Source organism: Aurantimonas sp. E1-2-R+4 (assembly GCF_036549515.1).
GTDB classification, from domain to species: Bacteria; Pseudomonadota; Alphaproteobacteria; order Rhizobiales; family Rhizobiaceae; genus Aurantimonas; species Aurantimonas coralicida_A.
The window spans coordinates 1-55,066 of record NZ_JAZHLK010000004.1 but is presented as its reverse complement, the minus strand read 5'-3'; the positions used below and the strand labels follow the sequence as shown (position 1 = coordinate 55,066).

57 protein-coding genes and 1 pseudogene (1 of these 58 cut by a window edge) are annotated in these 55,066 nt (G+C 64.4%); 25 read left to right on the top strand and 33 right to left on the bottom strand.

Annotation, left to right across the window (positions count from 1 at the left end):
- The 4 genes from VQ045_RS03195 to VQ045_RS03180 all read right to left on the bottom strand — a co-directional run.
- Positions 1-904, bottom strand: the 5' portion of a protein-coding gene (locus VQ045_RS03195) for an ABC transporter ATP-binding protein (protein ID WP_327624794.1). 71 nt of this gene lie to the left of the window's left edge; 904 of the gene's 975 nt are visible here — the first part of the coding sequence; it begins with the start codon at positions 902-904; its stop codon lies beyond the left edge, outside the window.
- Entirely contained in the window at positions 904-2,364 is a 1,461-nt protein-coding gene (gene livM / locus VQ045_RS03190; RefSeq protein WP_327647300.1) for a high-affinity branched-chain amino acid ABC transporter permease LivM, read from the bottom strand. The genes VQ045_RS03195 and livM overlap by 1 nt, the downstream gene beginning before the upstream one ends.
- A 4-nt stretch (positions 2,365-2,368) precedes the next feature.
- Positions 2,369-3,286 (bottom strand): ABC transporter permease subunit, encoded by a 918-nt coding sequence (locus tag VQ045_RS03185; protein WP_327624791.1) that lies wholly within the window; start codon positions 3,284-3,286, stop codon positions 2,369-2,371.
- A 208-nt stretch (positions 3,287-3,494) separates the two neighbouring features.
- On the bottom strand, positions 3,495-4,256 hold the full coding sequence (locus VQ045_RS03180; RefSeq protein WP_331829140.1) for a phosphatase PAP2 family protein: 762 nt from the start codon (positions 4,254-4,256) through the stop codon (positions 3,495-3,497).
- A 221-nt stretch (positions 4,257-4,477) separates the two neighbouring features.
- Between VQ045_RS03180 and folP the strand changes: the two genes are divergently transcribed.
- The 3 genes from folP (at position 4,478) to VQ045_RS03165 (ending at position 7,224) form a co-directional block, all read left to right on the top strand.
- Complete coding sequence (gene folP, locus VQ045_RS03175) at positions 4,478-5,338, top strand: dihydropteroate synthase (RefSeq protein WP_331829139.1); 861 nt, start codon at positions 4,478-4,480, stop codon at positions 5,336-5,338.
- Positions 5,335-5,853, top strand: a complete 519-nt coding sequence (gene folK / locus VQ045_RS03170; protein WP_331829138.1) for a 2-amino-4-hydroxy-6-hydroxymethyldihydropteridine diphosphokinase — start codon at positions 5,335-5,337, stop codon at positions 5,851-5,853. The genes folP and folK overlap by 4 nt, the downstream gene beginning before the upstream one ends.
- Positions 5,854-6,096: 243 nt before the next feature.
- Positions 6,097-7,224 carry a DUF4062 domain-containing protein gene (locus VQ045_RS03165; protein WP_331829137.1) on the top strand — a complete coding sequence of 376 codons (1,128 nt, stop codon included), beginning with the start codon at positions 6,097-6,099 and terminating at the stop codon, positions 7,222-7,224.
- 153 nt (positions 7,225-7,377) lie between these two features.
- On the opposite strand, the gene VQ045_RS03160 is transcribed toward VQ045_RS03165, so the two are convergent.
- From VQ045_RS03160 to VQ045_RS03145, 4 genes are all read right to left on the bottom strand, one after another.
- Positions 7,378-7,911, bottom strand: a complete 534-nt coding sequence (locus tag VQ045_RS03160) for a hypothetical protein (RefSeq protein ID WP_331829136.1) — start codon at positions 7,909-7,911, stop codon at positions 7,378-7,380.
- An 84-nt stretch (positions 7,912-7,995) separates the two neighbouring features.
- A complete protein-coding gene (locus VQ045_RS03155; protein ID WP_331829135.1) occupies positions 7,996-9,108 on the bottom strand; it encodes a YcjF family protein in 1,113 nt (370 codons plus the stop codon).
- Positions 9,105-10,556, bottom strand: a complete 1,452-nt coding sequence (locus VQ045_RS03150) for a YcjX family protein (RefSeq protein ID WP_331829134.1) — start codon at positions 10,554-10,556, stop codon at positions 9,105-9,107. Before VQ045_RS03150 ends, VQ045_RS03155 begins: the two co-directional genes overlap by 4 nt.
- A gap of 81 nt (positions 10,557-10,637) precedes the next feature.
- On the bottom strand, positions 10,638-11,165 hold the full coding sequence (locus tag VQ045_RS03145; protein WP_327625346.1) for a SixA phosphatase family protein: 528 nt from the start codon (positions 11,163-11,165) through the stop codon (positions 10,638-10,640).
- Positions 11,166-11,460: 295 nt separating this feature from the next.
- On the opposite strand from VQ045_RS03145, the gene dksA reads away from it, so the two are divergent.
- Positions 11,461-11,877 (top strand): RNA polymerase-binding protein DksA, encoded by a 417-nt coding sequence (gene dksA / locus VQ045_RS03140; RefSeq protein WP_327625345.1) that lies wholly within the window; start codon positions 11,461-11,463, stop codon positions 11,875-11,877.
- 318 nt (positions 11,878-12,195) lie between these two features.
- On the opposite strand, the gene VQ045_RS03135 is transcribed toward dksA, so the two are convergent.
- Positions 12,196-13,212: a hypothetical protein gene (locus tag VQ045_RS03135; RefSeq protein WP_331829133.1), complete on the bottom strand. Its 1,017-nt coding sequence runs from the start codon at positions 13,210-13,212 to the stop codon at positions 12,196-12,198.
- A 327-nt stretch (positions 13,213-13,539) separates the two neighbouring features.
- Here VQ045_RS03135 and VQ045_RS03130 point away from each other — a divergent pair, with 327 nt between their 5' ends.
- The gene (locus VQ045_RS03130) at positions 13,540-13,737 is read left to right on the top strand and encodes a hypothetical protein (RefSeq protein ID WP_331829132.1); all 198 of its coding nucleotides are present in this window, start codon (positions 13,540-13,542) and stop codon (positions 13,735-13,737) included.
- Positions 13,738-14,023: 286 nt separating this feature from the next.
- Positions 14,024-16,567, top strand: a complete 2,544-nt coding sequence (gene cckA / locus VQ045_RS03125) for a cell cycle histidine kinase CckA (protein WP_331829131.1) — start codon at positions 14,024-14,026, stop codon at positions 16,565-16,567.
- Positions 16,568-16,592: 25 nt separating this feature from the next.
- Here the strand turns inward: cckA and VQ045_RS03120 are convergent, their stop codons facing one another.
- Together VQ045_RS03120 and VQ045_RS03115 are read right to left on the bottom strand one after the other, a co-directional pair.
- Positions 16,593-17,513: a pseudouridine-5'-phosphate glycosidase gene (locus VQ045_RS03120; protein WP_331829130.1), complete on the bottom strand. Its 921-nt coding sequence runs from the start codon at positions 17,511-17,513 to the stop codon at positions 16,593-16,595.
- Positions 17,513-18,481 carry a carbohydrate kinase family protein gene (locus VQ045_RS03115; protein WP_327647758.1) on the bottom strand — a complete coding sequence of 323 codons (969 nt, stop codon included), beginning with the start codon at positions 18,479-18,481 and terminating at the stop codon, positions 17,513-17,515. Before VQ045_RS03115 ends, VQ045_RS03120 begins: the two co-directional genes overlap by 1 nt.
- A gap of 164 nt (positions 18,482-18,645) precedes the next feature.
- On the opposite strand from VQ045_RS03115, the gene recA reads away from it, so the two are divergent.
- Both recA and alaS read left to right on the top strand, forming a co-directional pair.
- A complete protein-coding gene (gene recA, locus VQ045_RS03110) occupies positions 18,646-19,722 on the top strand; it encodes a recombinase RecA (RefSeq protein WP_327625337.1) in 1,077 nt (358 codons plus the stop codon).
- A 166-nt stretch (positions 19,723-19,888) separates the two neighbouring features.
- Entirely contained in the window at positions 19,889-22,552 is a 2,664-nt protein-coding gene (gene alaS, locus VQ045_RS03105) for an alanine--tRNA ligase (RefSeq protein ID WP_331829129.1), read from the top strand.
- 184 nt (positions 22,553-22,736) lie between these two features.
- On the opposite strand, the gene VQ045_RS03100 is transcribed toward alaS, so the two are convergent.
- Positions 22,737-23,948, bottom strand: coding sequence for an NADP-dependent isocitrate dehydrogenase (locus VQ045_RS03100; protein ID WP_327647755.1), 1,212 nt, complete (start codon positions 23,946-23,948; stop codon positions 22,737-22,739).
- A gap of 179 nt (positions 23,949-24,127) precedes the next feature.
- Here VQ045_RS03100 and VQ045_RS03095 point away from each other — a divergent pair, with 179 nt between their 5' ends.
- From VQ045_RS03095 to murI, 3 genes are all read left to right on the top strand, one after another.
- Positions 24,128-25,606: a carboxylesterase/lipase family protein gene (locus VQ045_RS03095; protein WP_331829128.1), complete on the top strand. Its 1,479-nt coding sequence runs from the start codon at positions 24,128-24,130 to the stop codon at positions 25,604-25,606.
- An 89-nt stretch (positions 25,607-25,695) separates the two neighbouring features.
- Entirely contained in the window at positions 25,696-26,469 is a 774-nt protein-coding gene (locus VQ045_RS03090) for an RNA methyltransferase (protein ID WP_331829127.1), read from the top strand.
- The gene (gene murI, locus VQ045_RS03085; protein ID WP_331829126.1) at positions 26,466-27,245 is read left to right on the top strand and encodes a glutamate racemase; all 780 of its coding nucleotides are present in this window, start codon (positions 26,466-26,468) and stop codon (positions 27,243-27,245) included. Before VQ045_RS03090 ends, murI begins: the two co-directional genes overlap by 4 nt.
- 19 nt (positions 27,246-27,264) lie before the next feature.
- Here the strand turns inward: murI and VQ045_RS03080 are convergent, their stop codons facing one another.
- Positions 27,265-27,774, bottom strand: a complete 510-nt coding sequence (locus tag VQ045_RS03080; RefSeq protein ID WP_331829125.1) for a hypothetical protein — start codon at positions 27,772-27,774, stop codon at positions 27,265-27,267.
- Between the two features lie 153 nt (positions 27,775-27,927).
- Here VQ045_RS03080 and VQ045_RS03075 point away from each other — a divergent pair, with 153 nt between their 5' ends.
- Positions 27,928-28,086 carry a YqaE/Pmp3 family membrane protein gene (locus tag VQ045_RS03075; protein WP_206454445.1) on the top strand — a complete coding sequence of 53 codons (159 nt, stop codon included), beginning with the start codon at positions 27,928-27,930 and terminating at the stop codon, positions 28,084-28,086.
- A gap of 223 nt (positions 28,087-28,309) precedes the next feature.
- A complete protein-coding gene (gene rpsD / locus VQ045_RS03070; RefSeq protein WP_331829124.1) occupies positions 28,310-28,927 on the top strand; it encodes a 30S ribosomal protein S4 in 618 nt (205 codons plus the stop codon).
- 395 nt (positions 28,928-29,322) lie between these two features.
- Here rpsD and VQ045_RS03065 read toward each other — a convergent pair whose 3' ends face one another.
- The gene (locus VQ045_RS03065) at positions 29,323-29,976 is read right to left on the bottom strand and encodes a glutathione S-transferase family protein (RefSeq protein WP_331829122.1); all 654 of its coding nucleotides are present in this window, start codon (positions 29,974-29,976) and stop codon (positions 29,323-29,325) included.
- A gap of 399 nt (positions 29,977-30,375) precedes the next feature.
- Here VQ045_RS03065 and ttcA point away from each other — a divergent pair, with 399 nt between their 5' ends.
- Positions 30,376-31,272, top strand: a complete 897-nt coding sequence (gene ttcA / locus VQ045_RS03060; protein WP_331829197.1) for a tRNA 2-thiocytidine(32) synthetase TtcA — start codon at positions 30,376-30,378, stop codon at positions 31,270-31,272.
- Positions 31,269-32,093 (top strand): inositol monophosphatase family protein, encoded by an 825-nt coding sequence (locus tag VQ045_RS03055; protein ID WP_331829120.1) that lies wholly within the window; start codon positions 31,269-31,271, stop codon positions 32,091-32,093. Before ttcA ends, VQ045_RS03055 begins: the two co-directional genes overlap by 4 nt.
- A 33-nt stretch (positions 32,094-32,126) precedes the next feature.
- On the opposite strand, the gene VQ045_RS03050 is transcribed toward VQ045_RS03055, so the two are convergent.
- The 9 genes from VQ045_RS03050 to purC form a co-directional block, all read right to left on the bottom strand.
- Positions 32,127-33,404, bottom strand: a complete 1,278-nt coding sequence (locus VQ045_RS03050; RefSeq protein WP_331829119.1) for a multidrug effflux MFS transporter — start codon at positions 33,402-33,404, stop codon at positions 32,127-32,129.
- A gap of 172 nt (positions 33,405-33,576) precedes the next feature.
- Positions 33,577-33,924 (bottom strand): Grx4 family monothiol glutaredoxin, encoded by a 348-nt coding sequence (grxD, locus tag VQ045_RS03045; RefSeq protein ID WP_331829118.1) that lies wholly within the window; start codon positions 33,922-33,924, stop codon positions 33,577-33,579.
- 145 nt (positions 33,925-34,069) lie between these two features.
- Positions 34,070-34,303: a BolA family protein gene (locus tag VQ045_RS03040; protein WP_331829117.1), complete on the bottom strand. Its 234-nt coding sequence runs from the start codon at positions 34,301-34,303 to the stop codon at positions 34,070-34,072.
- Positions 34,304-34,400: 97 nt separating this feature from the next.
- Positions 34,401-36,626 carry a phosphoribosylformylglycinamidine synthase subunit PurL gene (gene purL / locus VQ045_RS03035; protein ID WP_331829116.1) on the bottom strand — a complete coding sequence of 742 codons (2,226 nt, stop codon included), beginning with the start codon at positions 36,624-36,626 and terminating at the stop codon, positions 34,401-34,403.
- 176 nt (positions 36,627-36,802) lie between these two features.
- Positions 36,803-37,309 (bottom strand): hypothetical protein, encoded by a 507-nt coding sequence (locus VQ045_RS03030; protein WP_331829115.1) that lies wholly within the window; start codon positions 37,307-37,309, stop codon positions 36,803-36,805.
- Position 37,310: 1 nt separating this feature from the next.
- Positions 37,311-37,703: a hypothetical protein gene (locus VQ045_RS03025; RefSeq protein WP_442879820.1), complete on the bottom strand. Its 393-nt coding sequence runs from the start codon at positions 37,701-37,703 to the stop codon at positions 37,311-37,313.
- Between the two features lie 20 nt (positions 37,704-37,723).
- Positions 37,724-38,404, bottom strand: a complete 681-nt coding sequence (purQ, locus tag VQ045_RS03020; RefSeq protein WP_331829196.1) for a phosphoribosylformylglycinamidine synthase subunit PurQ — start codon at positions 38,402-38,404, stop codon at positions 37,724-37,726.
- Between the two features lie 435 nt (positions 38,405-38,839).
- The gene (gene purS, locus VQ045_RS03015) at positions 38,840-39,085 is read right to left on the bottom strand and encodes a phosphoribosylformylglycinamidine synthase subunit PurS (protein WP_331829113.1); all 246 of its coding nucleotides are present in this window, start codon (positions 39,083-39,085) and stop codon (positions 38,840-38,842) included.
- A 70-nt stretch (positions 39,086-39,155) separates the two neighbouring features.
- Positions 39,156-39,920, bottom strand: coding sequence for a phosphoribosylaminoimidazolesuccinocarboxamide synthase (purC, locus tag VQ045_RS03010; RefSeq protein ID WP_327625316.1), 765 nt, complete (start codon positions 39,918-39,920; stop codon positions 39,156-39,158).
- A 260-nt stretch (positions 39,921-40,180) separates the two neighbouring features.
- Here purC and VQ045_RS03005 point away from each other — a divergent pair, with 260 nt between their 5' ends.
- A complete protein-coding gene (locus tag VQ045_RS03005) occupies positions 40,181-40,501 on the top strand; it encodes a DUF1476 domain-containing protein (protein ID WP_327625350.1) in 321 nt (106 codons plus the stop codon).
- Positions 40,501-41,271 (top strand): HpcH/HpaI aldolase family protein, encoded by a 771-nt coding sequence (locus VQ045_RS03000; RefSeq protein ID WP_331829112.1) that lies wholly within the window; start codon positions 40,501-40,503, stop codon positions 41,269-41,271. The genes VQ045_RS03005 and VQ045_RS03000 overlap by 1 nt, the downstream gene beginning before the upstream one ends.
- A gap of 10 nt (positions 41,272-41,281) precedes the next feature.
- Here the strand turns inward: VQ045_RS03000 and VQ045_RS02995 are convergent, their stop codons facing one another.
- The 7 genes from VQ045_RS02995 to VQ045_RS02965 all read right to left on the bottom strand — a co-directional run bounded on the left by VQ045_RS02995 (position 41,282) and on the right by VQ045_RS02965 (position 46,903).
- On the bottom strand, positions 41,282-41,842 hold the full coding sequence (locus tag VQ045_RS02995; RefSeq protein WP_331829111.1) for an RBBP9/YdeN family alpha/beta hydrolase: 561 nt from the start codon (positions 41,840-41,842) through the stop codon (positions 41,282-41,284).
- Between the two features lie 125 nt (positions 41,843-41,967).
- Entirely contained in the window at positions 41,968-42,093 is a 126-nt protein-coding gene (locus VQ045_RS02990) for a hypothetical protein (RefSeq protein ID WP_331829110.1), read from the bottom strand.
- Positions 42,094-42,228: 135 nt separating this feature from the next.
- Positions 42,229-43,539, bottom strand: a complete 1,311-nt coding sequence (purB, locus tag VQ045_RS02985; protein ID WP_331829109.1) for an adenylosuccinate lyase — start codon at positions 43,537-43,539, stop codon at positions 42,229-42,231.
- 92 nt (positions 43,540-43,631) lie between these two features.
- A complete protein-coding gene (locus VQ045_RS02980) occupies positions 43,632-44,381 on the bottom strand; it encodes a DUF2259 domain-containing protein (RefSeq protein WP_331829108.1) in 750 nt (249 codons plus the stop codon).
- A gap of 32 nt (positions 44,382-44,413) precedes the next feature.
- Entirely contained in the window at positions 44,414-44,737 is a 324-nt protein-coding gene (locus VQ045_RS02975) for a hypothetical protein (protein WP_327647726.1), read from the bottom strand.
- Positions 44,734-45,789 (bottom strand): P1 family peptidase, encoded by a 1,056-nt coding sequence (locus tag VQ045_RS02970; RefSeq protein ID WP_331829107.1) that lies wholly within the window; start codon positions 45,787-45,789, stop codon positions 44,734-44,736. Before VQ045_RS02970 ends, VQ045_RS02975 begins: the two co-directional genes overlap by 4 nt.
- A 4-nt stretch (positions 45,790-45,793) precedes the next feature.
- Positions 45,794-46,903: an ABC transporter substrate-binding protein gene (locus tag VQ045_RS02965; protein ID WP_331829106.1), complete on the bottom strand. Its 1,110-nt coding sequence runs from the start codon at positions 46,901-46,903 to the stop codon at positions 45,794-45,796.
- A gap of 209 nt (positions 46,904-47,112) precedes the next feature.
- Here VQ045_RS02965 and VQ045_RS02960 point away from each other — a divergent pair, with 209 nt between their 5' ends.
- The 8 genes from VQ045_RS02960 (at position 47,113) to VQ045_RS02925 (ending at position 53,920) form a co-directional block, all read left to right on the top strand.
- A complete protein-coding gene (locus tag VQ045_RS02960) occupies positions 47,113-47,619 on the top strand; it encodes a flavin reductase (RefSeq protein WP_327647723.1) in 507 nt (168 codons plus the stop codon).
- A 37-nt stretch (positions 47,620-47,656) separates the two neighbouring features.
- Positions 47,657-48,574, top strand: a complete 918-nt coding sequence (locus VQ045_RS02955; RefSeq protein ID WP_331829105.1) for an AAA family ATPase — start codon at positions 47,657-47,659, stop codon at positions 48,572-48,574.
- On the top strand, positions 48,571-49,830 hold the full coding sequence (locus VQ045_RS02950) for a vWA domain-containing protein (protein ID WP_331829104.1): 1,260 nt from the start codon (positions 48,571-48,573) through the stop codon (positions 49,828-49,830). The genes VQ045_RS02955 and VQ045_RS02950 overlap by 4 nt, the downstream gene beginning before the upstream one ends.
- Before the next feature lie 78 nt (positions 49,831-49,908).
- Positions 49,909-50,238, top strand: coding sequence for an XdhC family protein (locus VQ045_RS02945; RefSeq protein ID WP_331829103.1), 330 nt, complete (start codon positions 49,909-49,911; stop codon positions 50,236-50,238).
- Entirely contained in the window at positions 50,238-50,954 is a 717-nt protein-coding gene (locus VQ045_RS02940; RefSeq protein WP_327625303.1) for an XdhC family protein, read from the top strand. Before VQ045_RS02945 ends, VQ045_RS02940 begins: the two co-directional genes overlap by 1 nt.
- Complete coding sequence (locus VQ045_RS02935; RefSeq protein ID WP_327625302.1) at positions 50,951-52,606, top strand: molybdopterin-binding/glycosyltransferase family 2 protein; 1,656 nt, start codon at positions 50,951-50,953, stop codon at positions 52,604-52,606. The genes VQ045_RS02940 and VQ045_RS02935 overlap by 4 nt, the downstream gene beginning before the upstream one ends.
- 61 nt (positions 52,607-52,667) lie before the next feature.
- The gene (locus VQ045_RS02930) at positions 52,668-53,447 is read left to right on the top strand and encodes an SDR family oxidoreductase (protein WP_331829102.1); all 780 of its coding nucleotides are present in this window, start codon (positions 52,668-52,670) and stop codon (positions 53,445-53,447) included.
- A gap of 191 nt (positions 53,448-53,638) precedes the next feature.
- Positions 53,639-53,920 carry an usg protein gene (locus VQ045_RS02925; protein ID WP_327625300.1) on the top strand — a complete coding sequence of 94 codons (282 nt, stop codon included), beginning with the start codon at positions 53,639-53,641 and terminating at the stop codon, positions 53,918-53,920.
- A gap of 112 nt (positions 53,921-54,032) precedes the next feature.
- Here VQ045_RS02925 and VQ045_RS02920 read toward each other — a convergent pair.
- The 3 genes and pseudogenes from VQ045_RS02920 to VQ045_RS02910 all read right to left on the bottom strand — a co-directional run.
- Positions 54,033-54,197, bottom strand: a pseudogene (locus tag VQ045_RS02920) (JAB domain-containing protein); the annotation flags it as partial.
- Positions 54,198-54,301: 104 nt separating this feature from the next.
- The gene (locus tag VQ045_RS02915; RefSeq protein ID WP_327647713.1) at positions 54,302-54,532 is read right to left on the bottom strand and encodes a helix-turn-helix transcriptional regulator; all 231 of its coding nucleotides are present in this window, start codon (positions 54,530-54,532) and stop codon (positions 54,302-54,304) included.
- A gap of 220 nt (positions 54,533-54,752) precedes the next feature.
- Positions 54,753-55,066: TetR/AcrR family transcriptional regulator C-terminal domain-containing protein (locus VQ045_RS02910; protein ID WP_331829101.1), on the bottom strand; the 314-nt coding region annotated here is incomplete at its 5' end.

Here is a 55,066-nt window from a genome sequence, read left to right as displayed (position 1 = left end):
CTATCGCGTCGACCTCTTCATCGTCGACGCCGAGATAGGCCGCGATGACCTTCGGATCGTTGCGGACCTTGTCGGCCGAACCGTCCGAAATCTTCTTGCCGTAGTCGAGGACGATGATGTGATCGGAAATTTCCATGACCACGCCCATGTCGTGCTCGATCAGCAGAACCGACACGTCGTGCTCGTCACGAATATATTTCAACAACGTGTTGAGCTCGGCGGATTCGCGCGGATTAAGGCCGGCGGCCGGCTCATCGAGGCACAGAAGCGACGGATCAGTGCACATCGCGCGGGCGATTTCCAGCCGACGCTGGGCACCGTAAGGAAGATCCGACGCCGGATCGTCCGCCCGATCGAGCAGGTTGGTATGACGCAGCCAATCGACGGCCTTGTCCTTGGCGGCGGCCGCGGCGCGGCGGTAGCCGGGCAGGCCGATCAATCCGCCGATGGTGAAGTTGGAGGCATCCATCAGCTTGTTATGCTGGGCAACGAGCAGGTTTTCCAGCACCGTCATGCCGCCAAACAGGCGGATGTTCTGGAACGTCCGCGCGACCCCGGCGACCTCGGTGATCTTGAAGTCCGCCATGCGCTCGAGGAGAAAGATTGAGCCGGATTCGGCGTCGATATACTGCCGGCCGCTATCAGTGAGTTCGCGGACCTTCGCCTCCGGGATGCCGCGGCCGCGGCGCAGCGCGATGCGCCCTTCGGTCGGCTTGTAGAAGCCGGTGACGCAGTTGAACACCGTGGTCTTGCCGGCGCCGTTCGGACCGATCAGCGCGGTGATGTCGCCGCGGCCGACGTTAAAGGACAGATCATCGACGGCGGTGAGGCCGCCGAAGCGCATCGTCAGATGCTCGACCGTGAGGACCGGGTCGACCGACCAGCGTTCGCTTTCCTTCAACATCAGTGACCCTCGCCCTGGGCGACAAGATCGGCGCCGATCTTCTTCTTTTGTTTGTAGAATACGGAAGGCGAGCGAGACGAAATCAGGCCGCGCGGCTTCCACACCATGATCCCCACCATGGCCAAGCCGAAGATCAGCATCCGGTACTGGGTGGGATCGAAATCGCTGCCGAATACGGCCTGCAGGGCCGTCAGGTTTCGCAGGAGCTCGATGCCGCCGATCATCACCACCGAGGCGATGACCACGCCGAGCTGCGAGCCGAGACCGCCCAGCACGACGATGGCCAGCACGATTGCCGATTCGATGAAGGTGAAACTCTCGGGGGAAATGAAGCCCTGGCGCGCGGCGAAGAACGAGCCGGCGAAGCCGCCGAACATCGCGCCGGTGGCAAAAGCCGTCAGCTTGACGTTGACAGTATTGATGCCGAGCGAGCGACAGGCGATCTCGTCCTCGCGCAACGCTTCCCAGGCGCGGCCGACGGGCAGCTTGCGTAGCCTGAGGGTCACCAAATTGGTGATCAGAGCCAGTGCGAGAATGATATAATACAGGAACACGAAGCGCTGCACCGAGCTGTATTCGAGGCCGAAGAAGTCCGAGAAGGAGCCCTCACCGCGCGAAAATTCGAGACCGAAAAGGGTCGGTTTCGGGATGCCTAGCAGGCCGTTCGGTCCGCCGGTGAACTCGTACCAATTGAGCAGCACGATACGGATGATCTCGCCGAAGGCGAGCGTCACGATCGCCAGATAGTCACCGCGCAGGCGTAGCACCGGGAAGCCGAGCATGACGCCCCACATCGCCGCGAACAGCCCGGCCATCGGCAGGCAAACCCAAAAGCCGAGGCCGAAATTCGTCGACAGCAGCGCGAAGGAATAAGCGCCCACCGCATAGAAGGCGACGTAGCCGAGATCGAGCAGGCCAGCGAGACCGACCACGATGTTCAGGCCCCAGCCCAGCATCACATAAGTGAGGATGAGGATGGCCAGGTCGAGGAGATAGCGGTTCTGGCTCGGAAGAAACGTGTCGAGCAGGAAGGGCAGCGTGAAGGCGACAAACAGCAGGAGGATACCGAAGACCTTGCCGAGCGGAAGGCCGCCGGTGGCCGCCCGGCTCTTCGTCCGTTTGAAATAGCCGCTGATCGGCCGCTCGGCCTTGAACAGGAAGTAGGACAGCACGAACCGCCCGACGAAGGCGATGGCGATCCAGCTGAGCCACAGCATCGGCCGGGCTAAGAGGTCGAGGCCGCCGGTCGCGATGTCGCTGCGAAAGGCGAGAAAGACCAGCGTCAGCCCGGCGACGATCGCCGCTGTGATGCCCGCCTCCTTCAGCGAGGCGACGAGGCGGCTGTCGCTTTGCGGTGCCTCTACGAAGGGGGGCTCGCCGCGTGCTGCCTCGCGGCGCTCTTCCTGCTTGAGTTCGGCGCCTTCCGGAGTGATCGTGGCGGCTGTCGGATCGTCGGCCATCGTCTCAGACCTTCTCGACTTCCGGCCGGCCAAGCAGGCCGGACGGCATGAAGATCAGGACGATCGCGAGAATGGAAAAGGCCGCGACGTCCTTGTACTCGACCGAGAAATAGCCCGACCAGAATGTCTCGATCAGGCCGATGGCCAAACCGCCGAGCATGGCGCCCGGCATCGAGCCGATGCCGCCGAGAACGGCCGCGGTGAAGGCTTTCACGCCGGCGACGAAGCCGATGTAGAAGTCGATGACGCCGTAATAGAGCAGGTACATCATGCCGGCGACGGCGGCGAGGGTGGCGCCCATCACGAAGGTCAGCGAGATCGTCCGGTCGACATTGACGCCGAGCAGCGAAGCCATCTTCTGATCCTGCTCACAAGCCCGCTGCTGCCGTCCGAGCGATGTGCGCGAAATGATCAGCGAGAAGACCGCCATCAGGACGATGGTCGTCGCGATGATGATGATCTGCATGTAGGAAATCTGCACCGCGATGGCGCCGGGACCGTCGATGAGCGTGATTCCGCCCTGGATCTGCGGCGGCAGCGGCTTGACGCGCGCGCCCTGCGTGATCTGGACGAAGTTCTGCAGGAAGATCGACATGCCGATGGCGGTGATCAGCGGCGCCAGCCGGAACGAGCCGCGCAACGGCCGATAGGCGACCCGTTCGATGGTCCAACCCCAGAGCGCTGTGAGAAGCATGGCGACGGCCAGCATGATCACCAGCACCAGCGGCAGGAAGGTGATGCCGATCGCGGCGAGCAGGAGGAACGTGGTGAGCGCGATGAAGGAGCCAAGCATGAAGATTTCGCCGTGGGCGAAATTGATCATGCCGATGATGCCGTAGACCATCGTATAGCCGATGGCGATCAGGCCGTAGATCGACCCGAGAGTGATCCCGTTGATCAACTGCTGCAGAAAATATTCCATTGTCCGCCCGTGTTCCGGTGCTGGGTTCGCCGTTTCCGGCCGACGCATCGAGCTGTCAGGAACGCCGCGTCGCAAGCCATGATCAATTCCATAGCAACGCTACGTCCGCAAGCCTCGGCGGCTCGTGGCGGCAAAGTTGTCCACCTCATGCACAGTCATGATGTCGCGGTTTGATCAGAACGCAGCAGCGGCACGTCCGCCGCGATGTTCAGATGGTCGGCGAGCGGGGTGCGGGCCGGTTTCCATCGAAATCGTCGGCTGCGGTCGCTTCAGGCTCGACCGCGCCGCGCGATTCCAGCCATCTGGCGATCATCCACCAGCCGACCGCCCAGGCCGCGCCCGCTGTCCATCCGGCCAGCACGTCGGACGGCCAGTGCACGCCTAGATAGACTCGGCTGACGCCGACAAGAACCGTCAGGAACACCGCCACGCCGATGAGAAACGCGCGCACCCGTCGCTGCGTTTGAACACGGGCGACAAGGATCGCCAGCGTCAGATAGGTGACCGCCGACATCATCGCGTGACCGCTCGGAAAACTCGCCGTGTAGACGAACGACCCGTGCGGAACGAGCGAGGGACGGGGTCGGTCGAAGCCGTATTTGAGAAGCTGGCTCATCAGGAAGCCGCTGCCGATCGCGGCGAGGACCAGCAGCATCGAGCGGCGCTTGCCCTGCATCCAGAGGAAGCCGGCGGCGAAGAGGGTAATGAGGACCAACGCCCCCGTGCCCCCGAAGGCGGTCATGTCACGGCCGAACTCCTCCGCCCAGCGCGGGCCAAGCGGGTCGGAGGCATCGGCCGGATTGCGCAGCGACAGCAAGATCTCGGCGTCGAAGCCCTTGGTGTCACCCTCCACCACCTCGCCGGCGACCGAGACGAAACCCCAGATCGATGCGGCGACGAGGAGCGCTGCGATCAGGGTGGTCAATTCGACCCGGTCACTGATCCATTGCTTGACGGCGTAAAGTCTCATGAAGGCTGCTTTCGTCATGGCATGGTTGGTATGGCGGGAGTCGCACGCAGACCGGCGCTCAGCGTGGTCGTCCCCGACACCGGATCACCCGTTCATCATTCGGCCGGTCCGGTCAATCTCCTGGACCCGACTCGACCACCCTTGGGAGGCGCGCACATAATTGCGCGAAAGATTGTCAGGCGCTACCGACAGAGCCAAGGGATTCACGGACCGGAGCTGAAATGGACCTGATCGAACCGCGCGGCGGAATCTGGCATGTGGCCCATGGCCGCAGCCTTGATCTGTCCGGTGCCGCGCACATCATGGGCGTGCTCAACGCCACGCCCGACAGCTTCTCCGACGGGGGGCGCTACGCCAGCGTCGAGGCGGCGGTGGCGGAGTCGCTGAAGATGGTCGACCAAGGCGCGGCGATCGTCGATATCGGCGGCGAATCGACCCGGCCCGGCGCGACGCCCATCGACGCCGCCGAGGAGCAGCGCCGGATCATGCCGGTGATCGAGGAACTGGCCCGCCGGTCCGACTGTCTGATCTCGGTCGACACCTATCGCTCGGAAACCGCGCGGATGGCCGTGGCGGCCGGCGCGCACATCGTCAACGACGTGTGGGGCGCCCAGAGGGACGAGGCCATCGCACGGGTTGCGGCGGACACCGGCGCCGGCCTGTGCCTGATGCATACGGGGCGTGAGCGCGAGAAATTGCTCGACGTCATCGCCGATCAGTTCCTTTTTCTGGAAAAGTCGCTGGAGATTGCCCGCAAGGCGGGGGTGGCGGACGCAGCCATCGTTCTCGATCCCGGCTTCGGCTTCGCCAAGGACGGGCCGGAGAATTTGATGCTGCTGGCCCAACTGGAGGAGATGAAGGCGCTCGGCTTTCCGTTGCTCGTCGGGACCTCGCGCAAGCGCTTCGTGCGCGGCGCGGTGGGAAGCGAGGACCCGGAGCCGGACATTGCGACGGCGGCGACCAGCGCGCTTTTGCGCGAGCGCGGCGCCGACATCTTTCGCGTCCACAACGTACCGGCCAACCGCGACGCACTGCGGATCACCGACGCCATGCGCCGCGCCATGAAGGGCGAACGCTGGTGACGGCCACGGCGACTCTCGGTCTCGGCGGCAATATCGGCGATCCGGCAAGGACGATGGCCGCGGCGCTGCGCCTGATCGACGCGCGCGAGGATACGCGGATCGTCGCCGTTTCGCGGCTTTATCGCACGCCGCCCTGGGGCAAAACCGACCAGCCATTCTTTGTCAACGCCTGCGCCGTGATCGAGACGACGCTGGGGCCTCACGAGGTCCTCGATCTGTGTCTTGAAACCGAGCGGGCGTTCAAGCGCGAGCGGCACGAGCGCTGGGGGCCGCGCACGCTCGATCTCGACGTGCTCGATTATGACGGGATGCCTTACGAGGACGCGGCGCTGACCTTGCCGCACCCGCGCGTGAGCGAGCGGGCCTTCGTCATCGTGCCGCTCGCCGACATCGCGCCGGATCTGCGCTTTGGGGAGCGGACGGTGGCGGAATGGGCCGCGCGCGTCGACCGGGAGGGGATCGAACCCGCAAGCGAGAACGGCGAGTGGTGGCGGGGGACGGGCGAGGTTCGTTGAGGATGAGGCTTGGGGGCGATATCTAGGGTAAAAGCGGCACCGCATACCTGTTGTCTGACGTAGTGATGATGCACAGGGGGCCGTTCGGAAGAGAATACGATTCTCTGCCGCATAAGCAACGGTGGAGATGGTGCTGTCCGCCCACCTGCGTCGGCGTGACGTTAGTGAAGAGGTTCGTGCGATCGGGGCATCCGCTCCGCAGAACTAGAGCTTGCCGATCATGAGCGGGTGCTTGCTAACTGGGTGGGTATCGCTCAAGTTGTAAATCGATTTACGCTCGTGGAGTGCTATTTGTCTTACTCTATCCGTCATCAGGTTTTTGTCAGTTCGACTTTCACCGACCTCGTGGGGGAGCGCGCCGAAGTCATACAGGCGATTTGGGAACTTGACTGCATACCGACCGGAATGGAGGCATTCGTTGCTTCCAATGAGAGTCAATGGGATGTCATCAAGCGGGTTATCGATGAGTGTGATTACTACGTCCTCATCATTGGCGGTCGGTATGGCTCGGTGACTGAGGATGGCGTCAGCTATACTGAGAAGGAATACCGTTATGCCAAGAAATTGGGCATCCCGGTGTTAGCTTTCGTGCACGCCAAGCCGGAGGATATCCCCGCCGGGAAAACCGAGATTACCGAACCTTCCAGGGGGAAGCTCGAGGCGTTTCGAGTCGAGGTGATGAGGGAGTATCCTGTGCGCTCCTGGTCAAGCGCCTCCGAATTGGGCGGGTTAGTGTCGCGATCACTAGTGCGCGAGATCAAAATCAATCCTCGGCCAGGCTGGATAAGAAATGACGGTTCGTCACCGATTGCCCTTCTTGAACAGATCAACAGACTGACTGAGGAGAATCGGCAGCTGCGCGAAGCGGCAGCCGCACAAGTGCTTGACGAGGAGGACGAAACGCTCGAATCGGGTGATGATGAGGTCGAAATCTATGGCAGTCGTCGCGTGTCATCATCGGGATTTATGGCTGCCAGCACATTTCGTTGGTCAGCCGCAGTAAGTTGGAACGACCTCTTCCGTGATATCGGCCCCGCGCTTATCAATGAGACAACCGAGAGCGAGCTTCAGCGACTCATATCGCGGTTCCACGTTTACGACGATATGCCCCAAGACAAGCATTTGCAGGGTGATGCGGCTCTAGCAATAGAGTCGTGGAACGAAGTCTTGATTCAATTTCGCGCGCTAGGTCTTTTGGATCAGGGTGTAAAGAAGCGGGGCGTAAATGATAGAGCGAGCTATTGGAGGATCACTCCTAGAGGAGATCGGCACCTTGTAACTCTTTTAGCGCGGCGGAAGTCGGCGCCAACTCAAGAGAGTTTGCCTAGAAATAATATTGATGACGGATCAAATAAATCGCCAAGTGTATAGTAGAGTAAATTCTGACTGAGGACCGCTGGGGGATTGGCTGTCTTACTGCTCTGATGCCGTCGTGCGGTCGATTCCGCTAGATTGCCCGCGCCTAAGTAGCGCATCAATGCCATTTTTAGCCGTTTTCTCCGCGCTTTTTCTACAGCCGTCTCATCACTTCACCAGCGCGCTCTGCCTCACCCCGCCGGTGCGCTTCAAATTCATGCCGATGACCGGCACCAGTTCGGACGCCACCCGGACCGAGACGGTGATCGCCATCGCGCCGGCTCCGTCCAGGCGGGCGATCATGGCGCCCTTGAGCTGCTTGCGGTCGAGGCCGACGACGATGCGGTCGCCATCGACATTGCCGGAGACGATGTCGAGGCCCTTGCCCTTGGCGCCGTCCTGGAAGGCGCCGGTGTAGCCCTTGCCGGAGCGAACCACCTCGGCCCGCATCGGCTGCGAGAACATGCCCACCCGGCAGGACCCGTCCAGTTCCATGCCCAACTTCTTCGGATGCTGGGAGCCGGCGAAGTCGCAGACGAATTTGGTGCCCTTGTACTTGCCGGCAACGATCTCGCCGGGTCCCGACCACTGGCCGACGACCTGGCGGAAGAACGCCTCGTCCGGTTCGGCGAGGGCAGGCGTCGCCAGTGCCGAACCGGCGGCGATGGCAAGAGCGAGACCGGCTGTCAGCATGCGGGACATGGGGCGAACCTTCCTGGCGGACGGGGTGGCTGGAACAGACTGCCTTTATCGCCCGGAAGGGTTAATCAAGCCTTGCCGCGGTCTTCACGATATGTCGCGTGACGTCTCATCCGAGGCTGACCGGGACGACCGAATCGCGCCGATTGCGGTGAGATCGCCGAGGACGTCGCCGATCGATGGCCGGCGAACCCGCAGGAAGGGCAGGGGGCGGCAGAGATCCATCGCGGCGAGGCCGACCCGCGCGGTCAAGAGCCCGTTGACGACGCCTTCACCGAGCCGCGCCGACAGCTTTGCCGCCACGCCGTGGCCGAGCAATTGCTGCATGACGCCGTCGCCGATCGCGATCGTTCCGGTGACAGCCAGATGCGCCACCACGTCGCGGGTCAGCCGCACCAGGCCGAGCGTGCCCGGCCGGGCGCCGTAGAGCTCCGACATGCGGCGGATGAGCTTGACGGTCTCGAACAGCACATAGGCGACGTCGACAAGTGCCTTCGGACTGACGGCGGTGACCACCGACACCCGCTTGGCCGAAACGAGCACGAGGGCGCGCGCCTCGGCGTCGAGCGGCCCGAGCAGCTCGCGTTCGGCCAGCGCGATGAGATCGGCGCCGTCGATCACCTCGTCGTCGAGTTCGGCCATCCGCGCCCGGCCCTGAGCGGTCTTCGGTCGATCGGAGAGAAGCGTGGTCAAGGTTCGCACGACCGTTTTCGCGTCCGCGGCGGAATTGGCTTCGTAGGCGGCGAGCGCGGCCTGGCGCTCCCGGTCGACGGCGGCCAGCCGCATCAGGCCGATGATTTCCCGCAGGGCCACGCCCAGCGCGCCGACGACGAGCAGGACGGCAACAACGAGCGCCGCCCATCCCAGCCACTCCGATCGGGCGAACAGATCCCGGATCAGGGCGTCGACGGCGAGGCCGACACCGAGCGAGACGAGAATGCCGAGGGCGCCGAGGAACAATTTGCCGAAGGAAAAGCCGTGGCGCCGCCGCGCCATCTGCTCGATCTCGAGCTCCACGATCGCCTCACGCTCGATGGCGTCGTCCGGCTCGATGGTGATCCGCGCCAGATCCTCGATGGCGCGTGGGGACCGCCCCGGCGCAGCGGTCTTTTGCTCCTGGTCGGAGCGGGGAATGCCCGTCTCTTCCAGCCGATACGCGCCGGGACGCCGGCCGGGGCGGGGGCTCTCGTCGCTGCTCATGCCAGGCGATCTCCCAACAGGAATTCGAGGGCCCGGTCGAGCCGGATATGCGGCAGCGAGAGCGTCATCCCGGCCGCGTCGCGTTCGAGCTTCGGCGGCTTGAAACGCACGAACCGGATCGGGTCCGCCGCGCCGCCGTCGCTTTCGACGAATAGCCGCGCGGGATCGGCGGGCAGATCGCCGGGAAAGATCGCGGTCTCGGTCTTGCCGTCGAAGGTTTCGTCGCCAATCGTCTCGCCGGCCGCGGGGGTGCCGACGATGACGGGCAGCGTGTCGCCGCGGTCGTCGACGCTCGCCTCGCGGGTCGCCCGGATCGCGGCAAGGGCGAGAACATCGGTTCGCGCGCCGGAGAAATTGGCGCGCGCGATGGCGTCGTCGAGCATTCGGCGAACGATGGATTCGAGCTTGCGATGGCTGTCGCGGTGGAGATGATCGGCCTTGGTCGCGGCGACCAGAATGCGGTCGATCCGCCTTGTCAGGAACGAGCCGAGCCAGCTCGAACGGCCCGGACGGAAGCAGGCGAGGATATCCGCAAGCGCGGTTTCGAGATCGCGGACGGCCTCGGGGCCGGCGTTGATCGCCTGCATCACGTCGACGAGCAGGATCTGCCGGTCGAGCCGGGCGAAATGCTCGCGGAAGAAGGGTTTCACCACGACGGTCTTGTAGGCCTCGTAGCGCCGGGCCAGCAACGCCGCGAGCGAGCCCTTCGGATAGGTGAGGCCGGGCTCGACCGGCAGCGGGGCGAAGGTGAGGGCGGGCGAGCCTTCAAGGTCGCCCGGCATCAGAAAACGTCCCGGCGGCAAGGTCGACAGCGCCGTCCTGTCTGCGCGGCAGGCTGTCAGATATTTGGCGAAGGCGGCGTGCAAGGCCTGGGCTGTCGGCTCGTCGGCCGGAGCTGAGAGATCCACCGTTTCGAGCAGCGCGAGATAGTCGCTGGCGAGATGGCTGCGCGACGGCAGCCGGGCGCGCGCGATCGCCTCACTCGAGAACGTCGCGAAATCCTTGTCGAGCAGCGGCAGGTCGAGCAGCCATTCGCCCGGATAGTCGACGATATCGATCGATAGCCGGCCACCGGAGAACATCCGTCCCCAACCCGACGCCGATTCATACTCGATCGTCAGCCGCAATTCGGAAATCGCCCGGGTCGATTGCGGCCAGGCCCGCTCCTCGAGGATCGTGCGGATATGGTCCTCATACTGGAAGCGCGGCACCGCGTCGTCCGGCTGCTCCTCCAGATAGCTGCGCAGGATGCGTCCTCCGGCCTGGGCTCCAAACAGCGGCAGCCGGCCCCCATGCAGGAGGTTGTGGACCAGCGCGGTAATGAAGACCGTCTTGCCGGCCCGCGACAGACCGGTGACGCCGAGACGCACGGTCGGGTGGAAAAGGCCGGTCGTCCGATCGGCGAAGGTATCGAGGACGAGACGGGCCTCGTCGGCAAGAGAGGTCATAGGCTGGGCGAAAATCCTCTGGAGACGGGCTGTCGGCGATATAGGCAGTGACGATGGGCGTCGAAAGTGCGCCTCCTTCGTCTAACGCAGATCATGGGGATCGACGAATTCGCGAAGCCGGCCGGTGCCCCGTTCGATCGCGTCCAGCGGCCCTGAAAACTCCACGACAGCGAGGCCGCAGGTGGGGAAGCCCATCCGAATGGCTTCGATGGCGGCGGGATCGCCATCCGCGATGAGCGACAGGGTGAATTCCTCGATCACCGGATTGTGCCCGACGAGGAGGATCGCATCGCAATCGCCGTGGCGCCGCGCGGCGTCGTAATAGGCCTCGACGCCCATGGCATAGAGGGCGTCCGAGGCTTCCTCGCGGCCTTCAGTCGGAAGTTTGGGGCGAATCCGGTCATAGGTCTCGCTCGCCCGCTTCGCCGTCGAACACACCACCACGTCGAAGCGGTAGCCTTTCCTTGCGATGAACTCCGCGAGCCGGTCGGCTTCCTTGCGTCCTCGCGCATCCAGCGGACGGTGGTGGTCGCGCTGGCCGGGAAGGGCCCACGATGAATGCGCGTGGCGCAGGATGTAGAGGCGGCGGCTGGGCGATAAGGCGGACATGGCGATGGACTATGCCGAAACGACGGCATCGGGCAATCCGGTGACGGTCAAGCGCGCGCGCTGCTGACCCGGAAAGGCGGCATCGCGGCTCTTCATGCCGAAACCCGCGAACGCACGGGCCGGCACGTTTGTTGCCCGTCATAGCCGTGTCATCGCGCGGGCCGATGAGTCCCGTCGAAAAGCGAAGAAAAACGGGATGTTAGAAACCCGTTCACTTTCAAGTTGTAGTCTATGAACAACTTGTTCGCTGCGGAAAGCGTCGTTATAAGCCCGATTGCGTGAACGGAGGTGCGTGATGAGCGAGACACTCAATATAGAGACGACCTTGTCCGAGGACGGGCAGTTCATGAATGATGGCCAGAGGGATTATTTCCGCAAGAAGCTGCTGGCCTGGAAAGCGGAAATCCTGCGCGAGTCGCGAGAGACACTTGCCGCCCTGGCCAATGACAACAGCAATCTCGCCGATGCGGCCGATCGCGCCTCGTCGGAAACGGATCGCGCCATCGAGTTGCGGGCGCGCGACCGTCATCGCAAGTTGATCGCCAAGATCGACGACGCGCTGGAGCGGATCGACGAGGGCACCTACGGCTATTGCGAAGAGACGGGTGAACCGATCAGCCTGAAACGGCTGGACGCCCGCCCGATCGCGACGATGTCCCTGGAAGCGCAGGAGCGGCACGAGCGCCGCGAGAAGGTCTATCGGGACGAGTAGCTCCTCGGACGGGGCCGCTTACACACCAAGATTTCGGCTGGCGCCTATAGGCTCAGCCAGCGAAAATTTGGTTTGGTCCCGAGTGACGGGGCGTGAATCGAAGAGCCACTGAACTCCCTCCATCACTGGTTTTCCGCACCTGCCATTTCGGCGGATGAGCCGCTACCAGCCACCGCTCTCTTCCAAGATCCTCGCATACACCCTGCCAAATGTGTCGGTGTCAGAGCAGCGACCGGCCTCGGTATCGTGCGGCGGCACGCCTTGCCTTCAGGGTTTCAGTGCCAGGCGGACACCATAAGTTTCCGGGGATTGCCCGACTCAGTTGGCCTTGCGATCGCTGTCGTCGCCGAAATTGAAGTCGCCCAGCAACCGTTCCATTTCCTCTTCGAGTGTCAAAGGCACAGGCGCCGCGGCGGTGCGGGGCGGCGTGTCCGGCTGAACTGCCGAGCGAGGAGGCGTATCGCCTCCGGTGGATGAGGCAGGCGGCGCTGGTGCGACAACGCGCGGTGCCTCGGTCGCCGTCGCGGGATACGGCTCTGATCTGGAGGGCTCGACTGGGGGCGCTCCGCGCGGCGCATTCGCACCTGAATCGCCGTCGTCGGGCTTGTCGGCGAAGAAGGCGTCGTTGCCAAAATCTGCATCCATCTCGGCCGAAAGGAAGTCCTCGAGACTCGGCTCGGCCTCCGGAACGGACGGACGTTTCGGCGCGGCCTCAGTCTGGCTTGAGGACGTGGAACTCCCCCCGGCGGCAGGCGGCCCCGAACGCTGCCGATCCCGCTGGTCGGGGTCGGTAAGCGACGAGTTCGCGTTATCTTGACGTGTCGTCGCCTCGGCTGCCTTAGGGGCTGGCTGCGGCATTTCCGCCGGCGCCTTGCGATTTTGTATCGCCGTGGCGAAGCTCCTGACCGACAGCGGCTGCCGCGGCGGGTCTCGGCGATCGACGGCATCGACGGCAATGGCTGGTGCGGTCGCATCCTGCACGCGATCCAGAGCGGGGGACTGAGCGCGATTCATTTGCGCGCGCAGATCGGCCCGGGGCTGCTCGGCCTGAGAGGCCATCGGCTCGCGTTGCACATCCGGCACTGCCAGCGACGGCTCGCGTCGGGCCGAGGCAGGCGAGGCGGAGAACGCAGCTTCGGGTTTGGAGACGGGAGACTCCGGCGAGACGTTCCCGGCGTCCGTCGTCGACCGGCTCTGCCGCAGGTTGAGCGTCGGCGTCGCGATCGAACGTGGAGGAAGGCTCCGCGCGGATGCTGGTGAGCGATCGGTATCTATTTCCGGAATGGGGGCCGCGCTGTATGCGGGCGCCTTGGCCTGTTCGGTGCCGGCCGCCATTGGAGATGGCGGGACAGTCGGAGCCGGGGGCACCGGCAAGGGCGCCGTCATCGGCGTGGGACGGGACTTGTTCTCGGATGGGGTCCGCGAGGCGACCGTTTCCTGGTGGCGTGGTTCAGGGCGTGGAGCCAGCGGTTTCGCTTCCGGGGCTGGAACCGGAACGGGAATCGGTGCAACACCTCGACTGGATGCCGGTTCCGGCGACATATCGTCTTCGAATTCCGGGAAGTTGCCGCGTGGTTCGTCCCTACTGGCGCCAGTCGTGGCTCGAACGCGCAGAATGCTGCCCTCGATGAGCACATCGTTCTGCCCACCGACGAGCACGAGATGCTCAACCTCGTCGCGTCGCACCAAGACGAGGCGCCGTTTCTCGTCGATTCGGGCGACATCCATGACCGCCAGTCGCGGAGCGCTTCCCTTGAAGCCCGTGCCGATTCGGCTGCCAAAGGCTTTTTTGGCGAGCACGATCATCAGTATTGCCAACAGGCACACGGCGGTCGCCACGATCGCCACCCAGACGATTGACGCGAGACTTTCGCCTACTAGGTCGACGATCCATTGGGGCATAGGCGCGATTTCCTCCTGCGGCGCCGGAGACCAGCGAAGTTTTCTTCCGTCACCCAACCCGGTTGACCGATCTTTCGGTCCGGGGCAAGTGCAACGTCAGCTTGGCTGTTCATAATGCGTGGACAACGGTGCGCGAAGTCAGCATGGGCATTTTTCGTGGTCTTGGTTGAATAAAGCTTGGACGCGATCACTCGCCTCGGATTCGCTTTTGATTCATAGTTGCGGCAAGCAGGGGCGAATCGACATGGATGGAGCGGCGATGGGCGCGGCCGAGAAGCCTTTGATCGACCGGGCTGCGGCCGCATCGGGTGTGCGGCGCCTGCTCGTTCTGGGTGGCTTGTTGACCGTCCTGGCGGCATCGCTGGCGCTGTTTGGCCACGCCTATGGCGCAATCGCGCTGCTGGTGATCTTCGGTGGCCTCGCCGTGGCTGGAATCGCCGCGATCTTCGCCACCGCACTCGGCTTCGTGCAATTTACCGGCCGAATCGGCGAAGGCGCGATCGCCAAGGACTTTCTCGATACCGCGCGCAACGGGACGCTGATCGTCGATCGCAAAGGGCGAATCATCTACGCCAACAGTGCCTATGGCGAGACGACCGGCGCGACGACGGCCGTCGGCGTGAAAACGCTGGAACGGCTGTTGGCGCGTGAACCGGAGGCCTCCGAGGCGATCTATTTCCTCGCCAATCTGGCGCGTGAAAATCGTTCCGGCCAGCGCGAGTTTCGTCTGCCGCGCAGCCTCTCGGCGATGGCGGCTGGCAATGGCACGCCGCATTGGTATCGGGCCTCGGTGCGCCCGTTGGCGACCTCGCGCGGAACGCTGCAAGCCTGGCAGATTCTCGACATCACCGCCGACCGCCAGTCGCAGGAGAGTTCCTTCCAGGATCTCCAGCACGCGATCGACTATCTCGACAGGGCGCCCGCGGGTTTCGTGGCGACGGACGCCGATCTGAAGATCGCCTATCTCAACGCCACGCTGGCCGGATGGCTGGGCGTCGATCTGGTCGAGTTCAAGCCCGGCGAGCTTTCCCTTCTCGATTTCGTGCCGGAAGCGTCACGCGCGTTGCTGGCGCCCAATGCCAGCGACGATGACGCGGACGGAACCAGCATCGTCGATCTCGATCTCATCACCCGCGACGGGCAAAGCCTTCCGGTGCGGCTTCTGCGCAAGCCGGTGACTGACGACGCCGCGGCGCCGGGCATTGTGCGAACGCTCGTTCTCAGCCGCAGCGCGAAGAGCGAAGCGGCGGATACGGCGGAACTGGCCGAGGCGCGTTTCACTCGCTTCTTCAATTCGTCCCCCATGGCGATCGCGGCGCTGGACGAGGACGGGCGCGCGATCCGTTCCAACGCGGCCTTCCGGCAGGTCTTCGGTCTGGATGCATCCGGCGGCACCGCCGAGTTCGTCGGCAGCATCCGCGAAAGCGATCGCGATGGTCTGCGACAGGCGCTCGCCGCCGCGGTTCGCGGGCAAGCTGGAATCGCGCCTGTCGATGCCGAAATTCTGGGTGAGAGGCCGCGCTCTGTCCGGCTTTATATCAGCGCGATTCCGAAGGCCGGCCCGGACACTCACGAAGCGGCGATTCTCTACGGTGTCGAGATCACCGAGCAAAGGGCGCTGGAGGAGCAATTCGCCAAAAGCCAGAAGATGCAGGCGATCGGCAATCTGGCCGGCGGTATCGCCCACGACTTCAACAACGTGCTGACGATCATCACGGCGTCTGTGGACTTTCTCCTGCTCAACCATCGCACCGGAGATCCCTCGTTTCAGGATCTCTTGCTGATCAAGCAGAGCGCCAACCGCGCCGCCTCGCTGGTGCGCCAGCTGCTGGCCTATTCGCGCCGGCAGACGATGCGGCCGAAGATGCTCAACCTCACCGACGTCGTCGCCGACATGCATCTGCTCCTGAAGCGCGTCAGCGGCGATCACGCCAAGCTGGAGCGCCATCACGCCCGTGACCTGTGGCCGGTGATGGCCGATATCGGCCAATTCGAGCAGGTGATCACTAATCTGGTTCAAAATGCCCGCGACGCGATGCCCGATGGCGGAACGATCACCATCTCCACTCGCAATGTCGAGGCCGCCGAAGCCCGCGGCTTTGCATATGCGGAACTGACCGAAGGCGAGTATGTCCTGGTCGAGGTCGCGGACACCGGAACCGGGATTCCATCGGACCTCGCCGAACGCATTTTCGAGCCGTTCTTCACCACCAAGGAGATCGGCAAGGGCACTGGCCTTGGCCTGTCGATGGTCTATGGCATCGTCAAACAGTCGAGCGGCTTCATCTTCGTCGACTCCAAGGCCGGCGAGGGCACGGTCTTTCGAATCTTCCTGCCACGGCACATCCCAGATCAGGTCGCGGCGGCGAAAATCGCGGCGAGTGCGATCGCCCCCTCAAACGCCAAGCTCGACCTTTCGGGAACGGCGTCGATCCTGCTCGTCGAGGACGAGGATCACGTGCGGGCCGGCAATGTCCGCGCTCTCAAGATGCGCGGCTACGACGTCCACGAAGCCGCCTCCGGCATCGAGGCGCTGGAAGTGATGGAAGAACTGGACGGTCAGATCGAGCTCGTGGTCTCCGACGTGGTCATGCCGGAAATGGACGGGCCATCGCTGCTCCGCGAGATGCGCAAGAAGCGACCGGATCTGAAATTTATCTTCGTGTCGGGCTACGCCGAGGACGCGTTCGCCAAGAACTTGCCGGAGGGCGAAAAGTTCGGCTTCCTCGCCAAGCCGTTCTCGCTGCGCGAACTGGCCGTCGCCGTCAAAACCATGATTGACGAATAGGCTCGAACCGCTGCCGCTTCCCAGCTCACGCGGTCTTGGCCATGGCGACGGCGATGCGTCCGGCCAGCCGCGCGTTGGCCTCGACCAGCGCGATGTTGGCGGCGAGCGAGCGCCCCTCGCTCAAATGATACATGCGATCGAGCAGGAACGGCGTGACGGCCTTGCCGCTGATCCCCTGAACTTTCGCGTCGCTGAGGGCCTGTTCGATCCAGCCCTCGACCATTCCGCGCGGCAACGCCTGATCCTTCGGCACCGGATTGGCGACCAGCATACCCCCGCCGATCGAAAGAGAGCTCCGCGCTCTCTGAAAGGCGGCGATCTCGTCCGCCGTATCGAGCCGAAGGGGGGCGGGCAGGCCGGATTCGCGCGACCAGAAGGCAGGTAACTCATCGGTGCCGTAGCCGATGACCGGAACGCCTTTTGTCTCCAAGACTTCCAGGGTTTTATTGAGATCGAGAATCGCCTTCGCCCCGGCGCAAACCACGATAACCGGCGTTCTCGCAAGCTCCTCCAGATCGGCGGAAATGTCGAAGCTCGTATCGGCGCCGCGATGAACGCCGCCGATACCGCCGGTGGCGAAGACGCCGATCCCGGCGAGATCGGCGGCGATCATCGTCGCAGCGACCGTGGTCGCGCCGGTTCGCCCCGTGGCGACGGCATAGGCAAGGTCGGCCCGCGACAGCTTCATCGCATCCCGGGTCGTCGCGAGTGCGTCCAGTTCCTGGTCGTCGAGTCCGACAACCAAGTGCCCATCCAGAACCGCGATGGTCGCTGGGACGGCGCCTTGCTTGCGTATGATCGCCTCGACATTGCGGGCCATGTCGCGGTTCTGTGGATAGGGCATGCCGTGGGTGATGATGGTCGATTCCAGCGCCACCACTGGCCGTCGGCTGCGAATCGCATCAGTGACCTCGGCAGAGGACCTGAACGGGAGCGTCACGGACATCACAGCGACCTTTCCGGTAAATGAGGATCTGGCAGAGCCGCGGCGCCCTCCTGGATCAGTCGAGGGAAATCGCGTGGCGGAAACGGATCGACAGAAATCCGGATCGATGACGCTACCAGGCCCGCGCGGACGCAATCGATCCATTCACGCCCCTCGCAAAGGCCGACGAGCGCGGCTGCGGCCAGCGTGTCCCCGGCGCCGGTGACGTCCCTTGGAATCACGACGGGGGGCTCCTGGAAGGCGATCGTCTCGCCGTCAATCACCACGACTTGCCTCGGTCCATCGGTAATGACGGCGCGCCGTGCACCGAGTTCGATCAGGAGTTCGGCGAGGAGCCTGGGGCTCGTGCCAGAACTGGCCTCGACCAGGCTTGCCGCCTCGGCATGCGAAAGAAACAGCGCCGAAAGCGAGCGAATTGCCCCGTGCAGGCGGCGAACTTTGGCGGGCGAGACACCTATCGCCGCGATGGGACGCCCGCCGGCGGCCTTCGCCAGCGCGTCGATCGATCCGCTCGGCAGGTTCGCGTCGACCAGCAATGCGTCGACCTCATCTATCGCTGCCCTGACATGCCGCCGCGTGAACACGCGCGGAACCAGGAGATCGTAAAGGCCCATGTCCGCGACGCCGGCAACAAGCTCGCTCCGGTCGTCCAATATGGCCGTATAGGTTGGTGTCGCCCGGTCGATCCAGGTGATGGAGACATCGGTGAACTTGCGAGCGGCGATTGCCTGGGCAATTCGGTAGCCGTCGGAATCGCCGCCCCTGGCGCTTTGCAGCACCACCGCGCAACCGAGCGCGTCCAGCGTCAAGGCGGCGTTGAACGCGGCACCGCCCGGCATGTCGAAGAAGCGGCCGGGGTTCGACGCGGCGGGACGATACGGCGCATCGGCCTTGGCGCGCCGGTCGATATGGGCCGCACCGACAACGAAGACGGAGAGGGAATGAGATGAAATTCCGGACTTCTTCATAAAACTTTAACAGACAGTGAGAGCGGACTGCGATTCGGCTTGCGACGATAAACCGGAACAAACCAGGAATATGGGCTTGCCCAATGAGAACAAATAGCGTACACGTTTGGTTCAGGCCGCATCATTGCACCCCCGTCCAACGCGTGGAATAAGGTCCCGTCTCCATGGCACAGAACACACTCCGTCTCGTCGAGGAAAATTCGTTGGACAAGAACAAGGCTCTCGATGCCGCGCTTTCGCAGATCGAGCGGGCGTTCGGCAAGGGCTCGATCATGCGGCTCGGCGCGAACGAGAAGATCGTCGAGATCGAAACCGTGTCGACGGGCTCGCTCGGACTCGACATCGCGCTCGGTGTCGGCGGGCTGCCGAAAGGCCGGGTCATCGAGATCTACGGGCCGGAAAGTTCGGGCAAGACGACGCTCGCCCTGCATACGATCGCCGAGGCCCAGAAGAAGGGCGGGATCTGCGCCTTCGTCGACGCCGAACACGCGCTGGACCCGGTCTATGCCAGGAAGCTCGGCGTGGATTTGGAGAATCTGCTGATCTCGCAGCCCGATACCGGCGAGCAGGCCTTGGAGATAACCGACACCCTGGTTCGCTCGGGCGCGATCGACGTGCTGGTCATCGATTCGGTCGCGGCGTTGACGCCGCGGGCGGAAATCGAGGGCGAGATGGGCGATTCCCTGCCGGGCATGCAGGCGCGACTGATGAGCCAAGCGCTGCGTAAGCTGACCGGTTCGATCTCCCGCTCTAAATGCATGGTCGTTTTCATCAACCAGATCCGCATGAAGATCGGCGTAATGTTCGGTTCGCCGGAGACGACCACGGGCGGCAACGCCTTGAAGTTCTATGCCTCGGTTCGTCTGGACATTCGCCGTATCGGCGCGATCAAGGACCGCGACGAGGTCGTCGGCAACCAGACCAAGGTCAAGGTCGTCAAGAACAAGCTGGCGCCGCCGTTCAAGCAGGTTGAATTCGACATCATGTATGGCGAGGGCGTGTCGAAGACCGGAGAACTCATCGATCTCGGCGTCAAATCCGGGATTGTCGAAAAATCCGGCGCCTGGTTCTCCTACAACAGTCAGAGACTGGGGCAAGGGCGCGAGAATTCGAAGAATTTCCTGCGCGACAATCCCAGTGTCGCCAATGAGATCGAGGCCCTGATCCGCCAGAACGCCGGCCTGATTGCCGAGCAACTGCTCGTCGATCCCGGCGGCGAGGACAGTGCCGACGAGGGCTGAACCGCCGGGCTCCGGTCGCGGCCGTCGCTGAGATGCGCGCCGGCGAACCGGAGCTTGATGGACACTGCTTCCGGGCCTCTGTACAAAGCGCCTTCGATAGGGATCGGAGGCGCTTCTTTGCGTGGTCCGGCCGTGTTTTTCCGTCAGTTTTCCGAAGGTCGCATTCATGAGTGGCGTCAACGAAATCCGGTCCGCGTTTCTCGATTATTTCGCGAAGAACGACCACGAGCCGGTCGCGTCCTCGCCGCTGGTGCCGCGCAACGACCCGACGCTGATGTTCACCAACGCCGGGATGGTGCAATTCAAGAACGTCTTCACCGGCGTGGAGAAGCGTCCTTACTCCCGGGCCGTCACCTCGCAGAAATGCGTGCGCGCCGGCGGCAAGCACAACGACCTCGACAATGTCGGCTATACCGCCCGCCATCACACCTTCTTCGAGATGCTGGGGAACTTCTCTTTCGGCGATTATTTCAAGGCTCGGGCGATCGAGCTCGCCTGGAACCTGATCACCAAGGAGTTCGATCTGCCGGCGGACCGGATGCTGGTGACCGTTTTTTCCGAAGATGAAGAGGCGGCCACCCTCTGGCGCAAGATTGCGGGGCTGCCCGACGACCGCATCATCCGCATCGCTACTTCGGACAATTTCTGGTCGATGGGCGAGACTGGCCCGTGCGGCCCGTGTTCGGAGATCTTTTTCGACCACGGCGAGGGCATTCCCGGCGGGCCTCCGGGCAGCCCGGACGAAGACGGAGACCGGTTCATCGAGATCTGGAACCTGGTCTTCATGCAGTTCGAGCAGCTCTCGGCCGACGAGCGCATGGAGCTGCCGCGTCCGTCGATCGACACGGGCATGGGGCTGGAGCGGATCGCGGCCGTCCTCCAGGGCGTCCACGACAATTACGATATCGATCTGTTCAAGGCGCTGATCGAGTCGGTCGAGGCGGCGGTCGGTTCGCGGGCCGAGGGTGACAAGATTGCCAGCCACCGGGTCATCGCCGACCATTTGCGGGCGACCGCGTTTCTCATCGCGGACGGGGTGCTGCCGTCCAACGAGGGACGCGGCTACGTGTTGCGGCGGATCATGCGGCGGGCAATGCGCCATGCCAAGTTGCTCGGCGCGCGCGAGCCGGTGCTGTTCAAGGTGCTGCCGACGCTGGTCGCCGAGATGGGCCGTGCCTTTCCCGAACTCGTGCGGGCCGAGGCATTGATTTCGGAAACGCTGAAGCTCGAGGAGAAGCGATTCCTGCAGACCCTTGATCGCGGTTTGACGCTGCTGACGGATGCGACCGAAGGCATGGGCGCCGGCCAGAAGCTCTCCGGCGAGACGGCGTTCAAGCTTTACGACACTTATGGTTTTCCGCTCGATCTGACCCAAGACGCACTGCGCCAGCGCGGCATCGCGGTCGATCTCGACGCGTTCAATACGGCGATGGCGCGTCAGAAGGCCGAGGCACGGGCCAGCTGGTCCGGCTCCGGAGACGCGGCGTCTGAAAATATCTGGTACCCGATCCGCGAGCGCGCCGGTGCGACGGAGTTCCTCGGCTACGATACCGAGCGGGCGGAGGGCGTGGTCATGGCGCTGGTCAAGGACGGGCAGGAGTTGGACCGTGCCGAGACGGGCGAGGAAATCTTCGTCGTTCTCAACCAGACGCCATTTTACGGCGAATCGGGCGGCCAGCTCGGCGACGCCGGCACGATGCGCGGCGAAAACGTCGAGATCGATATCACCGATACGCAGAAGGTGGCGGACGGTTTGTTCATCCATCGTGGCACGGTCAAGGCGGGCGCGGTTCGCGGCGGCATGCCGCTCGACCTTCAGGTCGATCATTCGCGGCGGTCGCGTATCCGGCTTAATCATTCGGCGACCCATCTCCTCCATGAGGCACTGCGTCAGGTGCTGGGCACCCATGTGGGCCAGAAGGGCTCGATGGTTGCGCCGGGGCGGCTGCGCTTCGACTTCTCCCATCCCAAGCCGTTGGACGCGCGCGAGATCGCCGAAGTCGAGCGGCTGGCCAATCGGATCGTGCTGCAGAACGCTTCGGTGGAGACCCGGCTGATGGCGGTGGATGACGCGATGGCGGCCGGAGCCATGGCGCTGTTCGGCGAGAAATATGGCGACGAGGTCCGGGTGGTGTCGATGGGGACGACCGAGGAGGGCGAAAAGGCTGGCCGGCCGTTCTCGATCGAGCTCTGCGGCGGCACGCATGTTGCCGCGACCGGCGACATCGGGTTGGTCCATATTGTCGGCGAGAGCGCTGTCGGCGCCGGCGTGCGGCGCATCGAGGCGCTCACGGGCGAGGCGGCGCGGGCCTACTTCGTCGAACAGGACGAGCGCGTGCGACGCATGGCGTCGGCGCTGAAGGTCGCGCCCGCCGAGGCGGCGGAGCGGTTGGAGGCGGTCGTCGAGGAGCGGCGTCGGTTGGAGCGCGAACTCGCTGAGGCGAGGAAGCGGCTCGCGCTCGTGGGTGATGGTGCCGGACAGGGTTCGTCCGCCGCGCCGAAGGATGTCGGTGGCGTCAGCTTCATGGGACGGGTACTCGAGGGCGTCGCCGGCAAGGATCTCAAGAGCCTCGTCGATGAGGCCAAGGCCGGGCTCGGCTCCGGTGTCGTCGTGTTCGTCAGCGTCGCCGACGGCAAGGCCAGCGTCGTCGTCGGCGTCACGCCGGATCTGACCGAGCGGTTCGACGCGGTGTCGCTGGTGCGGCAGGCCAGCGCGGCGATCGGTGGCAAGGGCGGCGGTGGACGGCCGGACATGGCCCAGGCGGGCGGGCCCGACGGGGATAAAGCGAGCGACGCCGTGTCGGCGGTCGAGGCGGCGCTCGCGGCCTGACCGCCGTGGTCGGTTGGACGGGTGACTTTTGAAGGCTCGCAGCAGGCGACCTTCTGGGGCACCCGATCGACGGAGATCGGGTTGCGTCGACATTGGCCCAGCGCTGGCGCTAACGAGCGGACAGCATGAAAAAGGGGAGCGGCCCGGCCGCTCCCCTTTTTCTATTTGCGCGTGACGCTGGCGCTCAGGCCATCGCCTTCTGCAGGTTCTCGTCGATCTTGTCGAGGAAACCGGTGGTCGACAGCCAGGGCTGGTCAGGGCCTATCAGCAGCGCCAGATCCTTGGTCATGAAGCCGCTTTCGACGGTGGAGATGCAGACCTTTTCCAGCGTGTCGGCGAAGCGCTTCAGCTCGGCGTTGTCGTCGAGCTTGGCCCGGTGCGCGAGGCCGCGCGTCCAGGCGAAGATCGAGGCGATCGAGTTCGTCGAGGTCTCCTGGCCCTTTTGATGCTGGCGATAGTGCCGCGTCACTGTGCCGTGCGCGGCTTCCGCCTCGACGGTCTTGCCATCGGGGGTCATCAGCACGGAGGTCATCAGGCCGAGCGAGCCGAAGCCCTGCGCGACCGTGTCGGACTGGACGTCGCCGTCGTAGTTCTTGCAGGCCCAGACGTAGCCGCCGGACCACTTCATCGACGATGCCACCATGTCGTCGATCAGGCGATGCTCATAGACGATGCCCTTGGCGTCGAACTCGGTCTTGAACTCGGCGTCGAAGATCTCCTGGAAGATATCCTTGAAGCGGCCGTCATACTGCTTGAGGATCGTGTCCTTGGTGGAGAGGTAGACGGGGTAGCCGCGCTGCAGGCCGTAATTCAACGATGCGCGGGCGAAATCGCGGATCGAATCGTCGAGATTGTACATCGCCATGGCGACGCCGGCCGCCGGAGCGTCGAACACCTCGTGCTCGATCGTCTCGCCGTCCTCGCCGACGAATTTGATCGTCAGCTTGCCCTTGCCCGGAAACCTGAAGTCCGTCGCGCGATACTGGTCGCCATAGGCATGGCGGCCGATGATGATCGGCTTGGTCCAGCCCGGCACGAGGCGCGGCACGTTCTTGGCGATGATCGGTTCACGGAAGATGACGCCGCCGAGGATGTTGCGGATGGTGCCGTTTGGCGAGCGCCACATCTTCTTCAGGTTGAATTCGCTCACCCGGCCCTGATCGGGGGTGATCGTGGCGCATTTCACGCCGACGCCGTACTGCTTGATCGCATTGGCTGCGTCGATCGTCACCTGGTCGTCCGTTGCGTCGCGATGTTCGACACCGAGATCGTAATATTTCAGGTCGATGTCGAGATAGGGGTGGATCAGCTTTTCCTTGATGAAATGCCAGATGATCCGGGTCATCTCGTCGCCGTCGAGTTCCACGACCGGATTGTCGACCTTGATCTTTGCCATCGGCGCCTTCCTTGAAAACAAATCGGCGGCCTGAGGGGCCGCGCAGGTGACGAAAGGAAGCGGGGCCGCTTCCCGAAGCTCAGCGCGCCCTATAGCACCGGCACCCGTCGGCGCAAAGCAGTGTGGCCGTTTCGCCGGAGCCACCGGGCAGGCGGATACTGAAATACCAGGAGTCGCAAATGCCGAAGTCGGTTTTCGTGGAGGCGCCCTGCGGGCCGGTGCGCGGCTTGGAGGAGAACGGCACCGCCGGATTTCGCGGTATTCCCTATGGCGAGCCGCCGGTCGGCCGGGCCCGCTTTGCCGCCCCCAAACCCGCCCGGCGATTCGCGGCGATTTTTCACGCTGACAGTTATGGGCCGGCGGCGCCGCAGCGCCGATCGCTGCCGGAGCCGTTCGCCAGGCTCTCCCCAGTGACGCGTTCCTTCAGTGAGAGCTGCCTCAATCTGCATGTCTGGACCCCGGACATAACCGGGCGAAGACCTGTTTTGGTCTTCATCCATGGTGGTGGTTTCATCATCGGCGCGGGCGCGCAATATCCCGGCGACGATCTCGCTCGTCGCGGCGACATCGTTGTGGTGACGTTGAACTACCGCCTGGGCTTCTTTGGCTTCAATGCCTTTGCCGAGATCTTTCCGGGCGACGATCGCTTCGCCGCCAACGCCGGCCTTCTGGATCAGCGAATGGCACTTGAATGGGTGCGGGACAACATCGCGGCCTTCGGCGGCGATCCCGACCGCGTCACCATCGCCGGCGAGTCGGCCGGCGCGGCGTCCGTCGCGTTCCATCTCGTCGCCCATCGCTCTCAGCCGCTCTATGCCCAAGCGATCCTGCAGTCCGGAACGCTGAACCTCTTCTACACGCGCGACCGGGCAATGGAGGTGAGCCGGGACGTTCTGCGGATCGTGTCGCCGAAAGGGGATCCGGAACGGCTCTTTCGGCTAGATCACGACGCCTTCGCCGTGGCCACGCGATCTCTGGCGGACAAGCACACCGGGATCTTGTCCCGCCCGTATCTCGATGGCGCCGAGCTTCCCGAGACGAGCCTGCCGGCGCTCTATGGCGCGATGAGGCCGGTGCCGGTGCTGATCGGGACGAACCGCGACGAATTCTCGCTTTTCAGCGAATTGTCGATATTCCGCATCGACAGCAGCAAGGCGGCACTGGCCGAGTGGGTCGAAAGCGCGGCCGGGGCCGAGACGGCGCGCCGCCTCTCCCGACTTTATTCGGACGACCGGGAAGGGCGGATCGGCTTCGGCACCGATCTCCTGTTCCGGATGGCGGCGATCCACCAGGCCGATGTTCATTCGAGCCGCGCGCCGACCTTCATGTATCGTCTCGACTGGGAGGCAAAGGGCCTGATGTCGCGCCTTGGCGCGACGCATTCGCTCGATCTGCCGCTCCTCTTCGAGGACTTTCTCAAGCCGTTTCGCGCCGTTTATCTCGGCATTCTGCCGGACCCTCGGCGCCGAGCGCTGGCCGAGCGAATGCGGAGCCACTGGATGCGCTTCGTCAACCAAGGCCGACCGGGCGAAGACTGGCCCGCCTATGATGCCGACACCCGCGAGACGAAAATCTTCGCGCTCCCCGATCGTGTGCTGTCAGATCCCGAACGTGACCGCCGCGTCGCGTGGCAGGGGGTCGACGGCTATACGTTTTGAGCGATCGCAGGCCGGCAAAATCGCGCCACGACTTGGCGGGGCGGAAGGAGCGCGCTATCAGCCGTGCGGCAAGAAGGATCGCGAATTTGATGCCCGCCCGCACCTCTCCCACACCGGAACCAGGACCGGTGATCGTCCTCGTCGAGCCGCAGCTCGGCGAAAACATTGGCATGGTCGCGCGGGCCATGGCGAATTTCGGTCTCGTCGATCTGCGCCTGGTCAAGCCGCGCGACGGCTGGCCGAGCGACAAGGCAAGGGCCGCGGCGTCCCGTGCCGACCACGTTATCGACGCCGTCCGTCTGTTCGATTCGGTCGAGGCGGCGGTGGCCGATCTGACCTTCGTCCTCGCCACGACGGCGCGGGCGCGCGACAGTTTCAAGCCGGTGCGTGGGCCGGAGACGGCGGCCGCTGAGTTGCGAGCCCGTATCGGCGTCGGCCAGTCCGCCGGTATCCTGTTTGGCCGGGAGCGTTTCGGACTGTCGAACGAAGAGGTCGGGCTCGCCGACGAGATCGTGACATTTCCGGTCGATCCGGCGTTTGCCTCGCTCAATATCGCCCAGGCCGTGCTGTTGATGAGCTATGCATGGCGCATGGCGGGCACGGACGATCCGGCCAAGCCGCGCTTCGCCGCGCCCGAGGCCCCGGCGGCGAAGAAAGCCGATCTTCACGGGCTGTTCGGACACCTGGAATCCTCGCTGGCCAAGACGGGATATTTCCATCCGCCCGAAAAGCGCGAGGTGTTCGTCCAGAACCTTCGCACCATGCTGACCAAGGCCGGCTTTTCCGAACCCGAAGTGCGGACCCTGCGCGGTGTCGTCAAGGCGTTCGATTTCGCCATCGCACGGGGAGAGGGCGCGAAATGAGCGATCCCATTCTGGTCTTCGATTCCGGCATCGGCGGCCTGACGGTTCTGCGAGAGCTGAGAACCGTCATGCCGGATCGCCGTTTCGTCTATGTCGTCGACGACGCGGGCTTTCCCTATGGCGATTGGGAGGAGGCGCCACTGGTTCAGCGCGTCTCGGGCCTTTTCGCGGAGTTGATCGCGACCCACCGGCCCACCGCCGCCGTCATCGCCTGCAATACGGCTTCGACGCTGCTGCTGCCGGAACTGCGGGAACGCTTCTCCATTCCTTTCGTCGGCACCGTGCCCGCTATCAAGCCGGCGGCCGAGCGCACCCGTTCGGGCCTCGTCAGCGTGCTTGCGACCCCAGGCACCGTGCGGCGCGACTATACACGCGGCCTGATCGACAATTTCGCGCGCCAATGCGAGGTGACGCTGGTCGGCTCCCAGAAGCTGGCCGGTATGGCGGAAAGCCATATCCGGGGGCACGCGGTCGACGGAAAAGCCCTATGGGGCGAGATCGCCGAGTGCTTTGTCGAGCGGGACGGACGGCGCACCGACATTGTCGTCCTTGCTTGCACGCACTACCCGTTTCTCGCCAACATATTCCGCAAGCTGGCGCCGTGGCCGGTCGACTGGCTCGACCCCGCCGAGGCGATCGCGCGGCAGGCATTCAAGGTGTCAGGCGCGGCCGTTGCGGCTGAGCTGCCGGAGGGCTTCGACCATGCGGTCTTCACCTCCGGCGCGCCAGACCACGCGACCCGGCGACTGATTCACGGATTCGGGCTGGCGCTGTGAGCCGTTCCGCGGGCTGAAATCAACCGCGCTGAAAGGTAAGATCCGAGACCGTTACTGCCTTGCCGTCGATCTTTTCCACAACCTGCATCCGGAAGGATTTTCCGCCAGGGTTCTTGATCAGCATCCGCGCCGTGTTGTCATCATAAATGACGCGGCCCCAGGTCACCCTGAGATCGAGCGTATCGCCCTTCAGCTTGCCGACAAGGAGGGCCGGGCCGCTGGATGAGCCCGTATAGCTTCCCGAATAGGTGCCGGTCGCCGGATCGAGTTTGAGGTCAGCGCCGATCGTCCGGCTCATGATCAGCATGGCCCGGCAGGTTCCGGCCAGCGAGAACGAGGTCTTGCTGCCGCGGCTGCCCGCGACCTTGCAACTCACATTGTTCGGTTGCGGGAGTTGCTCCACCTTCACCGAACCGCCGCCGGTCCAGCCACCATCGTAGCGGGCGAAATAGTCGGCGGGCTGGGCCGCGCCCGCGAGGACCGAAACGGCCAGAAACGCAGCGGTCGACGGGAACATCAGGGGCTTCATGGTAGATCCGTTTCTTTGGCGGGTTAGCGGCCCAGCTTTGGCGAGCCGTTGCGGCCGATTGATGACGAATTGCGCCGCAAAATCGTGCCGAGGGGAACGACCTCGCGCCGTTGGCGTTGGTCCGTCAACACACTCACGAAGGCTTGACCGCACATGGATATCATCCGCATCATCGTCGCCATCCTCCTGCCGCCGCTCGGCGTCTTTCTGCAGGTTGGCCTGGGCAAGCATTTCTGGATCAACGTTCTCCTGACTCTGTTTGGCTACATCCCCGGCATCATCCACGCCATCTGGGTCATCGCGAAGTACTGAGGTCGGTATTCGTATGGGTCGTTGACACCCATGCGGCGGGCCATTAGGAAGCACTCATCCGGTTGGGATCCGTTCCAGCCGGTTTTTGACGTGTCCCGTGGACGGCATCGCATCGTGCCCATGCCGTCCTGTCAGTCCGCGAAAATGGCGGGCAGAGGAGGGTGCGTTTCCTTGAAAGCCCGCGGACGGTCCGCCGGGCTTCGTTGCTATTGAAGGAAATGCGATGAGCAAGCGCGCATCAGCGAAATACAAAATCGATCGCCGCATGGGCGAAAACATCTGGGGACGTCCGAAGTCCCCGGTCAATCGCCGTCAGTACGGGCCGGGTCAGCATGGCCAGCGTCGCAAGGGCAAGGTGTCCGACTTCGGCGTGCAACTGCGCGCCAAGCAGAAGCTCAAGGGCTATTACGGCGACGTTTCGGAAAAGCAGTTCCGCAAGATCTACGAAGAGGCTGCGCGCCGTCGTGGCGACACCTCCGAGAACCTGATCGGCCTCCTGGAGAGCCGGCTTGACGCCGTCGTCTATCGCTCGAAGTTCGTCGCGACGGTCTTTGCGGCACGCCAGTTCGTCAACCACGGTCATGTCAACGTCAACGGCCGGCGCACGAACATTCAGTCCTACGTCTGCAAGCCGGGCGACGTGATCGAGGTGCGGCCGAAATCAAAGCAGTTGGCCATCGTGATCGAGTCGATCCAGCTCGCCGAGCGCGACGTGCCGGAATATATCGAGGTCGATCACCAGAAAATGGTCGCGACCTACCAGCGCGTGCCGGGCCTCCACGATGTGCCCTATCCGGTGCAGATGGAGCCGAACCTGGTCGTCGAGTTCTACTCGCGCTGATAGCCGTTCGACCCGTTACGAATGCGAAGGCCGTCCCTCGGGGCGGCCTTTTTCTTTGGATTCGTGGCAAGTCCCTGTGCGTCAACATATCGGCGTTACGATGGCTGTATGATAGGGGTCGACGCTCGCGGAGTGTCCTCGGCTGATTCAGAAGACCGGAGGGACGGCGGAATTCATGGGCGGGGACGTGGACGGCGGGCCTCGAACGGTGGTGACCGACGCCGCCAAGGAGCGGATCAAGCTCCGGTCGAACTGGTTGTACGGCCTATCGATCGTGACGTTCGCCATCGGGACGCCGGCTTCTTCCACCTGGGCCGTATTCGATTCAGGTCTAGGGTCAAGGCTAATAAACTGAACGAATAACTCGGATGACGACTTCGACCCCAGGACGGACCTCAACCGGTCGGTTGCTTGCCGGTGTTAGCTGCCAATTGAGCGTCAAAGGCACGCTTGTAGGCGGGCCGCGCTTCGCCGCGGGCCAAATAGGCGGAGAGGTTCGGATAGTCGTCCAGCATACCCGACGCTTTCAACCGGAGCAGCACCGACACCATCATGAGGTCGCCCGCGCTGAACGCGCCATCGAGCCAGTCGGCATCTCCAAGGCGACGGGAAAGCTGGCCCAGCCGGTTCCGGACGCGATCCTCGACGAGAGGCATGCGTTGCGCGGACCAAGACTTGTCGTCCTCAAGGAGCTTGGCGGTTTCGAGTTCAAGGATCGGCGGCTCCACCGTGCTGAGCGCGGCGAACATCCATGTGATCGCGCGCGCCCGGGCATTCGCATCGTCTGGCAACAGGCCCGCATGGCGCTCCGCGATATGGAACACGATCGCCCCCGTCTCGAACAAGCCGAGACCGCCTTCTTCGTAGGTCGGAATCTGCGCGAAAGGATGAAGCGCCAGATGTGCGGGTTCCTTCATCGCCCTGAACGAAACAAGACGAACCTCGTAGGGTTGGGCCACTTCTTCTAGCGCCCAGCGAACGCGTGTATCACGCGCCAGTCCCTTGCCGCCATCGGGTGACCGTTCAAAGGCGGTAATGGTGATGGTCATCGTGAGGCTCCTCCTTTGCATCGCGGCAACCGTTATCTTTTGGCTCGGTCAATGAGTCCTGTCCCTAGGCTTTTGGTCGACCGTTGGCCTGTTCATCCTGGCGCTGGTTCGTCTTTTCATCGCTTGAATCCTACATCTGAGGGCATTCCGCAATCTGAAGGAACTGGACGAATGACCCTTTGTCAGATCGTCCTTCTGTCGATAGTGCCGCTCGGCGCTCTGGCCTTGCTCGGCGCTTCCTGCTGGCATGACCGGCGTCATCCGCCGAAACCTCCTCCCGTCGAGCGATGATGACGACGGAACTCGATTAGTCTATCGCGGGATGGCCGTCCCTCGGGGCGGCCTTTTGTTTTGCGACGTCGCCGTTTAGACGGAGGCGAAACGGGGGAAGGGACGATGATGCTGGAGGAAGATCGCCGCGACGCCGCTAATCCGACCGACGAAGTCGGCGAACCGGAAAGCGAGGCCGAGGGCGCCCATCCGCTGTTTCGCGACGTTCCGTCTTCGGTCGGTTTCAAGAAGCTGCGCAAGCGCCTGTTGCGTGAAATGCGCGAAACGATCGCGCAGTGCGCCATGGCGCGGCCCGGCGCCCGCTGGCTTGTTGGTATCTCCGGCGGCAAGGATTCCTACGCGCTGCTGGCGCTGCTGCACGACCTTAAATGGCGCGGCCTGCTGCCGGTCGATCTTCTGGCCTGCAATCTCGATCAGGGCCAGCCGAACTTTCCCAAGCACGTCCTGCCGGATTTCCTGACCCGCTTCGGCATCGCGCACCGGATCGAATATCGCGACACCTATTCGGTCGTGACCGAAAAGGTGCCGGAGGGCGCCACCTATTGCGCGCTGTGTTCGCGGCTGCGGCGCGGCAACCTCTATCGCATAGCGCGCGAGGAAGGCTGCGAGGCGCTGGTTCTCGGCCATCACCGGGACGACTGCCTGGAAACCTTCTTCATGAACCTGTTTCACGGCGGCCGGCTCTCGGCCATGCCCGGCAAGCTTCTCAACGATGAGGGCGACCTTCTCGTCCTGCGCCCGCTCATCCGGTCGGCCGAGGAGGATATCGCGAAATTCTCCGCCGCCATGGCGTTTCCGATTATTCCTTGCGATCTCTGCGGCAGCCAGGACGGGCTACAGCGCAATGTCACCAAACAGATGCTCGCTGACCTGGAGCGGCGGTTTCCCGGCCGCAAGCAGGTGATGATGCGCGCGCTGTCGAACGTGCGGGCAGGACATCTGCTCGACCCGGCGCTGTTCGATTTCGCGTCTCTTTCGCCTTCTTCCAAAAGCCGAGACTCTTGACCCACTCCGTCGACATCGAGCGCCTGGCCGAGATCCTGCGCGCGGCGGCCAAGGCCGAAATCATGCCGCGCTTTCGCAACCTGTCCGACGCCGACATCCGCGAAAAGACATCGGCGACCGATCTCGTGACGGAAGCCGACGAGGCGGCGGAACGCTTCATCGGCCGCGAATGCGGTGCGCTTGCCCCAGGTGTTCTGTTCGTCGGCGAGGAGTCGGTCGCCGCGAATCCCGACCTTCTCGACAAGCTCGACGGTGTCGATCTGGCGATCGTCGTCGACCCGATCGACGGGACGGCCAACTTCGCCGCTGGTCTTCCGCTATTCGCGGTCATGGCTGCGGTGGTGGCAAAGGGCGAATCCGTCGGTGGCATCATCTACGATCCGTTGGGCGATGACTTCATGCTGGCGGAGAAGGGGGCCGGCGCCTTCCAAAGAACTCCATCGGGAGAGACGCAACCGCTCAAGGTAGCCAAGCCCGTGGCGCTGGCCGATGCCGTCGGCTGCGTCAGCGCGACCCATTTCCCCGCCGACGAGAAAGCAGCCCTGTTGCCGCGTCTCGGAACGGTGAAGATCTTCGGCAACTACCGCTGTGCCGGCCACGAGTATCGCCTGCTCGCTTCCGGCGGAACGCACTTCTCGCTCTATTCGAAACTGATGCCCTGGGATCATCTGGCCGGTTGCCTGCTGGTCGCCGAGGCGGGCGGGCATGTCGCCAAGGCCGACGGCTCCACCTATACGCCGAGGGACCGCGGCGGCTCGTTGATCGCGGCCTGCGATCCGGGCCTCTGGCGGGATGTCCGGGACGGGCTGCTGCCCGTTTAGGCTCCCCGACCTAACTGTCTGCGTCCGATAGGTCTATTCGGCGGGGTTCTGGCGAAGCGCTTGGCTTGCGTGAGGCGCCGGTGCGTTCTTGGCCTCGAACAGCCGGCCCTCGGCCAGCCAGACCGAACCGAGTGCGGCGATCGACAAGACCGTGAAGCCGACCAGGATCGGGACCACCGTGCCATCGTAGAAAAAGCCGATCAGCGCGCCGAAAAGACCGCCGCCGAAGGTCTGCATGAAGCCGAGAACCGACGAGGCCGTTCCCGCCACATGGCCGAGCGGATCCATGGCAAGGGCGTTGAAATTCGTGCCGATGAAGCCGAACAGGCAGAAATTGACAGTCAGCATGGGGACGAAAAACCAGAGCGGGGCAGCGCCCCCCATGGCGTAGGCAACGACGAGGTGGATGACCGCAAGGAGCAGGAAGCCGATCAGGGCTCCGTGGGAGAGGCGGCGCATCCCAAGCTTCTCGACCAATCGCGCGTTGAGAAAAGATGCGAGGGCCATGAACACCGCTGTCGCGGCGAAGACGAGGGTGAAGGTCGGGCCGAGGCCATAGACCTCCGTGTAAAGCTGTTCGGCCTGGTTGAGAAAACCGAACAACACGCCGAAGATCAACGCCGTCGCAACCGTGTAGCCGAAGGCGACCCGGTTGGTCAGGACGATTCGAAACGCCTCGAGGATGCGCTTGCCGGTCAGTTCCCGTCGGTTCTCTGGGTGCAGCGTCTCGGGCAGGCGGATTGCCGTCCAGATCGCCACGGCGACGCCGAAGACCCCGATCGCCAGGAATATCTCGCGCCAGTCTCCGAACAGCATGATCAACTGACCGATGTTCGGGGCGATCACCGGCACGGCCATGAACACCATCATCACCAGCGACATGACGCTGGCCATACGCCGGCCGTTGAAACAATCGCGGACCACCGAGACCGCGATCACGCGCGTCGCCGCTGCACCGACGCCCTGGATCGCCCGTAGGGCGAGAACCGTCTCGAAGTCTGGCGCAAAGATGGCCGCCACCGAGGCAAGCACATAGACGCCGAGTCCGAAAAACAAGATCGGCCGCCGCCCGAACCGGTCGGAGAGCGTGCCATAGACGATCTGAGCGCTACCAAACCCCAAGATGTATGCGGTGATCACCAGCTGGCGTTGGTTCGCGTCAGCGACGCCGAGCGCCGACCCCATCTCCTGCATTGCCGGAATGAAGATGTCGATCGCCGCCGCGTTCATCGCCATCAGGCAGGCGATCATCGTCACGAGCTCCCAATAGGGGAGCCCACGCGTTCGATCGGTCATGGACCCGTTGGACATTGCCGGCCTCTCGAAGGAGCACGCGGAGACCTATCCCCGATTCGCCAAATTACAAGTCATGCTTATCATTTGCGATCGGCTGCGGATGGAAACGGTCCGTCAACATAGAAGCCCGCGCGCCGGAACGCACGGGCCATCAGACGTCCGCAAGAGAGACGAACCGGATTTCGTCTCAGCCGTTGGCGGCGGCCGGTGCGGTCGTTGCCACGCCGTTCTCGCCGAAGAAGGTCTGAAGCTCGCCGGCCTGGAACATCTCGCGGACGATGTCGCAGCCCCCGACGAACTCGCCCTTGACGTAGAGCTGGGGAATCGTCGGCCAATCGCCGTAGTCCTTGATGCCCTGACGCAGATCGTCGGACGAAAGGACGTTCACGCCCTTATACTCGACGCCCAGATAGTCGAGCATCTGGACGATCTGACCGGAAAACCCGCATTGCGGGAAAGCGGGTGTGCCCTTCATGAAGACGACGACGTCGTTCGTCTTCACCTCGTTGGCGATCCATTCGTTGATGGCGGTCATGGCATTTCCTGACTTATGAATGTGGGGAGGAGAGCGGCTTTTCGATGCTGACCATCCGGCTACCAAATAGGCGCAGATCGGCGAGCGTGCGGCTCGACAAATTGTCCGAAACTGTGTCGTCGATCTCGCTCATCTCGCGAACATACTACTTCGGCGCGCTAGTTTGTAGGGCCAAGGCGTGGAGTTCACCGCCCATATTGCCCTGCAAGGCCTTGTAGACCATCTGATGCTGCTGCACCCGGGACTTGCCGCGAAAGCTCTCCGAGACGATCTCCGCGGCGTAGTGGTCGCCGTCGCCGGCCAGATCACGGATCGTCACCTCGGCATCGGGGATATTGCTCTTGATCATCCTCTCGATGTCGCTGGCGTTCATGGGCATGACAGGTCTCCTTGGTCCGGCGTCTGGAATCGCGAACCTTGTGGGATGATAGGGATCGCACCGGGCGCAATCAATCAGCGCGGGTTCCGCCTCTCGCTCAGGCGGCGGCGGCCGGTTCGATGATCTCGCCCGACATGTAGGACGGGAACCAGGATTCGTGCGCGATCGTCAACGCCGCGATGGACAGGTCGAGCCGGCCGTCGATGACCAACCGGGAGCCGCCAGCCACGCCGAGCCGGCGCAAAGGCACGCCGGCTTCCGCGGCATCGGCCTCGATCGTATCGGCGAGCTTCGCGGCGATCGCCACGACATAGCGAGCCTGATCCTCGCCGAAGAGGAGCGCATGGCCCGCTCCGCTGCCGGCGTCGATCCGGGCGCCGCGATCGGAGGCCATGCACATTTCGGCGATCGCCACCGCGAGACCGCCATCCGACAGATCGTGGCAGGTCGCGACACGGCCGGAGCGGATCAGGCCGCGAACGAAGTCGCCGTTGCGCTTTTCCTCGGCAAGGTCCACCGGCGGTGGCGCGCCGGCTTCGCGCCCCTCGATCTCGCGCAAATAGATCGTCGCGCCGAGATGGGAGCCGTCCCGGCCGACGAGGAACAGGATGTCGCCCTCTTTCAATCCGCCGACGCGGGCGGTCCTGGCGCGGTCATCGATCAGGCCGACGCCGCCGATGGTCGGGGTCGGCAGGATCGCCTCGCCGTTGGTCTCGTTGTAGAGCGAGACATTGCCGGAGACGATCGGGAAAGCGAGGGCCTCGCAGGCCGCGCCGATCCCCTCGACCGCCTTGACGAACTGGCCCATCAGTTCCGGCTTTTCCGGATTGCCGAAATTCAGATTGTCGGTCGCCGCCAGCGGTTCGGCGCCGACGGCGGTCAGGTTGCGCCAGCACTCCGCGACGGCCTGGGCGCCGCCCTGGAACGGGTCGGCCTCGCAATAGCGGGGCGTGACGTCGGAGGAAAAGGCGAGCGCCTTGGTCGGGTGGCCGTCGACGCGCACGACGCCGGCGTCGCCGCCGGGGCGCTGCAGGGAGTTGCCTTGGATGAGCGTGTCGTATTGCTCGAACACCCAGCGGCGCGAGCACAGATCCGGCGAGCCGAGCAGCGACAACAGGGCGGCGCCGTAGTTCGCCGGCTCGGCGATGTCCTTTGCATGGAGCGCCTGTGCCGGCTTCGGCTCGATCCACGGGCGATCGTATTCCGGTGCCTCGTCGCCGAGTTCCTTGATCGGCAAATTGCCGACTTCGCGACCCTCGAACAGGATGCGGAAGCGCAGATCGTCGGTGGTGCGGCCAACGATCGCGAAATCGAGGCCCCATTTGACGAAAATCGCCTCGGCCACCTCGCGCTTGTCGGGGTCGAGCACCATCAGCATCCGCTCCTGGCTCTCCGACAGCATCATCTCGTAAGGCGTCATCGCGGCCTCACGCACCGGCACCTTGTCGAGGTCGAGCTCGATGCCGAGCCCGCCCTTGGCCCCCATCTCGACGGCCGAGCAGGTCAGGCCCGCCGCGCCCATATCCTGGATGGCGATGACGGCGCCGGTCTGCATGAGTTCGAGACACGCCTCGAGCAGGCATTTCTCGGTGAAGGGATCGCCGACCTGCACGGTCGGCCGCTTCTCCTCGATGTTCTCGTCGAATTCGGCCGAGGCCATGGTCGCGCCGCCGACGCCGTCGCGGCCGGTCTTGGCGCCGAGATAGACGACCGGAAGGCCGACGCCCTTGGCTTCCGACAGGAAGATCGAATCGGTCCGGGCGAGGCCCGCCGCAAAGGCGTTGACCAGGCAATTGCCGTTGTAGCGGGAATGGAAATTGACCTCGCCGCCGACCGTCGGCACGCCGAAGGAATTGCCGTAACCGCCGACGCCGGCGACCACTCCGGCGACCAGATGACGGGTCTTGGGATGGTCCGGCGCGCCGAAACGGAGCGCGTTCATCGCCGCGATCGGCCGCGCACCCATGGTGAAGACGTCGCGCAGAATGCCGCCGACGCCGGTCGCCGCCCCTTGATAGGGCTCAATGAAGGAGGGGTGGTTGTGGCTCTCCATCTTGAAGACCACCGCCATGCCGTCGCCGATATCGACGACGCCGGCATTCTCGCCCGGACCCTGGAGGACGCGCGGCCCCTTGGTCGGCAGCGTCCGCAGCCAGCGCTTGGAGGATTTATAGGAACAATGTTCGTTCCACATGGCCGAGAAGATACCGAGCTCCGTGATCGTCGGCTCGCGGCCGATCAACGACAGGACGCGCCCGTATTCATCCGGTTTCAGTCCGTGGGCCGCGATCAGCTCCGGGGTGATGTCGGTCTCGGCGGTCATGGCGTGTCCTGGGCGTTGGTCTGCGCACTAACATTTCGATTGGGCATCGGAATGATCCAAAAACCGGATTCTGCTTCCTGGTCCGATGCCTTGGCTTGTCGGCCTGTTATCATTTGCGGCGGTATCGAAAAAGCCCGAGCCGGTCGGATGGAGGCAGCGAGCCGGGTCTGTTCATCTCAGCCGGCGCGGGCGGAGACATAGGTCATCGATGTGGCGCGGCAGACACCGGTATCGGCGGCCCGCCGCAGCACGACCGTATCGTCGTCCACTTGCGAGATCGGCTCGCCGTAAAGGCGCCGGGCAATTACCACCAGCGCCACGTCGTAACCGCCCTTGGCCGCGGGCGAGCGCACGCAAATCCCGTAGCCGCCGACTTCGCCTGTCGGCACGAAGCTCGTCGCGCGTTCGACGGCGCGGCGCCGATAGATCGCGGCGGCGGTGCCGTTCACATAGGCGATCTCGGCCGGGGTTAGCTTGCCGCCCGAAACGGGCGCGGCCGATGGGGCGGCTCGGTGTGCGATCTTGTCCGGTTCTGCATCAGCGGCGGTTGGGAACGCCGCCGCGATCGTTACGGTAGGTGACGCCAGGCCGGACGCGGTTCCGTTGGTCGCGGCGCAGGCGGAGAGGCTGCCGGCCACAAGAAGCAGGACGCCAAGGGCGCTGGATCGGCGAAGCGCGCTCATATCAGGCCGAACATGTCTTGGCGCCGGCGCCCCAACGGGCGAGGTCGGTGTCGATGCGGCTTGCGAGAGCCTCATTCATCAGCGGCCCGTAGACCGAGACGTTCGCCGAGCCGGACTGCGCTTCCACGACCAACAATGGCCGTGCTTCGAGCTGACCACGCGGCACCAGCAGGAAGCGCGGCCGGCCGGAGAAGGAGGAGAGTTCCGGCGCGAGGCTGTAGCGGGCAAAGGCCGGATCGCCCGACTTGAACCAACAGCGATTGGCCGCCAGCGCCAGCCGCTCCATCCGGTCGAGGCCGGAATCGGCCGCCGCGCCTGGTTGGTCCTGGTTCGTGGGGCCCGTGGCACAGGCGCCGAGGGCGAGCGTGAATATCGACGCCGCGAAGACGGCCATTCGTCCGAAGAGCACTTCTCTCACGCGGCGGCGCTCGCGGTCATGCCGAGCGCGCCCTCGAAGATCGCGCGGCCGTCGGTGCCGCCGTGCTCCGGCTCGACGAGATTTTCCGGGTGCGGCATCATGCCGAGGACGTTGCCGGCGTCGTTGACGATGCCGGCAATGTCGCGGATCGCGCCGTTGGGATTGGTCCCCTCGGCATAGCGGAACACGACCCGGTTTTCGCCTTCGAGACGCGCCAGTGTGGCCGCGTCGGCGAAGTAATTGCCGTCATGATGGGCGACCGGGCAGCGGATCACCTGGCCCTGGCGATAATTGGCGGTAAAGCGCGTCGCGGCGTTGACGACTTCCAGCTTCACGTCCCGGCAGACGAAGCGCAGCGAATTGTTGCGCATCAAGGCGCCGGGTAAGAGCCCTGCTTCGCAAAGGATCTGGAAGCCGTTGCAGACGCCGAGGACCGGAACGCCCTTGGCCGCCGCGTCGGCGACGGCGCGCATCACCGGAGCGCGCGCGGCGATCGCGCCGCAGCGCAGATAATCGCCGAACGAGAACCCGCCGGGGACGACGATCAGGTCGACGTCGGGGAGCGCCGTCTCGGTCTGCCAGACCGTGAGCGGCGCCTTGCCTGTGATCGCGGTCAGCGCCGCGATCATGTCGCGGTCGCGATTGAGGCCGGGGAGGAGGATGACGGCTGTGTTGATCATTAGTGGTTTTCAAACTCGTCTAATGGAAGACGGTAATGCCTCGCGGCTTCGAGTTCGAGAGTGTGCTGTGTAGGGCCATCCGGGACTATTGAGTATCGAATCTTGCAGCGTTTCAACGTTTCTAACTCACTCCGAAAAAACCGCTCAAATTTTTGGTCCCCTTCGAGTTCACTCCGAGTAAGCTGACGAAGCTCCGGGAATTCCTCGCAGGCAGTTTTTCGAGCGCGTTTAAATGCAAGAGGCGCATTGTTGTGGTTGAAACGAAAGTGCTGAGGAATCCGCCGCTTAAGATCGTTTGTTCTTCCAACTCCCAGAGCTCGGCCACGGAAAATAAAAACGTAGACGCCGGGCTGAGATGGCAGGTCACGCGCATTCACAGGTCTAGCGCGTATTAATTTGTTTAGCTCCGAAGGGGCTTTTTCTGAGAACAGGCTACGAAATAATCGTGACAGCATAATTCTCGATGACCGTATTGGCGAGCAGCTTGTCGCACATCCTGGAAAGCTCAGACCGCGCCGTCGCCTCGTCCCTGGCGTCGACTTCCATGTCGAAGACCTTGCCCTGCCGGACGGCGCCGACGCCGGCAAAGCCGAGATGGCCGAGAGCGCCCTCGATGGCCTTGCCCTGCGGGTCGAGGACGCCGGTCTTGAGAGTGACGACGATGCGAGCCTTGATCACGATATGCGCCTGTCCCTGGAATAAACGAGCTTGAGTGCCGGTGCCGGCTGCTTGGAGGCTCTGCGCCGCCTTACTTGACCAACACCGGCCCGGAGGGGCGGGGCGGCTCGTTTTCATTCATGATCCCGAGCCGGCGGGCGACCTCCTGATAGGCCTCGACGAGACCGCCCATGTCTTGGCGGAAGCGATCCTTGTCGAGCTTGTCGTGGGTCTGGACATCCCACAGCCGGCAGGAATCGGGAGAGATCTCGTCGGCGACGATGATCCGCATCATGTCGCCCTCGAACAGCCGGCCGGTCTCGATCTTGAAATCGACGAGCTGGATGCCGACGCCGAGGAACAGTCCGGACAGGAAATCATTGACCCGAATCGCCAGGGCCATGATGTCGTCGATCTCCTGCGGGCTCGCCCAGCCGAAGGCGGTGATGTGCTCTTCGGAAACGATCGGATCGTCGAGCGCGTCGGCCTTGTAATAGAACTCGATGATCGAGCGGGGCAGGACGGTGCCCTCCTCGATGCCGAGGCGCTTGGCGAGCGAGCCGGCGGCGATGTTGCGCACCACCACTTCGAGCGGGATGATCTCAACCTCCTTGATCAGCTGCTCGCGCATATTGAGGCGGCGGATGAAGTGGGTCGGGATCCCCATCTTGTTCAGATGCGAGAAAATGTATTCCGAGATGCGGTTGTTGAGAACGCCCTTGCCGTCGACGACCTCGTGCTTTTTCTTGTTGAACGCGGTGGCGTCGTCCTTGAAGAACTGCACCAGGGTGCCAGGCTCCGGGCCCTCATAGAGGATCTTGCCCTTGCCTTCGTAGATACGGCGGCGACGTGTCATCATGGAACTCTATCGTGAAGGAAGCACCGGCCCTGGCCACGGTGCGAAGACGGCTGACGATGGTGCGGCTGAATAGACCATACGGCCCGCCTTAACAATCGTTTCGGCAATTGCTCTGCGGGAAGTCGTGCGGCAAGCGCCGCAAATCAAGGCCTGATAACGCCGCTTGAAACGAAATCGCGCTTCAAAAACGCGGCGCAAGACCGTATGTCAGACGAAAGGCCGGTGGATCGGACGGTCGATTCTTACCAAGGAGGAACATCATGTCCATGAACGACCGCGAGCGCGATTTCGAGTCCCGCTATGCCCATGACCAGGAATTGCGGTTCCGGATCGAGGCGCGCCGCAACAAGCTGGTCGGCCTCTGGGCGGCTGAGAAGCTCGGGAAGAGTGGTGAGGAAGCGAACGCCTACGCCCAGGAGGTCATCAAGGTCGACTTCCTGTTGCCCGGTGACGACGATGTCGTCCACAAGATTCGCGACGATTTTGTCGCGGCCGGCGTCGAACAGTCGGAGCATCAGATCCGCAAGCAATTGGCGCACTTTCTGGCGGAAGCCGAAACCCAGATCCGCAGCGCCTGATGGCCCTCCCTCGACTTCGTGATCGCCTGGGCGAGGGGGGCTTCGTCGTCTCCGCCTGGCTCGGCCTGATCGATCCGGTGGTTCATGAAGCGTTTCTGCGCGCCGATTTCGACGCCGTGACCTTCGACGTCCAGCACGGCCTGCACGACACTGCCAGCCTGCGGGCCGGCATCGAACGCGCGGTGCTGCTCGGCAAGCCCGCGCTGGTACGCTTGCCGATCGAGGACCGGGCGCTCGCCGCGCGCCTTCTCGACTTCGGTGCCTCGGCCGTGATGATGCCGATGATCGAAACCGCCGACGAGGCCCGCGCCTTCGTGGCGGTGGCGAAATATCCGCCGTTCGGGCAACGGTCTTATGGCCCGACGCGTGCCGGCGAACTGCATGGCTACGCCGATCGCGCCGACTACGTCACGGACGCCCGTAACGAAACGCTGGCCTTCGCCATGATCGAGACCGGTGCGTCGGTCGACAATCTCGATGCGATCCTGGCGGTCGACGGCCTCGACGGTGTCTTCGTCGGCCCCTCCGATCTGTCGATCGCTCTGTCCGGCGATGGGACGCTCGATCCGCGCGGCGCGCAGGCCGAGGCGGCGATCAAACGGATTGCCGCGGCGACGTCGGCGGCCGGCAAGATTGCCACGATCTATGCCGCGACGCCGGAGGACGCCAAGCGGTACCGGGAGTATGGCTATCGTCTGGTTTGCGTCAGTTCCGACCAGGCCGTGATTGCAGCGGGGGCGCGGGCCCTTGCCGAGGCCGTTCGCGGCTGAACGCTGCCGGTCAGGCCGGCACGGTCAGTCCGGACATGAACTTGCCGAAGGTGAGCAGGCCTTCGGGCCAGGGGCCATGGCCGCTCTCGGCGTTCATATGGCCGGCCTCGCCGGCATCGATGAACAGCGATCCCCAAGCGCCGGCGATGTCCTCGGCGGCCTCGAAGGACGAGAAGATGTCGTTGCGGCTGGCGACGACGACGCTGGGAAACGGCAGCGGATCGCGCGGATAGGGTCCGAAGGTGCGCAGGTGTCTCGGGCGGATCGCATCGTTCTCCACCTCGGGAGGCGCGACGAAGAACGCGCCCGACACCGGCCGCTCGAAACGCGGGATCGCCTGGACGGCGGCCGCGACGCCGAGCGAATGGGCGACCAGGACGACCGGCCGGGCGGAGGTGTTCACGGCATCCGCCACCGCGGTCATCCAGTCATCGCGGACGGGCTTCGTCCATTCGGCCTGCGGCACACGCCGCGCCGTTGACAGCCGGCGCTCCCAACGGGTCTGCCAGTGGTCTTCGGGGGAGCCCTTGTAACCGGGCAGGATGAGGATATCGGCTTCGGCAATGCGCATCGGCGGGACATGCGAATGCGAGCCGCGCAAGTCAAGCCGTCACGGCACCGGATTTTGATCCTCACAACCTGTCATCTGAAGGAACAGGTGACAGTTGCGCGCCCGTCTCGTCGCTACGTGGCCGGCTACTCGGCGGTCGTCGCCGGGGACAGTTCGTCCTCCGTCAAAATCGCTCGGTCCGGCGTCGCGGTGAAGAAGAAGAAATAAACCAGAAACGCCAGCGCGACCACGGCGACCGCGATCCAGATCATGTGCCTGCGGCTGTTGGTTGCGGATCGATCCGACGCGTGAGGCATAGCGATGTGTTCCGTTCCCGCGCCCGTCCGATCCGGCCTTATCGCGATCAGGCCGGGCGCATTGGTGCAACGACGATCGCAGCGCGGGGCTCAACCGGCGCGGCCGAATACCCGCTCGAAGATCGTCCCGACGTGCTTGGTATGATAGCCGAGGTCGAATTTTTCGCGAATCTCGGCTTCCGGCAATGCGGCCGTCACCTCCTTGTCGGCGAGGAGTTCTGTCAGGAAGTCCTTGTCTTCTTCCCACACCCGCATCGCGTTGCGTTGCACCAGACGGTAGGAATCCTCGCGGGAGACGCCGGCCTGGGTCAGCGCCAGCAGCACCCGCTGGGAATGGACGAGACCCGTGAACTTGTTGAGGTTGGCCAGCATCCGCTCGGGATAGACGAGCAGCTTGTCGACGACGCCGGTGAGGCGCACGAGCGCGAAGTCGAGCGTCACCGTGGCGTCCGGTCCGATCATCCGTTCGACCGAGGAGTGGGAGATGTCGCGCTCATGCCAGAGCGCGACATTCTCCATCGCCGGCAGGGCGTAGGAACGGACCATGCGGGCAAGGCCCGTGAGGTTTTCCGTCAGCACCGGATTGCGCTTGTGGGGCATCGCCGACGAGCCCTTCTGGCCCGGCGAGAAATATTCCTCCGCTTCCAGCACCTCGGTGCGCTGCAGATGGCGGACTTCGGTCGCCAGACGTTCGACCGACGAAGCGATGACGCCGAGCGTGGCGAAGAACATCGCGTGTCGGTCGCGCGGAATCACCTGCGTCGACACCGGCTCGGCCGCAAGCCCCATCGCCTTGGCGACATGCTCCTCGACGCGCGGATCGATATTGGCGAACGTGCCGACGGCGCCCGAGATGGCGCAAGTGGCGATTTCCGCGCGGGCGGCGACGAGGCGCTCGCGACAGCGCTGGAATTCGGCATAGGCGAGAGCGAGCTTGACGCCGAAGGTCGTCGGCTCGGCATGGATACCGTGGGAGCGCCCGATGGTGATCGTGTCCCGGTGCTCGAAGGCGCGGCGTTCGAGCGCGGCGAGCAGGCCGTCGAGATCGGCGAGGAGCAGGTCGGAGGCCTTGGTCAGCTGCACGTTGAAGCAGGTGTCGAGGACGTCCGACGAGGTCATGCCCTGATGAACGAAGCGGGCGTCCGGGCCGACGATCTCGGCAAGATGCGTCAGGAAGGCGATGACGTCGTGCTTGGTCTCGCGCTCGATCACATCGATCCGGTCCACATCGAAGGTGGCGGCATTGCCCTTTTCCCAGATCGTCTTCGCGGCGCTCTGAGGGATGACGCCGAGCTCGGCGAGTGCGTCGCAGGCGTGGGCCTCGATCTCGAACCAGATCCGGTACTTCGTCTCCTGCGACCAGACGTCGACCATCTCGGGGCGGGAATAGCGGGGGATCATGGCGCGGATTCTTTCAGCTATATGATTGGGAGGACGGCTGCCGTCTAACAGAGCCGACGCCGCGTCTCAACGTTTGCCGAAACGATCGGCCGTCAGTCCATCGGTAGCGGGTTGGCGATGTAGCGCAGGTCCGGTCCCTCGAAGCCGACGGATTTGACCCCGATGATCGCCACCGCCGAAAATCCGCCGGTCGGTCGCTCGTAGACGCGAATTTCGGACAGGGCGTAGTCGAGCGGGCAGCCCCGGCTTTCTGGAATCGCAGTGTCCTCGTGGATCAGCGCAGCCGAATCGCCCGGCTTGGTGGCGATGCGCACCAGCCGGTAGCCGTAAGACGTGCCGAACACTTCGCACGCCTTGCCGCCGCTGAGCGGGATCGGCTCCAGTCGAAGCTCGACCGGCTTGTCAGGCGTCGGCTCGATGGGTCGGGGCAGGAAGCGGGCTCGGTACGGATCTGCCGAGAATTCGGTCGGCGGATTGGCGACGACCAGTGAGCCGGGATGCGCCTCGGGATCATAGGTCGTGAACAGTGCCTGGGCTGCCTCGCGAGCCTGCTCTCTGGCATCCGCGATCCCGGCGCCGTCCGCCTCGATCCGGATGCGGACCGGGGAGGGCGGCAGAAAGCGATCCTCGGCGAGATCGAGAAAGAATATCTCGGCATAGGGGAAGCCGGACCCATCCTGGATGCCTGATTGCTCGAATGCGAAGACCTTGCCGTCCTCGGAGAACCCGAGCGGTTCCAGCCTTGCCGCGTCGCCAGCCGAGGCAGGCGAAGCGAATCCCGGCAGCGCCACCAGCAGGACTGCCGCCGCGGCGGCGATCTTTGGAAGTTGCGGGGGCGTCATCGTCGGTCCTCACTTGCTGGCCGCGGGGAGTGCTACTTTTGCGCGACGATACGGGTGCACGAAAAATTGTCGCCGCTGGCCTCGGAGAACCACCCCATCGAATCGCCGGTAAAGCCGGAAAGAGTGATAAAATAGTCATCGGCGAACAACAGCGTGTAGGAACCGTCGCTCCCTTCCTGAACCTCTTCGATCGGCAGGTCCTCCGATCCGTTGTTGTAGGTGGTCGGGGTAAAAGTGAAGATCGCCACCTCGCAGTCCCAGGTGCCCAGGAACGGCAGGTCTTCGGCAGATGCGGTGGTCGACGCCAGCAAGGTCGCGATGGCTGTGGCCGCTATCGTGTTCGTGACGTTTTTCATGGGGCCGTCCTCTCGCTGCCGGCTCTGCCGGACGCCATCCGCGGATCACGAAGGCTCGACCATGTTGCCTGTCGGTCGCCCTCGGCGGATATCGCGGTGTAAATAGCGCGCGCGACGGCGCGGGCCATGGTCGCCGCGGCCCCGGCGGCGAGTTCCACACCGCCGATCGGCTCCGGCAGAATTCCGCTGCCGCCGGTGGCCAGCGCGAAGACGAGATCGCCGTCGAAATCGGTGTGCGATGGCCAGATCGCCTTGGCGTAGCCGTCCTGCCCGGCAATCGCCAGCCGCTTGGCCGCAGCCTTGTCGAGCACGGCGTCGGTGGCGATGATTCCGATCGTCGTGTTGGCGCCCATCCGCGCGTCGAGCTTGGTTCGCGGGGCTGTCGCGCCCGGAGGAAACGGTTGCGGCAGGCCGAGGTCGCCGAACTCGTCGCCCAGTTCGAAGGGCGCCGCCCAGAAACTGCGGCCGGTCCCGATCGTTGCCGACCCGACGGCGTTGACCGCGACGAGCGCCGCGACCGTGATGCCGTTCGAGAGCACGGTCGAGGCCGAGCCGAGGCCACCCTTCACCGTGGCCGTGGTGCAGCCAATGCCGGCGCCGACTGTGCCGATCGGAAAATCGGCGCCTGCCGAGCGTGCCGCCTCGTAGCCGAACTCGCGGTAGGGCGGATAGCGGCCCCAGGCCTTGCTCCCGCCATTGGCGAGGTCGAACAGGATCGCCGCCGGAACGATCGGCACGCGCACGTCGCCGACGGCAAAGCCGCGGCCTTGCTCCCCGAGCCAGGCCTGGACGCCCGACGCGGCGTCGAGGCCGAAGGCGGACCCGCCCGACAGCACCAGCGAATCGACCTCCGCGACGGTGTTCTCCGGCGCCAGAAGATCGGTTTCGCGGGTTCCCGGTGCGCCGCCCAGAATAGCCACGGACGCGATTGATGGCGTGTCGAGAATGACGACCGTCGTGCCGCTTTTCAGCCGTTCGTCGCCGGCATGCCCGACCCTGACCCCGGCGACGTCGCTGAGGAGGTTGCGGGGGCCGGACCGCCAGGCGCTCATGTCCTCAGCCCCCGATCTCGTCGACGAAGCCGTTACCGCGCCATTCGAAGACGCGGTAGAGATCGAGGTCGGAGTCGCCCCTGGCGTCGAAACGGATCGGCCCCAGCACGGTCTGGAATGCCTCGTCGCCCAGGATTTCGGCGATCGGCCGGCCGGTTTCCCGGCTTTGGCCGACCGCTGCGACGGCGATCTGCGTTGCCGCGTATGCGGGGCCGAAATAGCCTTGCGGTCCGGCCACTGGTCCTTCGTCCGGGCCGCCGTCTTGAAGTTCTGGGACGTGGATTCGCGGCGCGACCGCAACGATGCCGTCCGGCAGCGGCACGTCGTCGCTCGTCTCGTCGAATAGTGCCTCGCCGCCGACAATGTCGAGGGCAAGTCCGATCTCGGCAGCGTCGCGCGCGATGATCGCGACGTCCGGCCGGTCACCGGCGATGAAGAACCGGCTGACGCCGGTGCGCTCGAGGCGCCTCACCAGGCCGAACTGCTTTTCCTCGGCGGGCCGGTAATTGTCGATCGTCTGTGGTTTCATGCCCTGGTCGGCGAGGAGCCGGCGGACCGCGTCGGACAATGCCCGCGCAGCGATCGAGCCGTCCTCCAGGAGGCCGAAGGGCTCGGCCTTCCAGCGCGTCGCCAGATATCTTGCGGCCGCCGCAGCTTCCTTGTCGGAACGCGGCGCGACGCGCCAGACGAGAAAGCCGGTCCGCTCGCGCCGGTCGGTGAGGCGGTTGGCCCGCACGCCAACGTCTATGGTCGGAATCCCTGCCTCCGTAAGGATCGGAAGCGCCGCCTCGATGGCGTCGGCGCACAGGAAGCCGGTGGCGACGGAGACATTCATGGCGACGAAGCTTTCGGCCGCCTGTTTGCCGCCCTCGGCGGAACATTTGGTGTCGGCCTCCACCACCTCGACCGTCTGGCCGTCGGCGGGTTTTGCCGCCGCCGCGCGCGCGCCGTCGGCGAGCTGCCGACCGAGAATGCCGGCGCTGTCGGAAAGCGGTGCCGCTACGCCGAGCGTGATCGGCTCGCCCGTGTCTTGGGCCTGCGCCGGCAAAAGCGTGATCCCCATCAGGCCGAAGGCGGCAAAATACCGGAGCTGGGTGAGAAAGAAACGCGTCATGCCTGCGAGTCTAGTCGACCGTCCGGACGATGGCGAGACGGAACCGGCCGTATCCACGACGGTGTCGTGATGCCGGCTCGCGCCATAACGGGAATGACCGGGAAAGCCTGTCTGGATGGGGCCCGCGATGGATTGCGACGAGACCCCGTGCGAATCCGCCATCCCCGCCCTATGTTTGACGCGAACGGCTCGGGACCCGGGCGCAATGAATGGAATATGGTTTGCTGACGACATCGACGATCGACCGCGACAGCTTTCGCGACGCGATGAGCCGGTTTGCCTCGGCGGTTCACCTGGTGACGACGGACGGCCCGGCGGGCCGGCGTGGCGTGACGGTCTCGTCTGCCTGTTCGGTGTCCGACGAACCGGCGACGCTGCTTGTCTGTCTCAATACGTCGAGCCCGGCCAACGACCGGTTTGAGAACAACGGTAATTTCGCCGTCAATCTGCTGTCCGAAGACAGCGAGGCGATCGCTCGCGCCTTCGCCGGTGAAGGGCAGCTCGAGTCGGACGCGCGTTTCGCCAAGGGCGAATGGGAGGTACTGCAAACCGGCGCGCCTTTGCTGGTCGGTTCGCTGGCCGGGTTCGATTGCCGGATATTGGAAGCCAAAATCGTTGCCACGCACCGCGTGCTGATCGGCGAGGTGGTGGCGATCCGCACCGGATCGAAATCGCCGTCGCTGGTCTATCTCGACCGGACCTATCGCAGCCTCTAGGCTACAGGCACCGCAGCGTTTCAGGGGAAGGGTATCCGTGACATCGAAACTGCCGGCGTCGATCGACGAGACCGAAGAACTGCTTGACGGTCAGAACTACGTCGCCGACCGGGCGCTGGCGACCGTCCTGTTTCTGTCGCTCAAGATGGGGCGGCCGCTGTTTCTGGAAGGCGAGGCCGGCGTCGGCAAGACCGAGATCGCCAAGGTGCTGGCCGCGGCGTTGGGCCGGCCGCTGATTCGCCTGCAGTGCTATGAGGGGCTCGACGTCTCCTCGGCGCTCTACGAATGGAACTACGCCGCGCAGATGATCGAGATCCGGCTGCGCGAGGCCTCCGGCGATACGTCCAAGGACGCGATGCGGTCCGACATCTTTTCGGAGCGCTTCCTGATCCGCAGGCCGATCCTGCAGGCGCTCGAAGGCGAGCCAGGATACGCGCCGGTGCTGCTCATCGACGAGCTCGACCGCACCGACGAGGCCTTCGAGGCGTTTCTTCTGGAAATTCTCTCCGACAATCAGGTCACCATCCCGGAACTTGGCACCATCCGGGCCACCGAGCCGCCGATCGTCATCATCACCACCAATCGTACGCGCGAGATCCACGACGCGCTGAAGCGGCGCTGCCTCTATCATTGGGTGGACTATCCCGCCGCCGACCGCGAACTTCAGATCGTGCGCCGTAAGGCGCCACAAGCCAACGCCGAGCTGGCGGCCGAACTTGTCGCCTTCGTGCAGAGGCTCAGAAAGATCGATCTCTTCAAGGCGCCGGGTGTCGCCGAGACCATCGACTGGGCGAACGCCTTGACCGAACTCAATGCCGTCGCGCTGGACCCCGCGCATGTCTCCGATACGCTGGGGGTTCTCTTGAAATATCATGACGATATCCAGCGCATGGAGCGGGGCGAGAGCCGGGAGATTCTCGCCGAGGTGAAGCGCGAACTGGCCAGGGCCCCATGAGCGCCGTCGCCGATCCGCCGAAAGTGGCGGCAGATCCGGACGGCAAGCTCGCGGACAACATCGCCTATTTCGCCCGGGCGCTGCGCAAGGCTGGCGTGAAGGTGGGTCCATCGGCGACGCTTGACGCGATCGCGGCGGTGAAGACGGCGGGTCTGACCAGCCGTGACGATTTCTACTGGACGCTGCATGCGGTGCTGATTACCCGCCACGAGGACGACGCGGTGTTCGCGGAGGCGTTCCGGCTGTTCTGGCGCTCGCGAGAGCTGATCGAAAAGATGATCGCCATGTTCTCGCCGAAGGCTCCGCCACGCCAATCGGAGCGGGAAAAGAAGCGGGCCGGCGAGGACCGCGCCGCCGAAGCGATGTTCGAGGGCGCTCGGGACCGGATCACCAAGCAGGAACGCCCGGAGATCGAGATCGACGCCAGTCTCACGGTCTCGGGCAACGAGGTGCTGCGCCAGAAGGATTTCGCCCAGATGTCGGCGCGCGAGATCGAGGAGGCCAAGCAGGCCATCGCTGCGCTGCGCCTGCCGTCGGACTGGATCGCGACCCGCCGGTTTCGCCCTGATCCGCGCGGCGATCGAATCGACCCGAGGGCGATGATGCGGGCCTCGATGCGGACCGGCGGCGATCTCGTCTTGCCGAAATTCCGTTCGCGCCGCGAGATTCATCCGCCGCTGGTGGTGCTCGCCGACATTTCCGGCTCGATGAGCCAGTACACGCGAATCTTTCTGCACTTCATCCATGCCCTGACCGAGAAGCGGCGCCGGGTGCATACGTTTTTGTTCGGCACGCGGCTGACCAATGTCACCCGGCAGATGCGCCACAAGGACCCCGACGAAGCGCTCGCCGACTGTGCCGGCGCGGTGAAGGACTGGTCCGGCGGGACGCGGATCGGCGAGGCATTGGCGAGCTTCAACCTGACCTGGTCGCGCCGGGTGCTGACCCAGGGCGCGGTGGTGATCCTGATCACCGACGGGCTGGAGCGCGATTCGGTCGACGAGCTCTCGAAACAGATGGAGCGGCTGCATAAATCCTGCAGGCGGCTGATCTGGCTGAACCCGCTGCTGCGCTTCGACGGATTTTCCGCCCGCGCCAGGGGCGTCCGCGCCATGCTGCCGCATGTGGACGAGTTCCGCTCGGTGCATTCGCTGGAGGCGATGAGCGCGCTCTGCGAGGCACTGTCGGGTGGCGGGGGTCGGGAGACGGATCCGCGCTGGTGGATGGACGCCGCCGACCGGGCGATGGCGGCGTAGGGGGCAGGCTTTGCCGACGATAGCTCCGGGTCGGCGGCGACGGTATCGTGTGCCGCGCCTTTTTAGGAGGGTCAGATCATGTCCCAGACGATGCATGAGTTCGATGTCTTGAAGACCGCCGAGGCGTGGGCCGGCGAGGGGCGGAGCCTCGCGCTCGCCACAGTCGTCGAAACCTGGGGCTCGGCACCCCGGCCGACCGGCAGCCAGTTGGTGATCGACGGCGACGGCAATTTCGAGGGCTCGGTCTCCGGCGGCTGCGTCGAAGGTGCGGTGGTCACCGAAGCGGTCGACGTGATCGAGGCGGGCGAGCCGCGCATGCTGGAATTCGGGGTCGCCGACGAAACCGCGTGGCGGGTGGGTCTGTCCTGCGGCGGGCGCATCCGCGTCTATGTCGAACGGGTGAACTGATGGACCGTGTGCTTCTGGCAGATCTGAACGTCGAGCGCGCCGCCCGCCGGGCCGCCGTCGTCGTCACCGCTCTGGCGAATGGCGCCCAGCGGCTCGTGCGCGAGGCGGAGGTTGTGGGCGATCCGCTCGCCGAGCCGATCGGGCGGGTGATCCGTTCCGGCAAGTCCGGGATCGTCCAGACCGATCACGGCGAGGTTTTCCTCAACGCCCATCTGCCGCCGCCCCGGCTCGTCGTCGTCGGCGCGGTCCATATCAGCCAGGCGCTGGCGCCGATGGCGAAGCTGGCCGGTTATGATGTCGAGATCGTCGACCCGCGCACGGCCTTTGCCACCACGGAGCGTTTTCCGGATGTTGCGCTTGTCGCCGAATGGCCCGAGGTGGTGCTGAAAGCCCGCCCGCTCGACGCCTATACCGCCGTCTGCGTCATCACTCACGATCCGAAGATCGACGATTATCCGCTGATCGCGGCGCTCCAGGCCGGGTGCTTTTACATTGGCGCGCTGGGCAGCCGGAAGACCCATGCGCGGCGGGTCGAGCGACTGACCGACGCCGGGATGTCCGTCCAGGCGATGGACCGTATCGAAGCGCCTATCGGCGCCGATATCGGCGCGTCGACGCCGGGCGAGATCGCCGTCGCAATCCTTGCTTCGGTCATCGAGGCGTTCCGCAAGCGCAAGATGTTCGCCGAGCGCCGGGGCGAGACCGAGGCGGCATGATCTTCGGGGAGATACCTGTCGCGGAGGCGGAAGGGGCGATTCTGGCACACTCCCAGAGGCTCGACCAGCGTCGGCTGAAGAAGGGGACACGGCTCTCGGTGGCGGACATTGCCGCGCTTCGCGACGCCGGTGTCGGCGTTGTCACCGCTGCGCGTCTCGAGCCGGGCGACCTCACCGAGGATCAGGCGGCGGCGGCGATCGGTGCCGCGCTTGGCGGGGCGGGAATTCGAGCGGGCGAGGCCGGAACCGGCCGTGTCAATCTCTTTGCGGAAACAGCGGGGCTGTTCCTGCCGGATCGCGCCATGGTCGACGCGCTCAACGCCATCGACCCCGGCGTGACCCTCGCGACGCTCGGCGAATACGCCCCCGTTGAGGCAGGGCGGATGGTGGCGACGGTGAAGATCATCCCGCTGGCCGTTTCCGGCGCGGCGGTCGAGGCGGCCGTGCGGCTCTGCGCGGGAGAGGCGGCATTTCGTCTCGCCCCCTTCGCGCCGAAGCGCGTGGTGCTGATCCAGACTGAGCTTCCTGGCGTCAAGCCGAGCGTGCTCGACAAGACGCGTGCCGTCACCGAGGTGCGGCTCGCGGCCTCCGGCTCGATGATCGTCGGCGAGATCCGCTGTGCCCATGAGGTGGGCGCCCTGACCGATGCCCTGCTGCGGCGCGAGACAGCGGATGTGACGCTGATCTTCGGCGCCTCGGCGGTGATCGACGGCGGCGACGTCATCCCGGCGGCGATCGCGGCGGCCGCCGGCCGGATCGACCATCTCGGCATGCCGGTGGACCCCGGCAATCTCTTGCTCCTCGGCACGTTGGACGGCCGGCCGGCGCTCGGCGCGCCCGGCTGCGCCCGCAGCCCCAAGGAAAACGGCTTCGACTGGGTGCTCGATCGCCTACTGGCCGATCTCCCGGTGACCGGCGACGACATTCGGAAGATGGGCGTCGGCGGGCTCTTGATGGAGATCGCCTCGCGGCCGCAGCCGCGTGAGGCGGACAGCGCCGTCGAGGAGCCAGTCGTCGATATCGTCATCCTCGCCGCTGGCCGGTCGAGCCGCATGGGCGGGCCGAACAAGCTGCTGTCGACCTTCGAAGGCGTCCCGCTGATCCGGCGTTCGGCTGAGACCGCGCTGGCTGCGAAGCGCGCGGGACATGTGCGGGTGGTCGTCGGGCATATGCGGGAAGAGATTGTCGCGGCCTTGGGTGACCTCGCCATCGACATCGTAGAGAACCCGGTCTTTGCTGACGGGCTCTCGACCTCGCTCAAGGCCGGGTTCGCGGCCTCGTCCGAAGCCGACGGCGTTCTTGTCATGCTGGCCGACCAGCCGTTCCTGACACCGGCGGATCTCGACCGGCTCATCGCGGCCTTCGTGCCGTCCGGCGCGGGGTCGATCGCGGCGGCCTTCGATCGCGGCCGGCGGCGCAATCCGGTCGTGGTCTCGACGGTCTATCGCCCTGAAATCATGGCGCTTTCGGGAGATGTCGGGGCGCAAGGCGTGATCGCCGACCATCCCGACGCTGTGGTCGAGGTCGAGATCGGCGCCGCCGCGAGCGTCGACGTCGATACCCAGGAAGCAGTGCACGCCGCCGGGGGCAGGGTAACGCAGGAACGTCACAATGCGTCCTGGCAAAGTGAATCATTAAAGCCGACTAAGTGATTGGTGAAGAATCGAAAATCGCCCGTGCCGTTAAGCGGCTGAGGACTAGTGGGAGGACGATATGGATCTGGGGCTGGCAGGAAAATACGCGATCGTCTGCGCATCGAGCCGGGGGCTTGGCCGGGGCTGCGCCACCGAGTTGGCGCGGGCCGGCTGTACGGTGGTGCTCAACGGCCGTGACGAAGAGGTGCTGAACGCGACGGCTGAAGCCATCTCACGGGAGACCGGCGCCAAAATTATTGCCGTAGCCGCTGACGTCTCGACCCCGGAAGGCCAGGCGCGGCTCGTCGGCGCCGTGCCGCATGTGGACATCCTGGTCAACAATAATGGCGGGCCGCCGCTGCGCGATTTTCGCGCGCTTGGCCGCGACGATCTCATGGCCGGCGTCACCGGCAACATGATCGCGCCCATCGAGATGGTGCAGCGTGTCATCGACGGCATGGTCGAGCGCCGCTTTGGGCGGATCGTCAACATCACCTCCAGCTCGGTCAAGGGGCCGATCGCGGGCCTCGACCTGTCCAGCGGTGCGCGCGCCGGGCTGACCGGCTTTCTGGCCGGGGTCGCCCGCACCGTCGCCGGTCAGAACGTCACGATCAACTGTCTGCTGCCGGGCGCCTTCGACACCGATCGGCTGCGCTCCAATTTCGCGGCGGCGCAGAAGCGTGAAAACCGCAGTCTTGACGACATCCGCGCCGACCGAGCCGCCGGCATTCCGGCCGGGCGCTTCGGCGAGCCGGACGAGTTCGGCAAGGCCTGCGCATTCCTGTGCTCGGCGCATTCGGGCTACATCACCGGCCAGAGCCTGCTGATCGACGGCGGCGCGTTTCCCGGGGCGTTCTGAGGCCCATACGCTCCGGTTGGCGTCGGCGCGCCGCGGCCGAGGTGAACAATCCCGGGAAATGACGGGTCCTGTGGCGCGGAAAGCACTGTTCGCGCTTGAACTTCGGCGCCCGGTAACACATCATTAACTCTTAGGTCGCAGCATTTCTAATGCCGGCCGATGCCCGGCTGGCGCAGCGAAAAGGTGCGCCGATGACCATCAAGACCGCCGATCCGCAATTCGAACGGATGTTGCAGGGCTATGGCCTGACCACGGCGGAGGTCCTGTACCGGATGCCGGACCATCCCAGCTTCCTGCAGACTTTCGCCTGGCAATTCGAGGATCTGGCCCCCGAATATCCGCGACTGCGTCGCTTTCTCGACCATTGGGAGCGGGAGATCGAGGCGGCGATCCACTCGGTTCGAATCATGCATGCGGGCCTGATCAAGCCGCGCGAACTCCGGTTGGTGAAGGATGGCGGCTATCTGCATTAGAGCGCCGTGCGTCTGTTCGGACGCACAAAGGACGCTCTAACACTTTGATTGAGCATCGGAATAATCCGAAAACCGGGTTCCACTTTTCGGTCCGATGCTCTAATGCCGTCGCTCAGATCAGCCGCAGGCCCTTGAGGCTGGCATGGCCGGCCTTGCCGATGATGATGTGGTCATGCACGGAAATACCCAAGGGTTTCGCCGTCTCGACGATGGTGCGGGTCATGTCGATGTCGGCCCGTGACGGCGTCGGATCGCCGGACGGATGGTTGTGGACCACACCATCAGATTCATTAAGTAGTTGAAAATACTAAATATTATTGCCTGTCAGATTCTGATGGGGTCGGTTTTTGGGATCGGATGTTTTGCCGACCCCTGCGATTATCATCGTTGATCCCCCTCTCTAATTCCGAGGCGTTTTGCCGCACGACACATCACGATATTTTTCTGATCCCAGGCCTCGATCTCGTTGACGGGATAGAGAACTGACTTGCCTACCTTCACATAGGCGGGGCCTATTCTCATAGATCGCCAGTTTCGCAGTGTGCCGATGGTAATCGCCCCTCGGTAACGTTCCGCGACCTCTTCTGGGGTGAGATATTTCTGATCGGTCATGTTGCGTGGCCTCCGATAACGTTGTGGCCCGCCAATGAAAGCCTTGGTCACGACCGTGAGGGAAGGCGCTATGCGTCGGAGTAGTGAGAAGGGACGGTCCCGGATATAGAACGGCGGGTTTGCGGTCTCTGGGCATTACTGATGAACAGATCTGCTGTAGCCAAGTTGTCCAACTGACGTAGCTTTCAGGCTCATAACCTGAAGGTCGTAGGTTCAAGTCCTAACTCATCGGTGGGTATGCGCAAAGGAACGTCGCCACGCCATCGGCGACAGCCTCATTCAGAACGTTCGGCTCAACGGGAAGCGCCCCGCCGAGGCTCTTCGCGTGCGCTTCTGCTGACACGAGTGCAACGAACTGACTTGCAGCGCGGGAAGAGTTTGGGATGGCGTGCACCCCTTGTTGCGACAGCCGTGCAAGCTCCTTGGTAAGCGCGTCATTAACGGCAAGTGTCAACGCCGGAGCAAATATGCGCCAGTTGGCCGGAGGAAATATGTGCCAGGTGACGTCATGAGAAGGGCCCCGATCGGGGCCCT

Coding starts and splice junctions, on each gene's coding strand:
- livM (WP_327647300.1), bottom strand. CDS start 2,364: ATGGCCGACGATCCGACAGCCGCCACGATCACTCCGGAAGGCGCCGAA.
- VQ045_RS03185 (WP_327624791.1), bottom strand. CDS start 3,286: ATGGAATATTTTCTGCAGCAGTTGATCAACGGGATCACTCTCGGGTCG.
- VQ045_RS03180 (WP_331829140.1), bottom strand. CDS start 4,256: ATGAGACTTTACGCCGTCAAGCAATGGATCAGTGACCGGGTCGAATTG.
- folP (WP_331829139.1), top strand. CDS start 4,478: ATGGACCTGATCGAACCGCGCGGCGGAATCTGGCATGTGGCCCATGGC.
- VQ045_RS03160 (WP_331829136.1), bottom strand. CDS start 7,911: ATGTCCCGCATGCTGACAGCCGGTCTCGCTCTTGCCATCGCCGCCGGT.
- VQ045_RS03155 (WP_331829135.1), bottom strand. CDS start 9,108: ATGAGCAGCGACGAGAGCCCCCGCCCCGGCCGGCGTCCCGGCGCGTAT.
- VQ045_RS03150 (WP_331829134.1), bottom strand. CDS start 10,556: ATGACCTCTCTTGCCGACGAGGCCCGTCTCGTCCTCGATACCTTCGCC.
- VQ045_RS03145 (WP_327625346.1), bottom strand. CDS start 11,165: ATGTCCGCCTTATCGCCCAGCCGCCGCCTCTACATCCTGCGCCACGCG.
- dksA (WP_327625345.1), top strand. CDS start 11,461: ATGAGCGAGACACTCAATATAGAGACGACCTTGTCCGAGGACGGGCAG.
- VQ045_RS03135 (WP_331829133.1), bottom strand. CDS start 13,212: ATGGCGGCCGGCACCGAACAGGCCAAGGCGCCCGCATACAGCGCGGCC.
- VQ045_RS03130 (WP_331829132.1), top strand. CDS start 13,540: ATGCTCAACCTCGTCGCGTCGCACCAAGACGAGGCGCCGTTTCTCGTC.
- cckA (WP_331829131.1), top strand. CDS start 14,024: ATGGATGGAGCGGCGATGGGCGCGGCCGAGAAGCCTTTGATCGACCGG.
- VQ045_RS03120 (WP_331829130.1), bottom strand. CDS start 17,513: ATGTCCGTGACGCTCCCGTTCAGGTCCTCTGCCGAGGTCACTGATGCG.
- VQ045_RS03115 (WP_327647758.1), bottom strand. CDS start 18,481: ATGAAGAAGTCCGGAATTTCATCTCATTCCCTCTCCGTCTTCGTTGTC.
- recA (WP_327625337.1), top strand. CDS start 18,646: ATGGCACAGAACACACTCCGTCTCGTCGAGGAAAATTCGTTGGACAAG.
- alaS (WP_331829129.1), top strand. CDS start 19,889: ATGAGTGGCGTCAACGAAATCCGGTCCGCGTTTCTCGATTATTTCGCG.
- VQ045_RS03100 (WP_327647755.1), bottom strand. CDS start 23,948: ATGGCAAAGATCAAGGTCGACAATCCGGTCGTGGAACTCGACGGCGAC.
- VQ045_RS03095 (WP_331829128.1), top strand. CDS start 24,128: ATGCCGAAGTCGGTTTTCGTGGAGGCGCCCTGCGGGCCGGTGCGCGGC.
- VQ045_RS03090 (WP_331829127.1), top strand. CDS start 25,696: ATGCCCGCCCGCACCTCTCCCACACCGGAACCAGGACCGGTGATCGTC.
- murI (WP_331829126.1), top strand. CDS start 26,466: ATGAGCGATCCCATTCTGGTCTTCGATTCCGGCATCGGCGGCCTGACG.
- VQ045_RS03080 (WP_331829125.1), bottom strand. CDS start 27,774: ATGAAGCCCCTGATGTTCCCGTCGACCGCTGCGTTTCTGGCCGTTTCG.
- VQ045_RS03075 (WP_206454445.1), top strand. CDS start 27,928: ATGGATATCATCCGCATCATCGTCGCCATCCTCCTGCCGCCGCTCGGC.
- rpsD (WP_331829124.1), top strand. CDS start 28,310: ATGAGCAAGCGCGCATCAGCGAAATACAAAATCGATCGCCGCATGGGC.
- VQ045_RS03065 (WP_331829122.1), bottom strand. CDS start 29,976: ATGACCATCACCATTACCGCCTTTGAACGGTCACCCGATGGCGGCAAG.
- ttcA (WP_331829197.1), top strand. CDS start 30,376: ATGCTGGAGGAAGATCGCCGCGACGCCGCTAATCCGACCGACGAAGTC.
- VQ045_RS03050 (WP_331829119.1), bottom strand. CDS start 33,404: ATGTCCAACGGGTCCATGACCGATCGAACGCGTGGGCTCCCCTATTGG.
- grxD (WP_331829118.1), bottom strand. CDS start 33,924: ATGACCGCCATCAACGAATGGATCGCCAACGAGGTGAAGACGAACGAC.
- VQ045_RS03040 (WP_331829117.1), bottom strand. CDS start 34,303: ATGCCCATGAACGCCAGCGACATCGAGAGGATGATCAAGAGCAATATC.
- purL (WP_331829116.1), bottom strand. CDS start 36,626: ATGACCGCCGAGACCGACATCACCCCGGAGCTGATCGCGGCCCACGGA.
- VQ045_RS03030 (WP_331829115.1), bottom strand. CDS start 37,309: ATGAGCGCGCTTCGCCGATCCAGCGCCCTTGGCGTCCTGCTTCTTGTG.
- VQ045_RS03025 (WP_442879820.1), bottom strand. CDS start 37,703: ATGGCCGTCTTCGCGGCGTCGATATTCACGCTCGCCCTCGGCGCCTGT.
- purC (WP_327625316.1), bottom strand. CDS start 39,920: ATGACACGTCGCCGCCGTATCTACGAAGGCAAGGGCAAGATCCTCTAT.
- VQ045_RS03000 (WP_331829112.1), top strand. CDS start 40,501: ATGGCCCTCCCTCGACTTCGTGATCGCCTGGGCGAGGGGGGCTTCGTC.
- VQ045_RS02995 (WP_331829111.1), bottom strand. CDS start 41,842: ATGCGCATTGCCGAAGCCGATATCCTCATCCTGCCCGGTTACAAGGGC.
- VQ045_RS02990 (WP_331829110.1), bottom strand. CDS start 42,093: ATGATCTGGATCGCGGTCGCCGTGGTCGCGCTGGCGTTTCTGGTTTAT.
- purB (WP_331829109.1), bottom strand. CDS start 43,539: ATGATCCCCCGCTATTCCCGCCCCGAGATGGTCGACGTCTGGTCGCAG.
- VQ045_RS02980 (WP_331829108.1), bottom strand. CDS start 44,381: ATGACGCCCCCGCAACTTCCAAAGATCGCCGCCGCGGCGGCAGTCCTG.
- VQ045_RS02975 (WP_327647726.1), bottom strand. CDS start 44,737: ATGAAAAACGTCACGAACACGATAGCGGCCACAGCCATCGCGACCTTG.
- VQ045_RS02970 (WP_331829107.1), bottom strand. CDS start 45,789: ATGAGCGCCTGGCGGTCCGGCCCCCGCAACCTCCTCAGCGACGTCGCC.
- VQ045_RS02965 (WP_331829106.1), bottom strand. CDS start 46,903: ATGACGCGTTTCTTTCTCACCCAGCTCCGGTATTTTGCCGCCTTCGGC.
- VQ045_RS02960 (WP_327647723.1), top strand. CDS start 47,113: ATGGAATATGGTTTGCTGACGACATCGACGATCGACCGCGACAGCTTT.
- VQ045_RS02950 (WP_331829104.1), top strand. CDS start 48,571: ATGAGCGCCGTCGCCGATCCGCCGAAAGTGGCGGCAGATCCGGACGGC.
- VQ045_RS02945 (WP_331829103.1), top strand. CDS start 49,909: ATGTCCCAGACGATGCATGAGTTCGATGTCTTGAAGACCGCCGAGGCG.
- VQ045_RS02940 (WP_327625303.1), top strand. CDS start 50,238: ATGGACCGTGTGCTTCTGGCAGATCTGAACGTCGAGCGCGCCGCCCGC.
- VQ045_RS02935 (WP_327625302.1), top strand. CDS start 50,951: ATGATCTTCGGGGAGATACCTGTCGCGGAGGCGGAAGGGGCGATTCTG.
- VQ045_RS02930 (WP_331829102.1), top strand. CDS start 52,668: ATGGATCTGGGGCTGGCAGGAAAATACGCGATCGTCTGCGCATCGAGC.
- VQ045_RS02925 (WP_327625300.1), top strand. CDS start 53,639: ATGACCATCAAGACCGCCGATCCGCAATTCGAACGGATGTTGCAGGGC.
- VQ045_RS02915 (WP_327647713.1), bottom strand. CDS start 54,532: ATGACCGATCAGAAATATCTCACCCCAGAAGAGGTCGCGGAACGTTAC.